51 protein-coding genes (1 of these 51 running past the window's edge) are annotated in these 57,671 nt (G+C 39.2%); 49 read left to right on the top strand and 2 right to left on the bottom strand.

The window, feature by feature from the left end:
• The 42 genes from rpsO to ACGLXV_RS20395 form a co-directional block, all read left to right on the top strand.
• Positions 1–89: the 3' portion of a 30S ribosomal protein S15 gene (gene rpsO / locus ACGLXV_RS20600; protein ID WP_119707582.1), read on the top strand. It extends 181 nt beyond the left edge of the window; 89 of the gene's 270 nt are visible here — the last part of the coding sequence; its start codon lies beyond the left edge, outside the window; it ends in the stop codon at positions 87–89.
• A gap of 201 nt (positions 90–290) precedes the next feature.
• Complete coding sequence (pnp, locus tag ACGLXV_RS20595) at positions 291–2,411, top strand: polyribonucleotide nucleotidyltransferase (protein WP_391560141.1); 2,121 nt, start codon at positions 291–293, stop codon at positions 2,409–2,411.
• A gap of 160 nt (positions 2,412–2,571) precedes the next feature.
• Positions 2,572–3,543 (top strand): polysaccharide deacetylase family protein, encoded by a 972-nt coding sequence (locus tag ACGLXV_RS20590; RefSeq protein WP_391560140.1) that lies wholly within the window; start codon positions 2,572–2,574, stop codon positions 3,541–3,543.
• Positions 3,544–3,608: 65 nt separating this feature from the next.
• Positions 3,609–4,844 (top strand): M16 family metallopeptidase, encoded by a 1,236-nt coding sequence (locus ACGLXV_RS20585; protein ID WP_391560139.1) that lies wholly within the window; start codon positions 3,609–3,611, stop codon positions 4,842–4,844.
• 116 nt (positions 4,845–4,960) lie between these two features.
• Positions 4,961–5,200 (top strand): YlmC/YmxH family sporulation protein, encoded by a 240-nt coding sequence (locus tag ACGLXV_RS20580; protein WP_066053414.1) that lies wholly within the window; start codon positions 4,961–4,963, stop codon positions 5,198–5,200.
• A 144-nt stretch (positions 5,201–5,344) separates the two neighbouring features.
• Positions 5,345–6,241, top strand: a complete 897-nt coding sequence (gene dpaA / locus ACGLXV_RS20575; protein WP_119707586.1) for a dipicolinic acid synthetase subunit A — start codon at positions 5,345–5,347, stop codon at positions 6,239–6,241.
• Position 6,242: 1 nt separating this feature from the next.
• Positions 6,243–6,842, top strand: coding sequence for a dipicolinate synthase subunit B (gene dpaB, locus ACGLXV_RS20570; protein WP_119707587.1), 600 nt, complete (start codon positions 6,243–6,245; stop codon positions 6,840–6,842).
• Positions 6,843–7,106: 264 nt separating this feature from the next.
• Positions 7,107–8,159, top strand: coding sequence for an aspartate-semialdehyde dehydrogenase (asd, locus tag ACGLXV_RS20565; protein WP_391560138.1), 1,053 nt, complete (start codon positions 7,107–7,109; stop codon positions 8,157–8,159).
• Between the two features lie 32 nt (positions 8,160–8,191).
• On the top strand, positions 8,192–9,412 hold the full coding sequence (dapG, locus tag ACGLXV_RS20560) for an aspartate kinase (RefSeq protein ID WP_391560137.1): 1,221 nt from the start codon (positions 8,192–8,194) through the stop codon (positions 9,410–9,412).
• A 40-nt stretch (positions 9,413–9,452) separates the two neighbouring features.
• Complete coding sequence (gene dapA / locus ACGLXV_RS20555; protein ID WP_391560136.1) at positions 9,453–10,319, top strand: 4-hydroxy-tetrahydrodipicolinate synthase; 867 nt, start codon at positions 9,453–9,455, stop codon at positions 10,317–10,319.
• Positions 10,320–10,530: 211 nt separating this feature from the next.
• Positions 10,531–12,198, top strand: a complete 1,668-nt coding sequence (locus tag ACGLXV_RS20550) for a ribonuclease J (protein ID WP_391560135.1) — start codon at positions 10,531–10,533, stop codon at positions 12,196–12,198.
• Between the two features lie 118 nt (positions 12,199–12,316).
• The gene (locus ACGLXV_RS20545; protein ID WP_391560134.1) at positions 12,317–13,072 is read left to right on the top strand and encodes a ClpP family protease; all 756 of its coding nucleotides are present in this window, start codon (positions 12,317–12,319) and stop codon (positions 13,070–13,072) included.
• Complete coding sequence (locus ACGLXV_RS20540; protein ID WP_119707593.1) at positions 13,069–13,281, top strand: YlzJ-like family protein; 213 nt, start codon at positions 13,069–13,071, stop codon at positions 13,279–13,281. The genes ACGLXV_RS20545 and ACGLXV_RS20540 overlap by 4 nt, the downstream gene beginning before the upstream one ends.
• Before the next feature lie 151 nt (positions 13,282–13,432).
• The gene (locus ACGLXV_RS20535) at positions 13,433–15,772 is read left to right on the top strand and encodes a DNA translocase FtsK (protein WP_391560133.1); all 2,340 of its coding nucleotides are present in this window, start codon (positions 13,433–13,435) and stop codon (positions 15,770–15,772) included.
• 245 nt (positions 15,773–16,017) lie between these two features.
• Positions 16,018–16,743 (top strand): GntR family transcriptional regulator, encoded by a 726-nt coding sequence (locus ACGLXV_RS20530; RefSeq protein WP_119707595.1) that lies wholly within the window; start codon positions 16,018–16,020, stop codon positions 16,741–16,743.
• An 89-nt stretch (positions 16,744–16,832) separates the two neighbouring features.
• Complete coding sequence (locus ACGLXV_RS20525; RefSeq protein ID WP_119707596.1) at positions 16,833–17,945, top strand: BMP family lipoprotein; 1,113 nt, start codon at positions 16,833–16,835, stop codon at positions 17,943–17,945.
• Between the two features lie 252 nt (positions 17,946–18,197).
• Positions 18,198–19,733 carry an ABC transporter ATP-binding protein gene (locus tag ACGLXV_RS20520; protein ID WP_391560132.1) on the top strand — a complete coding sequence of 512 codons (1,536 nt, stop codon included), beginning with the start codon at positions 18,198–18,200 and terminating at the stop codon, positions 19,731–19,733.
• Positions 19,726–20,772 (top strand): ABC transporter permease, encoded by a 1,047-nt coding sequence (locus tag ACGLXV_RS20515; RefSeq protein ID WP_119707598.1) that lies wholly within the window; start codon positions 19,726–19,728, stop codon positions 20,770–20,772. The genes ACGLXV_RS20520 and ACGLXV_RS20515 overlap by 8 nt, the downstream gene beginning before the upstream one ends.
• Positions 20,773–21,732 (top strand): ABC transporter permease, encoded by a 960-nt coding sequence (locus ACGLXV_RS20510; protein WP_119707599.1) that lies wholly within the window; start codon positions 20,773–20,775, stop codon positions 21,730–21,732. It abuts the gene before it with no gap.
• Positions 21,733–21,875: 143 nt separating this feature from the next.
• Positions 21,876–22,961, top strand: a complete 1,086-nt coding sequence (locus ACGLXV_RS20505; RefSeq protein ID WP_391560131.1) for a GGDEF domain-containing protein — start codon at positions 21,876–21,878, stop codon at positions 22,959–22,961.
• A 154-nt stretch (positions 22,962–23,115) separates the two neighbouring features.
• On the top strand, positions 23,116–24,393 hold the full coding sequence (gene yfmF, locus ACGLXV_RS20500) for an EF-P 5-aminopentanol modification-associated protein YfmF (protein ID WP_391560130.1): 1,278 nt from the start codon (positions 23,116–23,118) through the stop codon (positions 24,391–24,393).
• The gene (gene yfmH / locus ACGLXV_RS20495; RefSeq protein WP_119707602.1) at positions 24,393–25,682 is read left to right on the top strand and encodes an EF-P 5-aminopentanol modification-associated protein YfmH; all 1,290 of its coding nucleotides are present in this window, start codon (positions 24,393–24,395) and stop codon (positions 25,680–25,682) included. The genes yfmF and yfmH overlap by 1 nt, the downstream gene beginning before the upstream one ends.
• 53 nt (positions 25,683–25,735) lie before the next feature.
• The gene (ymfI, locus tag ACGLXV_RS20490) at positions 25,736–26,458 is read left to right on the top strand and encodes an elongation factor P 5-aminopentanone reductase (protein WP_391560129.1); all 723 of its coding nucleotides are present in this window, start codon (positions 25,736–25,738) and stop codon (positions 26,456–26,458) included.
• Positions 26,459–26,545: 87 nt separating this feature from the next.
• A complete protein-coding gene (locus ACGLXV_RS20485; RefSeq protein ID WP_119707604.1) occupies positions 26,546–26,803 on the top strand; it encodes a DUF3243 domain-containing protein in 258 nt (85 codons plus the stop codon).
• Between the two features lie 200 nt (positions 26,804–27,003).
• Entirely contained in the window at positions 27,004–27,792 is a 789-nt protein-coding gene (locus ACGLXV_RS20480; protein ID WP_119710531.1) for a DUF3388 domain-containing protein, read from the top strand.
• A 72-nt stretch (positions 27,793–27,864) separates the two neighbouring features.
• The gene (locus ACGLXV_RS20475; RefSeq protein ID WP_391560128.1) at positions 27,865–28,782 is read left to right on the top strand and encodes a RodZ domain-containing protein; all 918 of its coding nucleotides are present in this window, start codon (positions 27,865–27,867) and stop codon (positions 28,780–28,782) included.
• Positions 28,783–28,900: 118 nt separating this feature from the next.
• Complete coding sequence (gene pgsA, locus ACGLXV_RS20470; RefSeq protein ID WP_391560127.1) at positions 28,901–29,479, top strand: CDP-diacylglycerol--glycerol-3-phosphate 3-phosphatidyltransferase; 579 nt, start codon at positions 28,901–28,903, stop codon at positions 29,477–29,479.
• Positions 29,480–29,502: 23 nt separating this feature from the next.
• Complete coding sequence (locus ACGLXV_RS20465) at positions 29,503–30,741, top strand: competence/damage-inducible protein A (RefSeq protein WP_391560126.1); 1,239 nt, start codon at positions 29,503–29,505, stop codon at positions 30,739–30,741.
• Positions 30,742–31,014: 273 nt separating this feature from the next.
• A complete protein-coding gene (gene recA / locus ACGLXV_RS20460; RefSeq protein WP_119707608.1) occupies positions 31,015–32,064 on the top strand; it encodes a recombinase RecA in 1,050 nt (349 codons plus the stop codon).
• Positions 32,065–32,404: 340 nt separating this feature from the next.
• Positions 32,405–33,967, top strand: coding sequence for a ribonuclease Y (gene rny / locus ACGLXV_RS20455; protein ID WP_119707609.1), 1,563 nt, complete (start codon positions 32,405–32,407; stop codon positions 33,965–33,967).
• Between the two features lie 292 nt (positions 33,968–34,259).
• The gene (locus tag ACGLXV_RS20450; RefSeq protein WP_119707610.1) at positions 34,260–35,057 is read left to right on the top strand and encodes a TIGR00282 family metallophosphoesterase; all 798 of its coding nucleotides are present in this window, start codon (positions 34,260–34,262) and stop codon (positions 35,055–35,057) included.
• Positions 35,058–35,287: 230 nt separating this feature from the next.
• Complete coding sequence (spoVS, locus tag ACGLXV_RS20445; RefSeq protein ID WP_029281188.1) at positions 35,288–35,548, top strand: stage V sporulation protein SpoVS; 261 nt, start codon at positions 35,288–35,290, stop codon at positions 35,546–35,548.
• Between the two features lie 102 nt (positions 35,549–35,650).
• Positions 35,651–36,577, top strand: coding sequence for a dipeptidase (locus tag ACGLXV_RS20440; RefSeq protein WP_391560125.1), 927 nt, complete (start codon positions 35,651–35,653; stop codon positions 36,575–36,577).
• A gap of 304 nt (positions 36,578–36,881) precedes the next feature.
• Positions 36,882–38,612 (top strand): 2-oxoacid:acceptor oxidoreductase subunit alpha, encoded by a 1,731-nt coding sequence (locus tag ACGLXV_RS20435; RefSeq protein WP_119707612.1) that lies wholly within the window; start codon positions 36,882–36,884, stop codon positions 38,610–38,612.
• Positions 38,613–38,615: 3 nt separating this feature from the next.
• The gene (locus ACGLXV_RS20430) at positions 38,616–39,482 is read left to right on the top strand and encodes a 2-oxoacid:ferredoxin oxidoreductase subunit beta (RefSeq protein ID WP_119707613.1); all 867 of its coding nucleotides are present in this window, start codon (positions 38,616–38,618) and stop codon (positions 39,480–39,482) included.
• A 297-nt stretch (positions 39,483–39,779) separates the two neighbouring features.
• Positions 39,780–41,327: a tRNA (N6-isopentenyl adenosine(37)-C2)-methylthiotransferase MiaB gene (miaB, locus tag ACGLXV_RS20425; protein WP_391560124.1), complete on the top strand. Its 1,548-nt coding sequence runs from the start codon at positions 39,780–39,782 to the stop codon at positions 41,325–41,327.
• Positions 41,328–41,762 (top strand): YlbF/YmcA family competence regulator, encoded by a 435-nt coding sequence (locus ACGLXV_RS20420; protein ID WP_119707615.1) that lies wholly within the window; start codon positions 41,328–41,330, stop codon positions 41,760–41,762.
• An 863-nt stretch (positions 41,763–42,625) separates the two neighbouring features.
• The gene (locus ACGLXV_RS20415) at positions 42,626–43,165 is read left to right on the top strand and encodes an outer spore coat protein CotE (protein ID WP_119707616.1); all 540 of its coding nucleotides are present in this window, start codon (positions 42,626–42,628) and stop codon (positions 43,163–43,165) included.
• 137 nt (positions 43,166–43,302) lie between these two features.
• Entirely contained in the window at positions 43,303–45,897 is a 2,595-nt protein-coding gene (gene mutS, locus ACGLXV_RS20410; RefSeq protein WP_391560123.1) for a DNA mismatch repair protein MutS, read from the top strand.
• Positions 45,898–45,918: 21 nt separating this feature from the next.
• Positions 45,919–47,778 carry a DNA mismatch repair endonuclease MutL gene (gene mutL, locus ACGLXV_RS20405; protein ID WP_391560122.1) on the top strand — a complete coding sequence of 620 codons (1,860 nt, stop codon included), beginning with the start codon at positions 45,919–45,921 and terminating at the stop codon, positions 47,776–47,778.
• A 147-nt stretch (positions 47,779–47,925) separates the two neighbouring features.
• Positions 47,926–48,372 (top strand): hypothetical protein, encoded by a 447-nt coding sequence (locus ACGLXV_RS20400; protein ID WP_391560121.1) that lies wholly within the window; start codon positions 47,926–47,928, stop codon positions 48,370–48,372.
• Positions 48,373–48,488: 116 nt separating this feature from the next.
• A complete protein-coding gene (locus ACGLXV_RS20395; protein ID WP_391560120.1) occupies positions 48,489–48,896 on the top strand; it encodes a hypothetical protein in 408 nt (135 codons plus the stop codon).
• A 55-nt stretch (positions 48,897–48,951) separates the two neighbouring features.
• Here the strand turns inward: ACGLXV_RS20395 and mreBH are convergent, their stop codons facing one another.
• Entirely contained in the window at positions 48,952–49,959 is a 1,008-nt protein-coding gene (gene mreBH / locus ACGLXV_RS20390) for a rod-share determining protein MreBH (RefSeq protein WP_119707621.1), read from the bottom strand.
• Positions 49,960–50,218: 259 nt separating this feature from the next.
• On the opposite strand from mreBH, the gene miaA reads away from it, so the two are divergent.
• The 7 genes from miaA (at position 50,219) to glnA (ending at position 57,158) form a co-directional block, all read left to right on the top strand.
• Positions 50,219–51,217, top strand: coding sequence for a tRNA (adenosine(37)-N6)-dimethylallyltransferase MiaA (gene miaA / locus ACGLXV_RS20385; protein WP_391560119.1), 999 nt, complete (start codon positions 50,219–50,221; stop codon positions 51,215–51,217).
• Positions 51,214–51,453, top strand: a complete 240-nt coding sequence (hfq, locus tag ACGLXV_RS20380) for an RNA chaperone Hfq (protein WP_119707622.1) — start codon at positions 51,214–51,216, stop codon at positions 51,451–51,453. Before miaA ends, hfq begins: the two co-directional genes overlap by 4 nt.
• Before the next feature lie 205 nt (positions 51,454–51,658).
• Positions 51,659–52,600 (top strand): stage V sporulation protein K, encoded by a 942-nt coding sequence (spoVK, locus tag ACGLXV_RS20375; RefSeq protein WP_119707623.1) that lies wholly within the window; start codon positions 51,659–51,661, stop codon positions 52,598–52,600.
• A gap of 103 nt (positions 52,601–52,703) precedes the next feature.
• Positions 52,704–53,960 (top strand): GTPase HflX, encoded by a 1,257-nt coding sequence (gene hflX, locus ACGLXV_RS20370; RefSeq protein ID WP_119707624.1) that lies wholly within the window; start codon positions 52,704–52,706, stop codon positions 53,958–53,960.
• 13 nt (positions 53,961–53,973) lie between these two features.
• A complete protein-coding gene (locus ACGLXV_RS20365; protein WP_391560118.1) occupies positions 53,974–55,245 on the top strand; it encodes a methionine gamma-lyase family protein in 1,272 nt (423 codons plus the stop codon).
• A gap of 135 nt (positions 55,246–55,380) precedes the next feature.
• On the top strand, positions 55,381–55,788 hold the full coding sequence (locus tag ACGLXV_RS20360) for a MerR family transcriptional regulator (RefSeq protein ID WP_119707626.1): 408 nt from the start codon (positions 55,381–55,383) through the stop codon (positions 55,786–55,788).
• Between the two features lie 35 nt (positions 55,789–55,823).
• Positions 55,824–57,158: a type I glutamate--ammonia ligase gene (gene glnA / locus ACGLXV_RS20355; protein WP_119707627.1), complete on the top strand. Its 1,335-nt coding sequence runs from the start codon at positions 55,824–55,826 to the stop codon at positions 57,156–57,158.
• A 351-nt stretch (positions 57,159–57,509) separates the two neighbouring features.
• On the opposite strand, the gene ACGLXV_RS20350 is transcribed toward glnA, so the two are convergent.
• Positions 57,510–57,671 (bottom strand): LexA family protein (locus ACGLXV_RS20350; RefSeq protein ID WP_391560188.1); only part of this gene is annotated, 162 nt, incomplete at its 5' end.

Below are 57,671 nucleotides of genomic sequence, written 5' to 3'. Positions count from 1 at the left end.
GTAGACGTCGTAACTTATTAACATACCTTCGTAACAAGGATGTTACTCGTTACCGTGAACTAATCACGAAGCTTGGCTTACGTCGCTAATCTTTAAAGCGGGATTCTTTCCCGCTTTTTTGTTAGCAATAAATTTCTATCAAAGAGCTTTTTAAGGATTCATATTTATGTACATACTATAGAATATTCGCCTATATTCTTATATTTGTTCTCCATTACGGGATAGAACAATTTATATACATGTAAATACACGTTAACATACCAAAGAGAATTGGTAGAGAGGGGTAAAAAATGGGACAAGACAAGAAAATCTATTCGATAGAATGGGCTGGTCGTAAGCTTTCCGTCGAAATTGGGCAGCTTGCTAAACAAGCAAACGGCGCAGTGCTCGTTCGCTATGGCGATACAGCAGTACTTAGTACGGCTACAGCATCGAAGGAACCGAAGAAACTCGATTTCTTTCCATTAACAGTAAACTATGAGGAGCGTCTATACGCGGTAGGTAAAATTCCTGGTGGATTTATTAAACGTGAAGGACGTCCGAGTGAAAAAGCAATACTAGCTAGCCGTTTAATTGACAGACCGATTCGTCCATTGTTTGCTGATGGATTCCGTAATGAAGTTCAAGTAGTTAGTATGGTAATGAGTGTGGATCAAGACTGCTCATCTGAAATGGCAGCTATGTTTGGTTCATCTCTGGCACTTTCTGTTTCAGATATTCCTTTTGAAGGTCCAATTGCAGGTGTAACAGTTGGCCGCATTGATGGTCAATTTATTATTAATCCTTCTGTTGCAGAAACAGAAAAGAGCGATATGCACTTAGTTGTTGCTGGAACAAAAGATGCAATTAACATGGTTGAAGCTGGCGCAGAAGAAGTACCAGAAGAAACGATGCTAGAAGCAATAATGTTTGGACATGAAGAAATCAAGAGATTAATCGCATTCCAAGAAGAAATTGCTGCTGAAATTGGGAAAGAAAAGACTGAAGTTAATTTATATCAACTAGATGCTGAACTTGAAGCGGAAATTCGTGAAATGTGCGAAGCAGACATGATTAAAGCCATTCAAGTTCAAGAAAAGCACGCTCGTGAAGATGCTATCCGTGCGGTAAAGGATACGGTTATTGCAAAATACGAGGAAGAAGAAGCAGAAGACGAAGACTTAAAACAAGTAAAACAAATTTTAGATAAAATGGTTAAAGGCGAAGTTCGCCGTTTAATTACAGAAGAAAAGGTTAGACCTGATGGCCGTAATCCAGAGGAGATTCGTCCGCTATCATCAGAGGTAGCTCTGCTTCCTCGTACACATGGTTCTGGTCTGTTCACTCGTGGACAAACTCAAGCATTGAGTATTTGTACACTTGGGGCTTTAGGAGATGTACAAATTCTAGACGGACTAGGAATTGAAGAAGAAAAGCGGTTCATGCACCACTATAACTTCCCGAATTTCTCTGTTGGAGAAACTGGTCCTATGCGTGGGCCTGGTCGTCGTGAAATTGGACATGGTGCGTTAGGTGAGCGTGCATTAGAACCAATTATTCCTTCTGAAAAGGATTTCCCGTACACGATTCGTCTTGTATCAGAAGTGTTAGAATCAAACGGTTCTACATCCCAAGCAAGTATATGTGCGAGTACTTTGGCAATGATGGACGCTGGTGTTCCAATTAAAGCTCCTGTAGCTGGTATTGCGATGGGTCTTGTGAAATCTGGTGAGCATTACACAATCCTTACTGATATCCAAGGAATGGAAGACCATCTGGGCGATATGGACTTTAAAGTGGCTGGTACGTCAAAAGGTGTAACAGCTTTACAAATGGATATTAAAATCGAAGGCTTATCAAGACAAATTCTTGAAGAAGCATTGCAGCAAGCAAAGAAAGGCCGTATGCAAATTCTTGATTCAATGCTTGCGACGATTTCAAATCCGAAAGAACAGCTTTCTAAGTATGCACCAAAGATTATTACAATTTATATCAACCCTGATAAGATTCGTGATGTTATTGGACCAAGCGGAAAGCAAATCAATAAGATTATTGAAGAAACTGGCGTAAAAATTGATATCGAGCAAGATGGTACAGTCTTCATCTCATCTACTAATGAAGAAATGAACCAAAAAGCTAAGAAAATCATTGAAGACATCGTTCGTGAAGTTGAAATTGGACAAATGTATTTAGGGAAAGTAAAACGAATTGAAAAATTCGGAGCATTTGTTGAGCTATTTAGCGGAAAAGATGGATTAGTTCACATTTCTGAACTTGCTGAAGAAAGAGTAGGCAAAGTAGAAGATGTGGTAGCTATTGGTGATGAGATCTTAGTAAAAGTTATGGAAATCGATAAGCAAGGCCGTGTAAACTTGTCACGTAAAGTCGTTCTTAAGGAACAACGTGAACAAAAAGAACAAGCCCAAAAATAAAGAGTGACAACGAAAAGCCAGGTCTTCCCTGGCTTTTTCCATACAACATAATGGCATCGCTTACAATTAGTTGGTTTTTAGTGCATAGAAAGAATTGTCCTTTGCTTGTTCTACCTTGTCCTTTCTCTACATAATGTACAAGTGAAGGAGGAGAAAATGAATGAAGAAACTAATTACTATTACTATAATTGGTATGCTCTCTATTATGTTAGTTAATAATCCGCTTACGGATCGATACGTACATGGATTAAAGGTGATAAATATTCCTGCTTCAGGTCAAAAAAATGCCCTGTATATGGAGATTGAAGAAATAGCAAAAGAATACGAAAAACCAGCTCAAGATGCAAAGATTGACCCTGTTTGGAAGGCCATTCCTGGATATAACGGCTTAAAAGTCGACATTTCTGCTAGTTATGCTAAGATGAAAAAGGACGGGAAATTCGATGCAGCCAAACTCGTATACATACAGACAACACCAGCAGTTCATTTAAAGGATTTGCCCCCGACCGCCATTTATAAAGGCCACCCAGATAAGCCAATGGTTTCGTTTATTATAAATGTCGCATGGGGAAATGAGTACCTTGGACCAATTTTGGAAACGTTAAAAAAGAATAATGTTCATGCAAGCTTTTTTCTTGAAGGAAGATGGGTAAAAGAAAATCCGGAGTTTGCAAAAATGATTGTTGAGGCCGGTCATGAAGTTGGTAACCATTCTTACACTCATCCAGATATGAAGCAAATTTCTTCAGCGAAAATTCGAGAAGAAATTGTGAAAACAAACGAAGTGATAAAAGCTACAACGGGAGAGGAAGTTGTTTGGCTCGCTCCGCCAAGTGGAAGCTACCGTGAGGAAGTAGTGAAAATTGCAGCAGAGTATAAGCTTGGAACTGTCATGTGGAGTGTCGATACCATTGACTGGCAAAAGCCAACCCCAGATCAACTTATCAACCGTGTGATGGGTAAAGTGCATAAAGGAGCTATGATTCTCATGCATCCAACCGATTCAACGGCAAAAGCTCTTGATGAGCTTATTAAACGAATTAAGCTTGAAAAATATGAAATTAATACGGTGTCTGAGTTATTGAGTGAAGAACGAATCATGAAGAAATCGGTATTAAATGAGCAAGAATAATTGATAGTCACACCAGAAAACGTATAATTATCGTAGCAGTACGCTGTAGAACAGGAGGAGTTCACGTGATAAAGAGATATACATGCCAAAATGGGGTTAGAATTGTTTTAGAAAATATCCCTACGGTTCGATCCGTCGCAATCGGAGTTTGGATCGGAACTGGCTCTCGAAATGAAACACCTGAAAATAACGGAATTTCGCATTTTCTTGAGCATATGTTTTTTAAAGGAACAAAAACTAGAAGTGCTAGGGAAATTGCAGAAAGCTTCGATAGCATTGGTGGACAAGTGAACGCCTTTACATCCAAGGAATATACTTGCTATTATGCAAAGGTTCTTGATACCCATGCTAGCTTTGCTCTTGATGTATTATCTGATATGTTTTTCCACTCGACATTTGTTGCTGAAGAATTAGATAAAGAAAAGAATGTGGTATATGAAGAAATTAAAATGTATGATGACACACCAGATGACATCGTTCATGATCTTTTAAGTAAAGCAATTTATGAAAACCATTCTCTCGGGTATCCAATCTTGGGAACAGAGGATACCTTAGCAACCTTTACAGGAGACACGCTAAAGCAATATATGCATGATACATACACCCCGGAAAATGTGGTTATTTCGGTTGCAGGAAATATTTCTGAAGCCTTTATTCAAGAAGTCGAGAAGTTGTTCGGGTCATACGAGGCAGGAAAATCGAACAATCAATTTGAAAAGCCTGAGTTTCATACAAACCGACTTTCAAGAAAGAAAGAAACGGAGCAAGCCCATTTATGTATAGGATTTGAAGGGTTACAGGTTGGGGATGAGGAAATTTATAACCTGATCACTCTAAATAATATATTAGGTGGAAGTATGAGTAGTAGGTTGTTCCAAGAGGTTCGTGAACAGCGTGGTCTTGCATATTCTGTGTATTCTTATCATTCCTCGTTCCAAGATTCTGGAGTAATCACGATTTACGGTGGTACAGGTGCAAAGCAGTTGGACGTATTATTTGATACGATTCAAGAAACCTTGTCAAAGCTAAAGGATGAAGGTATTACAGATAAGGAGCTTCGAAATAGTAAGGAGCAGCTAAAGGGTAGCTTAATGCTTAGCCTTGAAAGCACCAATAGTAGGATGAGTCGTAACGGGAAGAACGAGCTTCTATTAGGAAGACATCGTACGCTTGATGAAATTGTTGAGCAAATTGATGCCGTTTCAAAAGATGGTGTAGATGCTATGGCTAATAAAATCTTCAATGACAAGTATTCTGTGTCCTTGATTAGTCCAGACGGAGTTCTTCCAAAAAACATATAATTTTTAAAGCCTGAGATTTTCTGCTCAGGCTTTTTTGTTATTTCTTTTTATTCCTACGTATATATTTATCTTCCCTATACTAGGATATAGAGAGGACAAAAGGGGGAGAGATGAAATTGAGACTAAGTGAATTGAGCGGGAAGGAAATTGTAGATGTCAAAAAAGCAGAAAGGCTTGGTATACTTGGTCAGACGGATTTAGAGATAAACGAAAGCAATGGCCAAATACAGGCTCTTTTAATTCCCTCGGTCAAATGGTTTGGTTTTAAAAGGCAAGGTGGAGAAGTAAGAGTTCCATGGAAGCATATAAAAACAATTGGGACGGATATGATTATCATTGATATTCAAGAGGAGTAAAGAACTGTGCATAGGCATCAGTTCTTTTTTTTATTTAGGCTTTTTTCCTAGGAAAACTCACCGATTCTGGGGTAAATACATAGTATGTTGGAGTAATGCAGTAAGATTTGGATTTGGATCATTTAAAAAGAAGGTGAGTGTTTCATGCTAACAGGGATGCAAATAGCAGTCATAGGCGGAGACGCAAGACAGCTCGAAATCGTCCGAAAGCTAACAGAGCTCGATGCGAAGCTCTCTTTGATTGGCTTTGAGCAACTCGACCATGCCTTTACTGGTGCAGTAAAGGAGAAAATGGATGAAGTAGTATTTTCAGATATAGATGCGATCATTTTGCCGGTAGCTGGAACGAATATGGAAGGTCAAGTAGAAACGATCTTCTCGAATGAAAAAGTAGTTTTAACAGCAGAACACTTAGAGCAAACACCAGAACATTGTACGATTTATTCCGGAATTTCCAATGCATACTTGAATAAAATTACGGGGGACTCCAAACGAAGACTCGTGAAATTGTTCGAACGGGACGATGTTGCTATCTATAATTCCATACCGACAGTAGAAGGTACGATTATGATGGCAATTCAGCACACCGACTTTACTATACATGGATCAACGATTATGGTGCTTGGCTTAGGGAGAGTAGGAATGAGTGTGGCACGCACATTCTCTGCTTTAGGAGCAAAAGTGAAAGTGGGAGCGAGAAAAGGAGAGCATATTGCTCGAATTACTGAAATGGCTTTAACACCATTTCACCTTGACGAACTATCGCAACAGGTGAAGGATGTTGATATTTGTATCAATACGATTCCTGATTTAGTTGTCACGGCTTCCGTTATCTCAAGAATGCCTACTCATACACTGATCATTGATTTAGCATCAAAGCCTGGTGGAACCGACTTTCGATATGCTGAAAAAAGAGGAATAAAAGCTCTTTTGGCCCCAGGACTTCCGGGCATCGTTGCTCCAAAAACGGCAGGTCAAATTTTGGCAAACGTTCTTTCTCAACTGCTGTTGGATGATATGCAATCAAGAAAGGGGAAGTAAAATGAGCTTACAAGGGAAAAAAATCGGATTCGGTTTAACGGGTTCTCACTGTACGTATGATGCTGTATATCCAGAAATAGAGAATCTTATCAATGCTGGTGCAGAAGTATTACCAGTGGTAACAAATACCGTGAAAAATACAACTACTCGCTTTGGAAAAGGTGAGGATTGGATTGAAAGAATTGAAAAGTTAACTGGAAATAAAGTGATTGATTCAATTGTTGGTGCAGAGCCGCTGGGACCAAAGATTCCATTAGACTGCATGATTATCGCTCCACTAACTGGAAATTCAATGAGTAAATTTGCTAATGCGATGACTGATTCTCCTGTGTTAATGGCTGCCAAAGCGACGTTGAGAAATGGAAAACCCGTAGTATTAGGGATTTCCACGAATGATGCTCTTGGCTTAAATGGAGTCAATTTGATGAGATTGATGGCGACAAAAAATATATATTTTATTCCGTACGGTCAAGATGACCCAGTTAAAAAACCAAATTCATTAGTCGCACGTATGACCATGCTATCCGATACAGTGGAAGCTGCTCTTTCTGGCCGACAAATTCAACCAGTACTCGTCGAAAGGTATAAAGATGCACAGTAGACTATAGAGGTAATATGCCCTCATCCAACTCTAGCAATAGACTAAAAGCCGTGTTACGAGGAAAAATAGATTCCTTTGCACGGCTTAAATAAAAAATGTACTTCATTAATGCATGAATATGTTAAAATAAATGTTATTATATAGCCATGGAACAGAATGGCGGTACAAAGGACATTTATTACATGTTGATGTTTTTAATAATGCGATAAATGTTTTACTAGAATTCATATCGAACATTAGAGATATTGGAAGGGGAATAACGAAATGGCATTATCAGAAAAAGGATTTCATGTAGCTGTTGTGGGAGCAACAGGAGCAGTAGGTCAACAAATGATTCAAACTCTTGAAAATAGAGAATTCCCAATCTCAAAATTAACGTTATTATCATCACCACGTTCAGCTGGTAGTAAAGTCCTTTTTAAAGGCGTAGAACATACGGTTCAAGTAGCAAAGCCAGAGAGCTTTGAAGGGGTCGATATTGCGTTATTTAGTGCAGGTGGAAGCGTATCACTTGAACTAGCACCAGAAGCGGTTAAGCATGGTGCTATTGTTGTGGATAACACAAGCGCATTCCGCATGGATGAAAATGTTCCACTTGTTGTACCTGAAGTAAATGAAATGGACTTACATGAACATAAAGGAATTATTGCTAATCCGAATTGCTCTACGATCCAAATGGTCGTAGCATTAGAACCAATTCGTAAGCAATATGGATTAAATAAAATTATCGTTTCAACGTATCAAGCGGTTTCTGGATCTGGTGCGGCAGCGGTGGAAGAGTTGTACGAGCAAACAAAAGCAATCGTAGCTAATGAAAGTTACGAACCAAAAATCTTGCCAGTAAAATCTGATAAAAAGCATTATCAAATTGCTTTTAATGCCATTCCACAAATTGATAAGTTCCAAGAAAACGGATTTACGTATGAAGAAATGAAAATGATTAATGAAACAAAGAAAATTATGCACTTACCAGAAATCCAAGTGGCAGCTACCTGCGTTCGTCTCCCAGTTGCGACAGGACACTCTGAGTCACTATTTGTTGAAGTAGATCAAGCTGGTATAACTGCACAGGATGTTAAGGACTTACTAGAGAATGCGCCAGGAGTCGTGCTTCAAGATGACCCGGAAAACCAACTATATCCAATGCCTGCAAATTGTGTTGGTAAAAATGATGTATTTGTTGGCCGTATTCGTAAGGATTTGGACAATGAAAAAGGCTTCCATATGTGGGTTGTTTCAGATAATCTCCTTAAAGGAGCTGCATGGAACTCTGTCCAAATCGCAGAAAGTTTAGTGAAGTTAGGTATTGTAAAATAGAAATTTAAAGCTGTAAAACTAGAGGTGTAACAATGAAAATGATTGTTCAAAAATTCGGTGGCACTTCAGTAAAAGATGAAAAAAGTCGAAATCTTGCAATTGGACATATTAAAAATGCATTAGCTGAAGGGTATAAAGTGGTGGTCGTTGTTTCCGCTATGGGTAGAAAAGGTGATCCATATGCTACAGACACTCTGCTTTCCCTTATCGGCGGTGCACAAAGTCTAATTTCTAAACGTGAACAGGACTTAATCCTGTCATGTGGGGAAGCCATTTCGAGTGTGGTCTTCTCTAACTTACTGCTTGAGGCAGGGGTTAACGCAACATCGTTAACTGGTGCGCAAGCAGGTTTTCTAACTACTGATGACCATACAAATGCGAAAATTATTAAGATGAAATGTGAGCGTGTGATTGAAGAACTAGAACAACACGATGTAGTGGTTGTTGCAGGCTTTCAAGGTGCCGCTCAAAATGGTGACATTACTACGATAGGACGTGGAGGAAGTGACACGTCAGCTGCAGCACTCGGAGCAGCTTTAAAAGCGGAGGTTATCGACATATTTACAGATGTCGAAGGAATTATGACAGCAGATCCTAGAATTGCTGAAAATGCTAGACCACTTGGGGTTGTTACGTATACAGAAGTATGTAATATGGCGTATCAGGGTGCGAAAGTCATTCACCCAAGAGCGGTTGAAATTGCTATGCAAGCGAAGGTGCCGATCCGAATTCGTTCTACTTATTCGGATGGAGAAGGAACGCTTGTTACTTCTAGTTCGAATGATCATCGCGGAAGTGATATAAAAGAACGGACAGTAACAGGTATTGCACATCTTTCACCTGTTACTCAAATTAAAGTGCTTGCTAAAAAAGGTCAATATAACCTTCAAGCTGAAGTGTTTAAATCAATGGCCAATGAGAAGATTAGCGTTGATTTTATTAACATTTCACCTAATGGCGTGGTTTACACCGTATCCAGTGAAATGACGGATAAGGCACTTACCGTTCTTCGTGATTTGGGTCATGAACCTGAGTTTGAGAAAAACTGTGCAAAAGTATCTGTTGTAGGTGCAGGAATCGCAGGTGTTCCCGGAGTTACTTCAAAGATTGTATCAGCTCTTTCTGAAAATGGAATTCGTATCCTTCAATCGGCTGATAGTCATACAACGATATGGGTTCTTGTTAAGGAAGATGATCTTGTAACAGCCGTTAACTCGTTGCATGATGCCTTTAACCTTGATGAAGAGAACTAAAGATTTTTTCTAAGTGGATTAGATTTAAAGGAGTGGCAATATGGTTTTATTTGGTCGAGTCTCTACGGCGATGGTTACGCCTTTTGATAGCAAAGGGCATATTGATTTTGCAAAAACAACATTATTAATCAATCACTTGATTGAAAACGGTTCGGATTCACTAGTTATTGCTGGAACAACCGGTGAGTCTCCAACGTTATCGAAGGAAGAAAAAATCGCATTATTTCAACATGTGGTGAAGGTTGTAGATAAGCGTGTTCCTGTTATTGCAGGAACAGGAAGCAATAACACATATGCGACCATTGAGCTAACAAAAAAAGCAGAGGAAATTGGCGTAGACGCTGTGATGATCGTTGCTCCTTATTACAATAAACCAAATCAAGAAGGGTTATATCAGCATTTTAAGGCAGCGGCTGAGGCAACAACTCTTCCTGTTATGGTGTATAATATCCCAGGTAGATCAGTTGTCAATATCTTACCAGAAACAATCATTCGCTTATCTAAAATCGATAATATTGTAGCGGTTAAAGAGGCTAGTGGTAATTTAAATGCCATGACGGCAATTATTGCTGGTACAGATGATGACTTTTTGTTATACAGTGGTGATGATGGGCTAACGATTCCAGTTCTTTCTATTGGTGGGGTAGGGATTGTGTCAGTAGCATCACATGTGATCGGAAATGAGATGCAAGAAATGGTGTCAGCCTTTGTAAATGGAGATATTCAAGAGGCTGCAAAGAAGCATCAACAACTCCTGCCATTAATGGAAGGATTGTTTAAAGCACCGAGCCCAGCTCCTGTAAAAACAGCTCTTCAAATTAAAGGTCTTGATGTGGGGTCGGTAAGACTTCCTCTAGTACCATTGAATGAACAAGAAAGAGCACAGATTATCGCGTTATTTCGCTAAAATATAAAGCATTAGGTCAACCTCATTGTGGGTTGGCCTTTTATTATGTGGGAATTTGACCGTATTTGCCTAAGTCAAGGATGTAAATACAGATTTATCCACTTCCTAAGCAAACAAGTTTAATTTTGGTTGTAAAGGATTTCATCATTCAAGTATAATAATCATAACTGATCTTGGGTCGGATGAATTGACAGCATAGGAGGATTCTACTTTGAATAAGAGAAAGAATGAAAGTATTAAGCTTGTGGCTCTGGGGGGAGTCGGGGAATTCGGGAAAAACATGTATGTTATTGACGTGGACGGTGATTTATTTGTTTTAGACGCAGGGTTAATGTTTCCTGAAAATGAAATGCTAGGAATTGATATTGTTATTCCAGATATTACATATTTAATTCAAAACAAAGATCGAGTGAAAGCTATTTTTCTAACGCATGGACATGAGGATCATATTGGGGCATTATCTTATACATTAAGAGAGTTACATGTTCCTGTATATGGAACGAAGCTGACGCTTGCACTTGCAAAAGCAAAATTGGACGAGCAGGAATACAAAGGAAAAACGGATTTCCGGATCATTACTTCAGAATCTGTTGTAAATTTTGATACGTGTAAAGTGTCTTTCTTCAAAACAAATCATAGCATCCCTGACTCTGTCGGTATCAGTGTTCATACATCTGAAGGTGCAATTGTATATACAGGCGATTTTAAATTTGACCAGGCAGCGACTGAACTTTATAAACCTGAAATTGGAAAAATGGCGCAAATTGGGGAAGAAGGGGTTTTATGCTTACTATCTGATAGCACGGAAGCCGAAAAGCCTGGCTATACACCTTCTGAATCAATTGTTGTAAGGGAAATGTCTGATGCTTTTTATAATGCAAAAGGAAGAATTATCGCAGCAACATTTGCATCTGACATAAATCGAATTCAGCATGTGTTTGATGCAGCATATGAAAGCAGAAGAAAGATTGCTGTAGTAGGAAAAAGCCTGGAGAAGATTTTTCACATTGCCTTGGATTTACAGTACTTGCAAGTTCACGATGAGCTAATCATTCCAATTGAAGAAATTGATAATTATGCTGACGATGAGATTGTAGTGTTAACAACTGGAACACAAGGTGAACCGATTGAAGCCCTTCAAAAAATGGCAAAACAAATTCACCGACAAGTAAATATCAAAAAAGGCGACACGGTTCTTATTGCTGCCTCTCCTCTCAGAGGGAGTGAAGTGTTTATTTATAAAACCATTGATATGTTGTACCGTGCAGGAGCACATGTGATCTCCGGAAAGAGAATCGTGAATACCTCTAGCCATGGTAGCCAAGAAGAGCTGAAGTTTATGATCAACTTAATGAAACCTAAACTGTTTATTCCTGTTCATGGGGAATATCGAATGCTAAAGGCTCATAGCAAGGTGGCTGCCCAATGTGGGATTACAACGGATCGTATTTTCATTCCAGAAAGAGGAGAGGTATTAGAAATTAAAAATGAGCGTTTTAAACCCGCTGGAAAAGTACCTGCCGGCAATGTGCTTATCGATGGCAGTGGTGTAGGAGATGTCGGTAACATCGTCCTAAGGGATCGCCGTTTATTATCTCAGGATGGAATTTTAATCGTTGTTGTCACGCTAAGCAGAGCAGAAAAGAAAATCACTGCTGGTCCAGAAATAATCTCACGTGGCTTTGTTTATGTAAGAGAGTCAGAAAAGCTAATGGAAGAATCCACACAGCTGGTAAGAAGTATTGTAGAAAGAAACACAACTAGAGAATCATTTGATTGGGGAACGATGAAGCAAAGCATGAGAGATGAATTAAATCAATTTTTATATGACAAAACAAAACGTCGACCAATGATTCTCCCAATTATTATGGAAATATAAGATTAAAAAGCTCACGAAAAAGTTTTTTTTCGTGAGCTTTTTTCAAATTTCCATTTCTCGCATGAAAAACCATCATGGGTTTCATACTAACGATATCATGTCTGAAGGGAGATTTGGTATGGAACCAATTAAATATAATAAACCGGATGATGGAGGGGGAAACGAACAAGAAACCCCAAAGGAAGAAAAATCATCTAGCTTAATCGAAAAAATCCAACAGCTAGGACAAACGAATGTCCCACAGTTAGCACAGGATTCAAAAATACACTGCTTAACGATTGTCGGTCAGATTGAAGGTCATATGACCCTCCCTCCGCAAAACAAAACGACGAAATACGAACATCTCATTCCACAACTCGTAGCAATTGAGCAAAACCCGAAGATTGAGGGGTTGCTTGTGGTCCTCAATACGGTAGGTGGAGATGTGGAAGCAGGGCTGGCAATCTCTGAGATGCTTGCCTCTCTGTCTAAGCCAACGGTGTCCATTGTGTTAGGTGGTGGCCACTCAATTGGAGTACCAATCGCGGTATCTTGTGATTACTCATATATTGCAGAGACAGCAACGATGACGATTCATCCGATCCGTTTGACCGGTTTATTTATCGGTGTGCCTCAAACCTTTGAGTATTTAGATAAGATGCAGGATCGAGTGGTTACTTTTGTAACAAAGCACTCTAAGATAACAGAAGAGAAGTTTAAAGAATTAATGTTTGAAAAAGGAAACCTCACAAGAGATATCGGTACTAATGTAGTGGGTACGGATGCTGTAAAATACGGCTTAATCGATGAAGTTGGCGGAATTGGCCAAGCAATGAAGAAGTTAAATGAACTGATTGCGATTACCAGTGAAGGAACAGAGGGGATGGTTCAATGATCCTTTATACACTCACCCCACCAGAAATGATTTATCCGAATGACAATCCGGAAGTTACTCAACAGAAAATGTATGATCTTGATGGGATTCCTTTATTAGTTGAATCTGACGCTGAAGGTGTTTATCGAGTGGTTCGTGTGATGAGTAGCGACCCGGCTCATTTTTTAGATGAAAGATGTACACCAGGAGCAAAAATATCTTTCTTGTAAAGCGTGTCTTCAGGATGGATATATTATGCTATAATATAGTTGTATCAGGTAGGCAGCCAACTGAGGCTGCTTTTCTTGTCTTTATCAAAGGGTTTAGTACATATAACAAACGACTAAGATAGTAGTAACAATTCAACAGTAAGGTGATAAAATGGCAAAGAAAAAAAGACGACAAACAAGAAGTAAGGATGGTTTTAAGCGAACGGTTAAATTCGAACTCATTGGACTCATACTAATTGCATTAGCTACTATATCTATTGCCAGACTTGGTGCGGTTGGACATGCTGTTGTAATGTTCTTTCGCTTCTTTTCAGGCGAATGGTATATGGTGAATTTAATTAGTTTGGCTGTCATCGGTGCGTATTTTATGTGGAAACGTGAAATTCCATCCTTTTTCCAGAGTAAATTGATTGGAATGTATTTTATTGTTTCTGCCCTATTACTTCTGAGCCATGTTACATTGTTTGAACTTCTTGCAAATGATGGTAGAACAGAAAGCCCAAGTGTAATAAAAAATACTTTCGAGCTTTATTGGATGGAAGTTAGAGGTGAAACGAGTACAACCGACTTAGGCGGGGGAATGATTGGTGCACTGTTATTTGCCATGTCCTATTATTTGTTTGCTGAGGCAGGAACAAAAATTATTGCTGCTCTATTTTTTGTTATTGGCTTCATTTTGCTCACAGGTAGAACATTGGGTGAGCCGCTAGGAAAAGCCATTATTTCATTTGGTCAGTTTCTTAAGAATCAGCTTCATGCTTTTGGCGATGATATGAAAACTTGGAGAAAAGAGCGTTCGGAAAAAACCAAGAAAAAGAAAGAAGAAAAACGAAAAGAAGTAGAAAAAAAGGAACAAGAAGAGAGAGTCATTCCTATTTCTAGTGCAATGACACCGCCAGAAGAAGAAAGAGTTATTGAACCTATTATTTCTAGCTTCACAGAGAGAGCCTATACTGAACCACCTGTGGAACAATCGGCAAAAAAAGGGAAAGTGCAGTCACAAACGGAAGAGGAAAGTGTTCCGCCGATTACCTTTACGGAAGTTGAAAATAAAGATTATGAGCTACCGCCGATTCATTTGTTAAAAGCACCTCGTCATACGGATCAAAGTGGTGAGTATGAGCTAATACATGCAAATGCAGCAAAGCTTGAACGAACGTTCTTAAGTTTTGGAGTAAAAGCAAAAGTAACACAAGTTCATCTAGGTCCAGCGGTTACAAAGTATGAAGTTCATCCAGATGTAGGTGTGAAAGTAAGTAAAATTGTTAATTTAAGTGATGATTTAGCACTTGCCTTAGCGGCTAAGGATATCCGAATGGAAGCACCCATCCCAGGAAAATCGGCAATTGGAATTGAGGTACCTAATTCTGAGGTTGCTATGGTATCGCTGCGTGAAGTATTAGAGTCAAAGAATAATGATCGACCAGAATCAAAGCTTATGATTGGACTTGGCCGTGATATTACGGGCGAAGCAGTTTTAGCTGAATTAAACAAAATGCCTCACTTACTTGTTGCTGGTGCAACTGGTAGCGGTAAGAGTGTATGTATTAATGGAATTATTACGAGTATCTTAATGAGAGCCAAGCCTCATGAAGTGAAATTAATGATGATCGACCCGAAGATGGTTGAGCTGAATGTTTATAATGGAGTCCCACATCTATTAGCACCTGTTGTGACAGATCCAAAGAAGGCTTCACAGGCATTAAAAAAGGTAGTTAGTGAGATGGAAAGAAGATATGAGCTCTTTTCCCATACAGGAACACGTAATATTGAAGGATATAATGATTATATTCGCAGAATCAATATGGAGGAAGATTCGAAGCAACCGCTTCTTCCGTATATTGTTGTTATTGTGGACGAGCTTGCTGATTTAATGATGGTGGCTTCTTCTGATGTGGAGGATGCTATTACAAGATTAGCTCAAATGGCTCGTGCGGCTGGTATTCACTTAATTATTGCTACTCAGCGCCCATCGGTTGATGTTATTACAGGTGTTATTAAAGCAAATATTCCGTCAAGAATTGCTTTTGCCGTATCCTCTCAAATCGACTCGCGGACAATTTTGGATTCCGGAGGAGCTGAAAAACTGCTTGGTCGTGGGGATATGCTATTTATGCCAGTAGGTGCATCAAAACCTATTCGCGTACAGGGAGCATTTTTATCGGATGAAGAAGTAGAAGAAGTAGTCGATTTTGTTATTGGTCAACAAAAGGCACAGTATCAACAGGAAATGATTCCAGATGATATACCTGAGCATACCTCTGAAGTGGATGATGATTTATATGGTGACGCTGTTGATCTTATTCTTGAAATGCAAACGGCTTCCGTCTCAATGCTACAGCGTAGATTTCGTATAGGTTATTCTCGTGCAGCACGTCTTATTGATGAAATGGAGCTAAGAGGAGTTGTTGGACCATACGAAGGAAGTAAACCGCGTACAGTGTTAATGGCGAAACCTGCTGAAGATGCCTCAGTAGGAAAAATAGACTAGGAATGGCGATTTATATCGCCTTTCTAATTAGAACATATTGGAAACGTTTTCACTATGTTTAGTGTGGCATAATTTATCGTAGAGTACTGTAAGGGCAACGTGTAAAATAAGTTAACACGTTTTTTCGACAAAATTTCTAAACTCTATTTATTTATACCTAAAAAAGTGTTATAGTATTTTCGATTAGTAGGAATGATTGAACATCAGAGGTCTGATGTCTTTAGAAATGGTTGGAGGATGCTTGCATGTCTATTAAGTCAGATAACCGACATTTGTATTTACAGGTCATCGATCGGCTAAAAAAGGATATTGAGTCGGGGATATACAAAGAGAAAGAAAAGCTCCCGTCTGAATTTGACCTTGCTAAGCAGCTCGGTGTGAGCAGGGCGACGCTTCGAGAAGCTCTGAGAATTCTTGAAGAGGAAAACGTCATCATTCGCCGTCATGGAGTAGGGACGTTTGTCCATGCTAAGCCTCTATTTACGTCGGGAATTGAACAACTAAATAGTGTAACGAACATGATTGTTCAAGCAGGTATGAAACCAGGTACCATTTTCTTGAGCTCATCAACTCAAGGAGCTACCGAAGAGGACATCCGTCGTTTCTCATGTTCTGTAGATGACGAAATTGTGGTAATGGAGAGAGTTCGTACAGCCAATGGAGAACCTGTTGTATATTGTATCGACAAAGTTCCCAACAAAATTCTGCCTGAGACCTTTTCACATGGAGAAGAATCCATCTTCAACATACTAGAAGAGGAAGCAAATCGAAATATTACATACGCAGTGGCTCAAATCGAACCGATCGGTTATCACGAAAAAGTTTCTCCCATCTTAGAATGTGATCCTGAAACTGCTTTGCTTGTTTTAAAGCAAATGCATTTTGACGAAATGGATGAACCAATCCTTTTTTCGGTAAACTACTTTAGAGCCGATAAATTTAGTTTTCATGTACTTAGAAAAAGAATATAATGTTCTTAAAAGAGAATGAAGCTAATGTTTCATCGGATTGCTAAGCGTTCTTGCTAAATCCAACAAAAATTCATAGGGGGTTTCAAACCATGAAAAAGCGTAAATTCGGTTTAGCTCTATCATTGGTTCTTGCTGCTGGAACAATTTTAGGTGCATGTGGAAAAGCAGAAGAAGAAAACAATGCAGCTGAAGGTGGCAACACAGAAACAACAGAAGACGCATTCACAGTAGCAATGGTTACTGACGTAGGTGGAGTGGATGACAAGTCATTCAACCAATCTGCATGGGAAGGTCTTCAAGCATATGGTGAAGAAGTGGGCCTTGAAAAAGGTAAAGATGGTTTTGATTACCTGCAATCACAATCAGATGCTGATTATTCTACAAACTTAAACACTCTTGCTCGTCAAGATTTTGATCTAGTATTTGGTATTGGTTTCCTTATGGAAGGTGCAATTAAAGAAATCGCTGCACAACAAAAAGAAAGCAACTTTGCAATCGTTGATGCTCTTGTTGAAGAGCCAAATGTTGTAAGCATTATGTTTAAAGAGCAAGAAGCAGCTTTCTTAGCTGGTGTAGCTGCTGCAAAAGCAACTACTTCTAATAAAATCGGTTTCCTTGGTGGAATGGAAATTCCTGTTATCGAGCGTTTCGAAACTGGATTTAAAGCTGGTGTTGCGGCTGTAAACCCTGATATCACAGTTGACGTACAATATGCTGGTGCATTCGACAAAGCGGAAGTTGGTCAAACAATTGCTTCTAGCATGTACTCTAAAGGTATTGATGTAATCTTCCATGCTGCTGGTGGAACTGGTAATGGTCTATTCAAAGAAGCTCGTGACCTTAAGAAGAAAGAGCCTGAAAGACAAGTTTGGGCAATCGGTGTTGACTCTGACCAAACAGCTGAGGGTGTAGTAGAAATCGATGGCAAAGAGCATAACGTAATCATTACTTCTGCGCTTAAGCGTGTTGACAACGCAGTTAAAGACCTTTCTTTAAAAGCTAAAGGTGGAGACTTCCCTGGTGGAGAAACAATCACTTACGGTTTAGCTGAAGATGGTGTTGGTCTAGCTCCAATTAATGAAGAAGTAGCTGCTAAAGCTGACATTGAAACAGCTGTTGCTGATTTCTCTGAGAAAATTAAGAACGGTGATCTAGTGATCCCATCTACTTTAGAAGAGTTAAAATCTTTCTCTGTACAATAATGTTTGGACAAAGGAATAAGAGGATCTTTCCTACCTCTTATTCCTTTTTTAAGGAAAAAAGTAGAAATGGAACTGAAGGGTAGAAATGCTTCTACGTTTCATTTGCATTTTTATTATTAGGGGAATTTACCCAAAAAATAATAGGTCATACTACATGCTTGGGATACCAAGTTTTTTAAAAATTGCTAAAGGTCTGACCTCTTACTTTTACGAATAATTTGCTTAAACTATGAGCAAGGAGTGAGAAGAGAAATGGAATATGTTATTGAAATGCTAGGTATCCGTAAAGAATTCCCAGGAATCGTCGCCAACGATAATATTACTTTGCAACTAAAGCAAGGGGAAATTCATGCATTGCTTGGTGAAAACGGTGCAGGAAAATCAACATTAATGAATGTGCTGTTTGGTTTATATCAGCCAGAACAAGGGGAGATTCGTGTTCGAGGCAAAGCGGTGAAAATTACGAATCCTAATATTGCTAATGATTTAGGAATTGGAATGGTTCATCAGCATTTTATGTTAGTAGACAAGTTTACGGTAACAGAAAACATTATCCTTGGTAAGGAAACAAAATCAGGTTTAAAAATCGATTTGAAAAAGGCTGAGCAAGAAGTTAGAGAAATCTCCGAGCGCTATGGGCTAGCAGTTGATCCCCAAGCAAAAATCGCTGATATTTCTGTTGGAATGCAACAAAGAGTAGAAATATTGAAAACGCTCTATAGAGGCGCCGAAATCTTGATTTTTGATGAGCCAACAGCTGTTTTGACTCCACAGGAAATCAAAGAACTTATACAAATTATGAAAACGCTTATTAAAGAGGGCAAGTCAATCATTCTAATTACTCATAAGCTTAAAGAAATCATGGAAGTATGTGACCGTTGTACCGTTATCCGTAAGGGTGTTGGGATTGGAACAGTAAATGTGAGTGAAACAAATCCTAATGAACTTGCAAGCTTGATGGTTGGACGTGAAGTTACCTTTAAAACAGAGAAGGCAGATGCAAAGCCTGCTCAAAAAGTTCTAGAGATAAATGGTTTGGTAGTGAAAGATTCCAGGGGATTAACAGCTGTAAATAACCTGAACCTTGATGTTAAGGCAGGAGAAATCCTTGGTATCGCTGGTGTTGATGGGAATGGTCAAACGGAGTTAATTGAAGCGATTTCTGGATTGCGTAAATCAGAAAGTGGTTCAATCCAGTTGAATGGGAAAGAGATTCGAAATCTTTCACCTCGTAAAATTACGGAGGCTGGTACAGGGCATATTCCGCAGGACCGTCATAAGCACGGACTTGTTTTAGATTTTCCTATTGGGGAAAACATGGTGCTGCAAACATACTATAAATCACCATTTTCGAAAGCTGGTGTTTTAAACTTTAAACAAATCTATCAAAAAGCAAAATCACTTATTCAAGAGTTTGATGTTCGTACACCAAGTGAATTCACTCTTGCACGAGCATTATCTGGGGGAAACCAACAAAAGGCGATCATCGGTCGTGAAGTGGATCGGAATCCGGACTTGCTTATCGCAGCTCAGCCAACACGTGGGCTTGACGTTGGGGCCATTGAGTTTATCCATAAGCGACTAATTGAACAGCGAGACAATGGAAAAGCCGTATTATTGCTTTCCTTTGAACTAGATGAAATTCTTAATGTTAGTGACCGAATCGCGGTTATTTATGAAGGGGAAATCGTTGCTATTGTAAATCCAAAGGAAACAACGGAACAGGAACTTGGATTATTAATGGCTGGTTCCAAACAGAAGGAAGTAGGTGAACAAACAAATGTCTAATCGTGTAAAAAATATTATTGTTCCTATCATGGCTGTAATATTAGGGATGTTAGTAGGAACCATTATTATGATTGTGACAGGTTACGATGCAGTAGCTGCCTTTACAGCCCTTTGGAACGGTGCATTTGGTGAGATTTATTATACTGGAGAAGTAATTCGACAGGTCACTCCTCTTATTTTAGCCGGGTTATCCGTCGCATTTGCCTTCCGTACAGGTCTTTTCAATATTGGAGTTGAGGGACAGTTAATTGTAGGCTGGTTGGCAGCTGTTTGGGTTGGGGTAGCGTTTGATCTTCCTGCTGTTATTCATACACTCGTTGCAGTTATTGCAGCAGGAGTTGCAGGTGCACTTTGGGCATTTATTCCAGGCCTTTTAAAAGCAAAATTTCGTGTACACGAAGTAATCGTAACGATCATGTTAAATTATACTGCACTTCATGTTACAAACTATATTATCCGTACGGTTCTATCTGAAAAAAGCGATCGTACGGAAATGATTAAGGAAACAGCAACTTTACGATCTTCTTTCTTAGAAGGATTAACCGATTATTCACGTTTGCATTGGGGAATTGTAATTGCATTAATAGGTGTATTTATTATGTGGTTCCTACTTGAAAAGACAACTCGTGGATACGAATTACGTTCAGTTGGATTCAACCAGCATGCTTCTCACTACGCTGGTATGAATGTTGATAAAAATATTATTCTTTCTATGGTTATCTCAGGTGCTTTTGCTGGACTAGCAGGAGCTATGGAAGGTCTAGGAACATTTGGTTATGCATCCATTAAAGGTGGTTTCACTGGAGTTGGATTTGATGGAATTGCCGTTGCTCTTCTTGGTGGAAATGGACCTATCGGTGTCATTCTAGCAGCATTACTTTTCGGAGCATTAAAAGTTGGGGCTTTAAACATGCCACTTGAGGCGGGAGTTCCAAATGAGCTTGTTGATATTATTATTGCTTTAATTGTCTTCTTTGTTGCAGCAAGTTATATGATTCGTCTGTTTATTGATCGTATTAGTAAAAAGGGGGTGAAGTAAGTGGGATTAATGGATATTTTATATATCGTAATACCTTCTACATTACTTTGGGCAGCACCACTTATTTTCACTGCGTTAGGCGGTAACTTTTCAGAGCGTTCAGGTATCGTTAACATTGGACTTGAAGGTTTAATGGTAATTGGTGCATTTACCGCTATCGTATTTAATCTTGCCTTTGACCAGACACTTGGTAACTTAACTCCTTGGATTGCGTTATTAGCGGCAATGGTTGTTGGTGGCTTGTTATCGGTTTTACATGCTGTTGCATCGATTACATTCCGAGCTGACCAGACCGTTTCTGGGGTGGCAATCAACCTATTGGCAGTTGGTGCAGCACTTTTCCTTGTTAAGCTTTTTTACGGAAAAGGTCAAACCGACATCATTCAAAAGGGCTTTAGTAAAATAGATATTCCTGTCTTAAGTGATATCCCTGTTTTAGGAAAACTATTCTTTTCCAATACGTACTACACCTCTTTTGTGGCAATCGTTGTTGCGTTTATCGCATGGTTTGTCATGTTTAAAACACCGTTCGGTCTTCGCCTTCGCGCTGTAGGTGAGCATCCAATGGCAGCAGATACGATGGGGATTAACGTGACAAAAATGAGATATATTGGTGTTATCATCTCCGGAGCACTAGGAGGTATTGGTGGAGGAGTATATGCTCAGTCCATTTCATCTGACTTCAGTCACGCGACGATCTCCGGACAAGGGTTTATGGCGCTTGCGGCATTAATTTTTGGTAAATGGCATCCGCTTGGAGCAATGGGCGCAGCGTTATTCTTCGGATTCGCACAAAGCTTAAGTATCATTGGCTCAAGCTTGCCATTATTAGAAAATATCCCGAGTGTATACTTGTTAATTGCACCATACATCTTAACAATCCTAGCATTAACAGGATTCATCGGAAGAGCAGAAGGACCAAAAGCACTCGGAACACCATATATTAAAGGAAATAGATAAATCTCCGTTCTTACGGAGATTTTTTTTGTTTTCGCTATTCTACTAACTTTTGTTAAATTTTCGAACATTTGTATAATTTTAATGTTCAGTCTACAAGAATATGGTAAAATAGGGGTAATCCATTCGATAGAAGAGGTTTGAATATGAGGTTGTCATTATACTTAGACGATTATGAGACGGAAAAGATTTTTTCTTACTTACGTTGGATTTTTTTAGTTGTAGCTGTAGTATTATTTTATTCGCCATTTTTTTCAGAACTACTAGAGCTCGAACATCGTACATTCCCTATATTGCTTACCATTTCGATTACATACATGTTTTGTACTCAAGTTGCATTTTTAAAACTTGAACCTCAAAATCCATATTTTCATTTATTAACAAAAGCAGGTATTATCTTTGACTACATTGCTGTGATTTGGCTCCTAGCCTTGTCTGGTGGAGTAACGAGTCCGTTATTTTCTATATTTTATTTGATCATCATGCACGCGACCATCTATTGGCACACAAAAGGGGCATTTATTTCATCAGCTAGTGCTACCATAGGGTATACGATTATTTTGTTAACGGAACAAGATATAACGCCGCTTATTCTGACCGTTTTTGCTCTTAATGTCGCATTTATTTGGATAGTTGGTTTATTTGGCTCAATGCTAGTTTTACGTGAAAGAAAACACTTGAAACAAAAGGAAATTTATTATGAGCTAATGATTACCGATTACTTAACGGGTTTATATAATCACCGTAGTTTTCAGGAAGAAATGAAAAACCAGAAAAAAGAGAAGGAACCGTTTATATTATTGATGTCAGATATTGATCATTTTAAAAGAATCAATGACCGTTATGGCCATATAGCTGGAGACGAAGTTCTAGCGGGAATTGGAAAACTTTTCAAAGAGTGTTCGAATCAAGCTGGTGGAGAGGCTTTCCGCTATGGTGGAGAGGAGTTTGCTATTATTCTACCAAATCTTAGTGATCATGATATGAATGAATTTTTTACAGATATCTATGGAAAGATGAATGCATTGACTTTTAATAGCTGTATGAGCAATATAACTATGAGCTTTGGTGTTGCATATTCTGAGCATCATCGTGAGGATGAAGATTTACTCGCAATTGCAGATTGCCTCTTGTATGAAGCCAAGAAAAAAGGGAAAAACCAGGCGATATTTGATACGGGATTTGCCTACCGAAACACCTATCCCCCTCACCAAATTTCTTCACTGATTTAAACCTCCAAGTACTGGAGGTTTTTTGTATATTTTATCCTTCTATACCAAAAGTTGATAACGGTTTGTCCAAAAGGGTATAGTATATCTAAATACATTCCGTATCATAAGATGGGAAAGCTATTTACGAGCACATGATGTAAAGGAGGATGGAATTATGGCAGTGGTTTCCGAAACGATTAAAGAAATGAGCGGTATCAAGTTACATATGGTGAAAACAGATAAATTCAAGACAAATACCATTATTTTTAAAATGAAGGCACCTTTACAAAAAGAGAACGTAACGAAACGTGCATTGCTACCAAATGTACTTCAAAGTAATTCGAAAAAATTCCCTACTACTGGACAGCTTCGTGGGTATTTGGATGAACTGTATGGAGCGACTTTTTATATTGATTTAGGAAAAAAAGGTGAATATCATACAATAAGTTTTGCGATGGAAGTAGCCAATGAGCGCTTCCTTTCTGATCCTACTCCACTCTTAAAAACGGCAATTGATTTTCTTGTAGAAGTTTTAACCAATCCAAATGTGGAAGACGGTGAATTCCATAAGGAAACGTTAGATAAGGAAAAGCGCAGCTTAAAGCAAAGAATTCAATCCATCTATGATGATAAAATGAAGTATTCCAACAATCGGTTAATTGAAGAAATGTGTAAGGAGGAACCGTACTCCCTGCATGTTCATGGAAAAGAATCTGAAGTCGATTCCATTAGTGGTAAAGATCTTTATGATTATTACAAAAAAGCATTAGCTGAAGATGAACTTAGTTTATATATTATCGGTGATATAGAAGAACAAGAAGTAGAACAAATGGTGAATGAAAAATTTACTTTCTCATCAAGAGCTCCCCAAGCTGTGGAGAAAAAACAGCCAGCGCAGGTGGAGGAAAAAGTCATTAAGGAAGAACAAGATGTTAAGCAAGGGAAATTAAATATTGGGTACCGAACAAATGTAACATACGGAGATCCAGATTACTTTGCCCTTCAAGTATTTAATGGTGTGTACGGTGGGTTTTCACATTCCAAGTTATTTATTAATGTGCGTGAGAAAGCGAGTCTTGCTTACTATGCTGCGAGTCGGGTGGAAAGTCATAAAGGATTACTGATGGTAATGTCCGGAATTGATAATAGCAATTTTGAAAAAGCAGTTTCAATCATTAAAGAACAAATGCAAGCCATGAAAAATGGAGACTTTTCAGATGATGATTTGAGTCAAACGAAGGCAGTGATTAAAAATCAACTACTTGAAACGCTTGATACAGCACGTGGAATTGTTGAAATTCTTTATCATAATGTAGTTGCAGGACAACAAATTCAGCTAGACGAATGGTTACAGCGAATCGAGACTGTGACGAAGGAAGAGGTCGTAAAGGTTGCTAATAAAATCCAACTCGATACGATTTATTTCTTAACGGGAACGGGGGCGACGAAGTAATGGAGAAGATCTCATTTGATCAGCTTCAAGAGGAACTTTACCACGAGAAGCTAGATAATGGTTTAGAGGTATACATTCTTCCGAAAAAAGGGTTTAACAAAACCTATGCGACTTTTACGACCAAATATGGATCCATTGATAACCACTTTGTACCTGCAGGTAAAACAGAGCTTGTAAAGGTTCCGGATGGCATTGCCCACTTTTTAGAGCACAAGCTTTTTGAGAAAGAAGATGGCGATGTGTTCCAGCAATTTAGTCGTCAAGGGGCATCAGCGAATGCCTTTACATCTTTTACAAGAACAGCATATCTTTTTTCTAGTACGTCAGACGTAGAGAAAAATCTAGAAACATTAATCGATTTTGTCCAGTATCCTTATTTCTCTGAAAAAACTGTTGAAAAAGAAAAAGGTATTATTGGTCAAGAAATTGATATGTATGATGATAATCCGGACTGGCGCTTATATTTTGGTGCGATTCAAAACCTATTTGAAAATCACCCAGTGAAGATTGACATCGCAGGGACAAAAGAATCAATTGCTGATATCACAAAGGATATGTTGTATGAGTGCTATCATACCTTCTATCACCCAAGCAATATGCTGTTGTTTGTTATTGGTCCTGTTCAGGTTGAGGAAATCATGAAGCAGATTAAAGATAACCAGCTGAAGAAGACATTCCCTACACAAGTAGAAATTGAGCGTAAATTTGAAAGTGAAAAGGAAGATGTATCCGAAAAGAAATTAGTCCTGCCTATGAATGTGCATTCTTCTAAATGCTTAGTTAGTATAAAAGCTACTGACACAGAAAAACAAGGCGAGGAAATGCTTAAACAGGAACTAACAACAAATGTGTTGCTGGAATTGTTGTTTGGTAGAAGTAGTGAAAATTATGATAAGCTGTACAGCAGTGGACTTATTGATGAATCCTTCTCTTTTGATTATACGCAAGAGAAAGGATTTGGCTTTGCAATGATCGGCGGGGACACAAATAATCCTGATCAACTAGCTGATGAAATACAAAGAATGTTAGAAGAAGAAAAAAGCTCAAGTAAAATTACGGTAGAGAGCTTAGAGCGTACGAAGAAGAAAAAAATTGGTGCGTTTCTCCGTGCCGTTAATTCACCAGAGTATATCGCCAATCAATTTACACGATATGCATTTAACGATATGAATTTATTTGACGTTGTACCTGTATTAGAAGCGATTAAAATTGAGGATATACACCAAGTAGCTAACAACTTAATTTCTGAAAATCGAATGGCCATTTGCCAAGTAGTGCCAAAAAGCTAATTAAAGTGAGGCGTCGTTTATCGGCGCCTTTTTGTTGAAGTGAGGAGAAGCTAGTGAAAAAATATGCGTTAATTACTGGAGCAAGCGGGGGGATCGGCTCCGCCATAGCAAAGAGGCTTGCAAAGGATGGGCTTTCTTTATACTTACATTACCATAAGAATATAGAAGGAATGGAACGTTTGCTCCGTGAACTTTCTGTTTTTGAGAATGAATACATTCCAATACAAGCGGATTTGACTAAAAAAAATGGGATTGAAAAGCTTTGTGAAAATATCTTTGCTTTACATGCTATCATACATAATTCTGGTCAAAGTCATTATGGGTTATTGGTTGACTTGAAGGATGACGACCTTGAGCAAATCATGAAGCTTCAAGTTACTGCACCGATTTTATTGACGAAGCGTTTGCTTCCGAAGCTGATGGCTCATCGCGATGGTCAAATTGTGGTTATTTCCTCAATCTGGGGGCAGACGGGTGCTGCCTGTGAAGTAGCATATTCTGCTGCAAAAGGTGCCCAAATCGCGTTTGTAAAAGCGTTAAGTAAAGAAGTTGCATTAAATGGAATTACAGTTAACGCGGTCGCACCTGGTGTCATTCAAACTCCGATGTTAGAAAATTTTACTGATGACGACTTACAGATGCTTAAGGATGAAATTCCAATTGGAAGACTAGGTTCAGGTGAGGATGTGGCTGATTCAGTTTCCTTTCTTCTCTCTTCTGGTTCTAGGTATATCACAGGCCATACACTTTCGGTTAATGGTGGGTGGTATACATAATTCACGAAACGTTCACGTTATCTAAATGAATAATTCCCTCCTTTTCAAAGCAAAATAAGTTCGTAGTAAAAAAAAGGAGGTTATACAATGTCTGTACTTGATAATTGGGAGCAGTGGAAAGACTTTTTAGGTGATCGCCTGCATCATGCTCAGAATGAGGGGATGAACAAGCAAGTAATTGGTGATCTTGCTTTCCAAATCGGAGACTATTTAGCCAAACAAATAGATCCGAAAAACGAACAAGAGCGCATTTTATCTGACCTTTGGTCTGTTGCTACACCTGAAGAACAGCATGCCATTGCTAACATGATGGTGAAACTCGTTCAAAATGACGGATCACGCTAAAGACTGCTTAAATAGGTAAATCAAAAAGAGAGGCAAACATCCTCTCTTTTTTTTCATATCATACAAATATTTCTCCAAATTACGACTTGTTCTTGTTTTTCCTTTCATCTTAATAGAAAATCATATATGATAGAAGATGATTAATTTGCACCAATAATGGTCAAATATGGCGCTTCCCTTGGAGGTATTCTATGGAAAAGATGAACAAAACAGAATGGTACTTGGAGTATGAAATTCAGAAAAATCGCCCTGGTTTGCTAGGGGATATTTCTTCTTTATTAGGGATGCTCTCCATTAATATCGTAACCATTAATGGGGTGGATGAAGGAAGACGCGGTTTGCTCATTCTAGCACAGGATTATGAACAAATTGAGCGACTTGAATCTATTTTGAAAACAATGGATACGATTAAGATAATCAAGCTAAGAGAACCAAAGCTAAGAGACCGATTAGCTGTGAGGCACGGTAGATACATACAGAGAGATGCTGATGACAAAAAGACCTTTCGATTTGTACGCGATGAACTGGGGCTATTAGTAGATTTTATGGCAGAGTTATTTAAGCAGGAAGGTCATAAACTCATTGGAATCCGTGGAATGCCGCGTGTTGGAAAAACTGAGTCTATTGTTGCTTCAAGCGTATGTGCGAACAAAAGATGGCTGTTTGTTTCCTCTACGCTCTTAAAGCAAACCATTCGTAATCAACTCATTGAGGACGAATATAACGAGAACAATCTATTCATTATTGACGGCATCGTTTCTACAAGAAGAGCAAACGAACGACATTGGCAATTAGTTCGAGAAATTATGAGACTACCTGCTGTGAAAGTTGTTGAGCATCCGGATGTATTTGTCCAAAATACAGAGTACACACTCGATGATTTTGATTATATTATCGAGCTTAGAAACGATCCAGAAGAGGAAATTAAGTATGATATTGTAAGAAATACGATGTTTTCAGATTCTGATTTTGGGGGATTTGATTTCTAAAAGAGCCGTTTTCGTTTATACATAAAAATAACTTGCGAAAACGCCTTTAATAGCATTGGAAGGTGTTAGAAGTTGACAGAACTAAGTAACAAACTAAAAGAAGCTCGGCTTTCACTCGGCTTGAGCTTGGATGATTTACAAACAACAACCAAAATTCAAAAACGGTATTTGCAAGCATTAGAAGAGGGGAATTATAGTATTATTCCTGGTCCTTTTTATGTACGTGCTTTTATTAAGCAATATGCAGAAGCTGTTCAGCTCGATCCAGAAGAGCTATTTGCTGAGTATAAGTCTGATATCCCATCTACGCATGGCGATGACTTTCCAGATAAGCTTTCAAGGGTGCAAACTAGGAAGGATGTTGCACCAAGTAATTCGAAGTTATTTGCTATTCTACCAAGGCTCCTGATTGGTGTTTTTGTTATCGGTGCAGTGGCTCTAGCCTACTTTTTAGTAGTTAATATTAAAGAAAATGGTGAATCGGCAGAGGAACCAGCAACGTCTGATAGCGAACAAATTCAGTATAAAGACAATTTATCTGAGAAGGAAGCAGATGAGGAAAAAGAAACGGAAGCTTCTGAAGATGAAGACAACCAAACATCTGGTGCTAATGGTGTAACTGAGGAAGAAACGACTGAAGAAGCTACTCCAACACAAGAAGTTACGGTTGCTGAATCAAAAGGGAAAGAAACAGTATATGAAGTAAAGAATGCAGAAAAATTTGAAGTAAAGCTGGTGTCTACCGGTGAAACCTGGGTAAATATGCTAAATGGAAAAGGACATTCTTTTTGGCAAGGGATTTTAAAAACAGGTGCTGAGGATAATAAAGTAGTTGATTATTCAAAAGAGCAAGAAGCTGTTCTAGTGATTGGGAATTCTACAGCCACTGAAATATATGTGAATGATCAAAAGCTCGAGTATGCTACACCTCCGGATGACCAAGTTAGACAGGATATCACAATTCGTTATGTACCAACAGTGAATGAATAGTCATCGTATGGTGACTATTTTTTCGCTTTCTTTTCTATTTTGTTGTATGCTTGTTTTATTAAAAGAAGAAAGTAATAATAAGGAATTTGCTTTATAGGTTAAAATGGAGGTCTTTAAAATGAATTTACCTAATAAAATTACAGTCTCACGAATTTTATTAATTCCACTATTTTTAGTAATTGTATATGATCCTTTTTATTGGGGGAATATGCAGTTCATTGGGGCGGAGCTTCCAGTTGCTCACTTTATCGCCGCAATCATCTTTATTTTTGCTTCTGCAACCGATTGGGTCGATGGATATTATGCTAGAAAGTATAATCTTGTTACCAATCTTGGAAAGTTCCTTGATCCGTTAGCAGACAAGTTGCTCGTGTCAGCAGCATTAATTGTTTTAGTTGAATTTGGACTTGCTGCTTCTTGGCTGGTCATTATCATAATTAGCCGAGAGTTTGCTGTAACAGGACTTCGCTTAATTCTTGCTGGTGGTGGAGAAGTGGTAGCGGCGAATATGCTCGGAAAAATTAAGACATGGACACAAATCGTTGCGATTTCCGCGTTGTTATTACATAACACCATTTTCGAACTAGCTTCCATTCCGTTTGCTGACATTGCCTTATGGGTTGCTACGTTCTTTACGATATGGTCTGGCTGGGATTATTTTGCGAAAAATAAACAAGCATTTGTTAATTCTAAATAAATAGAGGTTAGGTGATTGTATACATGAATGCTGAGATCATCGCGGTTGGATCAGAGCTATTGCTCGGGCAAATTGTTAATACTAACGCTCGTTTCATTTCCAAACAACTAGCTAGCATTGGTACAAATGTGTTTTATCATACGGTGGTTGGTGATAATCCGACCCGTTTACAGCAAGCGATTGCTGTTGCAGAAGGCCGATCTAACTTAATTATTTTTACAGGTGGATTGGGACCAACAAAGGATGATTTGACAAAAGAGACAATTGCCAAACATCTTGGTAAGGAGCTGGAGTTTGATCAAGCTGCTCTTGACTCAATCTCTCAATACTTTGAACGTACAAACCGTGTCATGACAGAGAATAATAAGAAGCAAGCGTTGGTCCTTGCTGACTCTACTGTTTTGCCAAATGATAACGGAATGGCCCCTGGAATGCTTTTAATTACTGATACTCACCGGTATATGCTTTTACCAGGACCGCCGAAAGAAATGGAACCAATGTTTCTAAATTATGCGCTTCCGCTATTACAAAAGGAGCCAGACGTCTCTGAGACGATCGTTTCACGAGTGTTGCGTTTCTTTGGGATAGGAGAGGCTACATTAGAAACAAAAATTGAGGATTTGATTGATGCGCAAACGAATCCTACGATTGCCCCCCTTGCTAGCGATGGGGAAGTCACATTACGGCTCACTGCTAAGCACCAACAAACCGACGTTGCAAATGAGCTTATTAATGAAACGGAAGAGAAGATCCGTACACGTGTTGGTGAGTTCTTCTACGGATATGATGAAACCTCATTAATGAATGAGTTATTTACACTGCTTCAAAAGAACGATTTAACGATTGCCTGTGCAGAGAGCTTAACTGGAGGGATGTTTCAGCAGGAGCTGACAGCTATTCCAGGTTCGAGTGCGGTATTAAAAGGCGGAGTCGTCTGCTATACGAATGAGGTTAAGGAAAAGGTACTTGGTGTTAAAAAGGAATCTCTCGAGAATTATGGAGCAGTTAGTGAAGAGTGCGCAAGGGAGTTAGCTGAAAATGTGGCTTCTTTACTTAACGCCGATATTGGAATTAGCTTCACTGGTGTAGCAGGACCTGGTTCAGTTGAGGGAAAACCGGTAGGTACAGTTTATATTGGAATTTCGAAAAAAGGATCTCCAGTAAAAGTTGAAAAATTTGTCTTTGCTGGAACTAGAGAAGGAAATCGAGTAAGAAGTGTGAAGTATGGCTGTTTCTCACTAATCAATAGCTTGAAAGATTAACAGAGCAAATCATTTTGCTCTGTTTTTTTCTCTTTACCAAATTTAGAATTTGATTTAAAATGAGATTTTTCAGCTATGAACATAGGCGAAAAAACAATATTGCTAAGAAGAAAATAGATTTTTACAACTATATTTGGTAGTGAAAAAAATCGAATGAATGTTCGATTTTTTGCTCGACAAACAGAAATAAAACGAGTATAGTAAAGATAGTGAAATGAACATGCAACGAATAATAGATAGATATATTCGTTTTAAATAAGGAGGAAAATAGTAGTGGCAAATGATCGTCAAGCAGCCCTTGAAATGGCATTAAAACAAATAGAAAAGCAATTTGGTAAAGGCTCTATCATGAAGTTAGGAGAGCAAACAGATCGTCAAATTTCTACTTCTAAAAGTGGATCACTAGCTCTTGATACAGCATTAGGAATAGGTGGCTATCCAAAGGGCCGTATCATTGAAATCTATGGTCCTGAAAGCTCGGGTAAAACAACGGTTGCCCTTCATGCAATTGCTGAGGTACAAGCTGCAGGTGGACAAGCAGCATTTATTGATGCCGAGCATGCACTTGACCCTGATTATGCACAGAAGCTTGGTGTGAACATTGATGAATTGCTATTGTCACAGCCTGACACTGGTGAACAAGCCCTTGAAATTGCTGAAGCATTGGTGCGAAGCGGAGCAGTTGATATTTTAGTCATCGACTCAGTAGCAGCCCTTGTTCCAAAGGCAGAGATTGAAGGGGAAATGGGAGACTCTCACGTTGGTCTACAAGCTCGTCTAATGTCACAAGCTCTTCGTAAGCTTTCTGGTGCGATTAACAAGTCTAAAACAATTGCTATCTTTATTAACCAGATTCGTGAAAAGGTCGGAGTTATGTTTGGTAACCCTGAGACAACTCCTGGTGGACGTGCGCTTAAATTCTATTCATCTGTTCGTTTAGAGGTTCGCCGTGCAGAAACGTTAAAGCAAGGCAATGATATGGTTGGTAACAAAACGAAAATTAAAGTTGTGAAGAATAAAGTAGCTCCTCCATTCCGTACGGCTGAAGTAGATATTATGTACGGAGAAGGAATTTCGAAAGAGGGAGAAGCTCTTGATATGGGCTCGGAACTTGATATCGTACAAAAGAGTGGATCTTGGTATTCTTATAATGATGAGCGTCTTGGTCAAGGGCGTGAGAATGCGAAGCTGTTCTTGAAGGAAAATAAAGAGTTATTAGTTGAAATCCAAAATAAGATCCGTGAACACTATGGTTTAGACGGCGTGAAGACTCTTCCGGAAGACCATGAAGAAGATCAAGAACAATTTGATTTAGTAGATTAATACAGATTTTACAGCAGACTATTTGGTCTGCTGTTTTTTATATCGTCGTTGATAATGATCGTACGAAAATTGTGAGGTTACCTCGATAAATGAAAGCTTTAACAGCAGTGGATTTGACATAGTTCACCATAATCTACCAATATAAACGAAATATTACAACCAAGCCGGACAAACCCTTGACAATAAAAATTCACACATTTACAATTAATATGTATATTTTATGTTTTTTAATGATGAATGAAGACGTGTAAAAGCCTTTGTGCTGTATATTGACAAAACAATGTACATGCCGACATTTTAGAAAACGTAACACAAGTTAATAGCAAGAGGAGGTGAAATGATGGATCTATTTACAATGATCATCTCCATTTTGCTTGCTTTACCCGTCGGTGCAGTTGTTGGCTATTTTGTTCGTAAATCTTTTTCTGAAGCAAAAATTGCTGGAGCTAGAGGTGCTGCAGAGCAAATTCTAGAGGATGCAAAACGTGAAGCAGAAGCCTTAAAAAAGGAGTCTCTGCTTGAGGCAAAGGATGAGATTCATAAGCTTCGTACAGAAGCAGAACGTGAAGTTCGTGATCGTAGAAGCGAGCTGCAAAAGCAGGAAAACCGCTTACTTCAAAAAGAGGAAAATCTTGATCGAAAAGACGAATCGTTAGACAAACGTGAAGCACTTTTAGAGAAGAGGGACGATTCTCTTAACAAAAAACAACAGCATATTGAAGAGATGGAAAGCAAAGTGGACGAGATCGTAAAAATGCAACAGGCAGAGCTTGAACGCATCTCGGGCTTAACTCGTGATGAGGCGAAATCCATCATTTTAGAGCGTATGGAACAGGAGTTATCCCATGACATCGCTTTAATGATAAAAGAGAGTGAAAATAGAGCAAAAGAGGAAGCAGACAAAAAAGCAAAGGAAATTTTGTCGTTAGCTATTCAACGTTGTGCGGCTGATCACGTAGCTGAAACGACCGTTTCGGTAGTCACTCTTCCAAATGATGAGATGAAAGGTCGAATCATTGGTCGTGAAGGACGAAACATCCGTACACTTGAAACTCTTACTGGAATTGATCTCATTATTGATGATACTCCAGAAGCAGTTATTTTATCTGGGTTTGATCCGATTCGAAGAGAAACAGCCCGCTTAGCGCTTGAAAAGCTAGTTCAAGATGGTCGTATCCATCCTGCTCGAATCGAAGAAATGGTTGATAAGGCACGCCGTGAAGTGGATGAACATATTCGTGAAATTGGTGAGCAAACAACTTTTGAGGTTGGGGTACATGGACTGCACCCAGATTTGATTAAGATTCTCGGCCGATTGAAATTCCGTACTAGCTATGGTCAAAATGTGTTGAAGCACTCTACTGAAGTTTCTCAATTAGCTGGATTGCTAGCTGCAGAACTTGGAGAAGATGAAACACTTGCTCGTCGTGCAGGCTTACTACACGATATTGGTAAGGCAATTGACCATGAAGTGGAAGGAAGTCACGTAGAAATCGGTGTCGAACTGGCTACTAAATACAAGGAGCATCCGGTTGTTATTAACTCGATTGCTTCTCACCATGGCGATTCCGAGCCTACATCCGTTATTGCTGTTCTTGTTGCAGCGGCAGATGCGCTATCCGCAGCAAGACCTGGTGCAAGACGTGAGACGCTTGAAAACTATATCCGACGCTTAGAAAAGCTTGAGGAAATTTCAGAATCGTATGATGGAGTGGAAAAGTCATTTGCTATCCAGGCTGGACGTGAAGTTCGTATCCTAGTGAAGCCAGAGCAAATTGACGACTTAGAGGCTCATCGTTTAGCTCGCGATATTCGTAAAAAAATCGAAGAGGAACTTGATTATCCTGGCCATATTAAGGTAACGGTAATTAGGGAAACGAGAGCAGTTGAATACGCAAAATAAAGCGGTGCTTTTGCACCGCTTTTATTTTGTCCAGCTCCAGCCCCCAGCAACTAGTGTACTTCGATCATCTCCCTACGATAAGTCAACATCGAATCGCTTGCGCTCTTCGTGTTTCCTTTATCTCAGTCGAAGCTCTCCACAAGGAAAGCTTCGACAGCATTCGCATCGCACGAAGGAAAAGCATGGCTTTTTCAAGGAGTCCATACGTTGCTAAACGGGCGCTTACGCTTTTCTTATTACCCAATACATATGATACAATGGAAAGAAATTACGAAAAAGAAGGGTTTAATTGATGAACATATTATTTGTTGGAGATGTCGTTGGTTCACCAGGAAGAGATATGGTGAAGGAATACGTCCCAAGATTAAAGGAAAAATATCGTCCACACATTACCATTATTAATGGTGAAAATGCTGCAGGTGGAAAAGGGATTACGGAAAAAATCTATCGAGGTTTTTTAGAGGTTGGTGCGCAAGCCGTTACGTTAGGAAACCATACATGGGATAACCGTGATATTTTTGAATTCATCGATGATGCCAAATACATGGTTAGACCAGCAAACTTTCCCGAAGATAACCCTGGTAAGGGAATTGTGTATTTAAAAATGAATCAAGATGAAATAGCAATCATCAGCCTGCAAGGACGTACCTTTATGCAACCCAATAATTGTCCGTTCCGAAAAGCGGATGAACTGATCGAAGAAGCTAGTAAACGAACACCTATTATCTTTGTTGATTTCCATGCTGAGGCAACAAGTGAGAAGCTCGCTATGGGTTGGTATTTAGATGGAAGAGTAACAGCAGTAGTTGGTACACATACACATGTACAAACGGCTGACAATCGAGTATTACCGCAAGGAACAGCCTATATTTCGGATGTTGGAATGACAGGTCCATATGATGGGATACTTGGAATGGACAGAGAAATTGTCATTAGACGATTCCTATCCAACTTACCAGCACGATTTGAAGTTCCAGATACAGATAAAACACAACTTGGTGCCGTACATATTGAACTAGATAAAAAGACGGGAAAAGCAAAAAAAATCGATCGAATTCTGATCAATGACGATCATCCATTTTTCTCATAGACGGTCAGAAAAATAAACGCATAGCTAAAGCACCTGCAAAATAGACGCAGGTGTTTTTTTGTTTAACTATTACCGCTAGAAATGCATATACACTTTGTTTTTAATCTTACTTTTTTGTCCAAGCCGGAATATGTTAAAGTTTTTGCGAATATAGTAGCAATGGAATCATATATACCTGAGTTGTTCAATAACAAGAACATCAGGGGGGATTAAACAAGGAGGAGCTAGGAATGGAAATATTAAAAGTTTCAGCAAAATCTAATCCCAATTCTGTAGCTGGTGCGCTCGCAGGAGTTCTGCGCGAAAGAGGTGCTGCGGAAATTCAGGCCATAGGTGCGGGTGCATTAAATCAAGCGGTAAAGGCAGTAGCCATTGCACGAGGATTTGTAGCACCTAGCGGAGTCGATTTAATTTGTATCCCAGCATTCACAGACATATTAATTGATGGGGAAGAGCGCACAGCGATCAAATTAATCATTGAGCCAAGATGAGGGAGTATCTTTTTTCCTGTTTGCATTCTTATTGCAAACAGGTTCTTTTTTTGTCAGTATGAGTCTATGCTAAAATAAACGACTAAGGAAGGGATACGAACCATGAAAATTTTTGATGCGCATTGTGATGTATTATACAAAATGTTTATGAATCCGAAGCTTACAAGCTTTCTAGATCCAAAGGAGCTTCAGGTTACGCTCGCGGGCATGAAAAAAAGTGGTGTAAAAGTACAATGCTTTGCCATCTACGTACCAGAGAATATTCACCCTGATCTTTCCTTCCATGCTGCTTTGCATATGATAGACCTTTTCTATGAAAAAATTATCAAACCATATAAAGAAATTAAGCTGATTACGAGTCAGAGTGATTTAGATGATCTAAAAGATGGGGAATTCGGAGCTATTCTTACACTGGAGGGGTGTGATTGTATCGGTTCGGATTTGCTGAAGTTAAAAACACTGCTGCGTCTCGGAGTTTCTTCAGTTGGTTTAACATGGAATTTTGCCAATGCTGTCGCTGATGGGGCACTTGAAGAGCGGGGCGCTGGTCTATCTAGATTCGGAAAAAGAGTCGTATCAACTCTTAACAAAGAGAGGGTATGGTGTGATGTATCACATCTATCAGAAAGAGGGTTTTGGGATGTGTTGGAGTTAGCAGATTATCCTTTCGCTTCTCACTCCAATGCGTATTCTCTATGTCCGCATCCGAGAAACTTACGGGATGAACAGATTGCGGCATTAATAGAAAGAGAAACAGTCATGGGATTAACCTTTGTTACTCAGTTCCTCTCTGGGAAAACGACAGCGACGATTACTGATGTACTGCGTCATCTTGACTATATTTGCTCTCTTGGAGGAGAGGATTTTGTTGGATTTGGGTCTGATTTTGATGGAACCGAACATTGTGTAACAGGGCTTGAACATGTAGAAAATTATAGTAATCTTGTAAATGAACTAGGAAAATATTATTCCAGTATACAGGTCGAGAAGTTTTTGTACGGAAATATGGCAAAAAGATTTCCGAAATAAAGAGGAGTGAATAAAGCGTTTTCATTTTTATTTAGACTGATTGGCTTAAAAAAAGACAGATAAAACTATTATTTTCGCAAAAATAAAAAAATATTCATATTTTCGCCATTATTTGGGCGTAAAGGGTTGCTTTTTTTTTCACATAGGTCTAGAATTGAAAGCGTTTAGTACCCTTCCATTTCTCACATTTTTACTCTATGAAAACTAGAGTCAAAATCTTCGTGTTACAATCGGAAAAGTGCTACACTATTGGTAAAGTAAACGTTTTTACATATTTCTTAACGTATCCAAAGGGGTGTAAGACATGATCAATCAACTTTCTTGGAAAGTTGGCGGGCAGCAAGGGGAAGGGATTGAAAGTACTGGGGAGATTTTCTCTATTGCTTTGAATCGATTAGGTTACTATTTATATGGGTACCGCCACTTTTCATCTCGTATTAAAGGTGGACACACTAATAACAAAATCCGTGTAAGCACGTCACAGGTTCGCTCTATTTCAGATGACTTAGACATCTTAGTGGCATTTGATCAGGAAACGCTTGACTTAAATTACAAAGAACTTCATGACAATGGTGTGATGATTGCAGATGCGAAGTTTAATCCTGTGAAACCAACGGATACAAATGCAACTTTGTATGCGGTTCCATTTACAGATATTGCAACTGAATTGGGTACATCATTAATGAAAAACATGGTGGCTGTAGGAGCTACATGTGCAGTACTAGATTTAGATATTAACGTTTTTGAGTCCGTAGTTCAAGAGATTTTTGGACGCAAAGGACAGTCTGTGGTTGATAAGAACATGGAAGCAATCAAAGCTGGTTATACAGCAATGAAGGAGCAAATCCAAGATTCCGCTTTAATGCAATTAGCAAAAGCAGATGGAAAGCAACGTTTGTTCATGATTGGTAACGATGCAATTGCACTAGGTGCACTAGCTGGTGGATGTCGCTTTATGGCAGCATATCCAATTACTCCTGCTTCAGAAATCATGGAGTATTTAATTAAAAAACTACCTGCTCTTGGTGGAACAGTTATTCAAACTGAAGATGAAATTGCGGCATGTACGATGGCAATCGGTGCAAACTATGCAGGTGTTCGTGCGATCACTGCATCAGCTGGTCCGGGATTATCGTTGAAGATGGAAGCAATCGGTCTTTCTGGAATTACCGAAACACCAATTGTTATTGTTGATACACAGCGTGGTGGTCCATCTACAGGTCTACCAACAAAGCAAGAACAATCTGATTTAATGGCCATGATTTATGGAACTCACGGAGAAATTCCAAAGATCGTTATGGCTCCAAGTACTGTACAAGAAGCGTTCTACGATACAGCTGAGGCATTTAACCTTGCTGAAGAGTACCAAGTGCCTGTTATCGTCTTATCTGACCTTCAACTTTCTTTAGGAAAGCAAACGGTTGAGCCTTTAGACTTTAGTAAGGTAGAAATTCGACGCGGAAAACTTGTAACTGAACTACCAGAATCAGATTCAAAAGATTACTTTAAGCGATACGAAGTGACTGAAGATGGTATTTCTCCTCGTGTTATTCCTGGGGTAAAGGGTGGAATTCACCACGTAACAGGTGTAGAACATGATGAAACAGGTAAACCGTCAGAATCAGCATTAAACCGTAATGCACAAATGGATAAGCGTTTCCGTAAAGTTGAGAACATCAAATTTAATACGCCAATTCACGTTCAAGCTCCACATGCGGATGCGGATGTACTAGTTGTTGGTTTTAACTCAACTAGAGGAGCGATTGAAGAAGCTATGACACGCCTTGAGAAGGATGGAGTGAAAGTGAATCATGCGCATGTACGTTTGATTCATCCGTTCCCTACTGACGAAATGCTTCCACTAGTCAAAGCAGCTAAAAAGGTTGTAGTTGTTGAAAACAACGCAACTGGACAGTTAGCAAACATTCTGAAGATGAATGTAGGACATGCTGAGAAAGTAGTAAAGCATTTAAAGTATGACGGAAATCCATTCCTACCACATGAAATCCATTCAAAGATCAAGGAGTTGTTCTAAATTATGGCGACGTTTAAAGATTTTCGAAACAACGTGAAGCCTAACTGGTGTCCAGGCTGCGGCGATTTCTCTGTTCAAGCGGCAATTCAACGTGCTGCTGCGAATGTAGGGTTAGAGCCAGATAACTTAGCGGTTATTTCTGGTATCGGTTGCTCTGGACGTATTTCAGGATATATAAACTCTTACGGATTCCATTCCATTCATGGACGTTCTTTACCGATTGCTCAAGGGGTAAAAATGGCGAATCGTGATTTGACGGTTATTGCATCTGGGGGAGATGGAGATGGTTTCGCGATCGGAATGGGTCATACAATTCACTCTATCCGTCGAAACATCGATATCACTTACATCGTAATGGATAACCAAATTTACGGTTTAACAAAGGGTCAAACATCCCCAAGATCGGCAGCAGGCTTCAAAACGAAGTCTACGCCACAAGGATCAATCGAACAGCCGATTTCTCCAATGGAAATGGCTTTAACTGCTGGTGCTACATTTGTGGCACAAAGCTTCTCTACAGACTTAAAAGACTTAACAGCGCTTATTGAAGCTGGTATTAAGCATAAAGGTTTCTCTTTAATCAACGTGTTTAGCCCATGTGTGACATACAATAAAATCAACACATACGACTGGTTTAAGGAAAACCTAACAAAGCTAGCTGATGTGGAAGGCTATGATTCATCTAACCGTGAAATGGCGATGCAAACTCTAATGCAGCATAACGGATTAGTAACAGGCTTGATTTATCAAGATACAGAGCGTAAATCTTACCAGGAACTAATTAACGGTTACTCTGAAACACCTTTATCTCAGCATGACCTTCAATTAGATGAAGCTCATTTTAATAAATTAGTTTCCGAGTTTATGTAAGTTGGAATGAACAAGAAACCCCGAGAACATCTCGGGGTTTCTCTATGTGGTATATTTCTGGTGATTTGTGATAACTATCACTTTCAATGAACGTGATAAGGGGTAAAATTATTTGCTGTAATGAATGAAACCGCTAACGAATGGTTAAGTTTTTTATATTGTGTTCAGTTGTTCAACCATTTATACTTAACTAATGTGATTCATTCTACTATCAACGAACTAACTATACGAAAATAATATTTTCGTTTGGTTGTATTTTTAAAATGTTTGATTATTGCAGTGAAAGGAGCAACATTTATGAACGAAAAGCAACGATTAGAAAGTCAACAAGCAGTGCAGGAAGGTAATTCTTCGGACAAAAAATCCGGTAAGGATTACAGTAAATATTTTGAAACAGTATATACTCCACCATCGTTAAAAGACGCGAAAAAGCGTGGAAAAGAAGAAGTAACGTACCATAAGGATTTCTCACTTCCTGAAGAATTTAAAGGCATGGGACAAGGTCGTAAGTTTTATATTCGTACGTACGGCTGTCAAATGAATGAGCATGATACAGAAGTAATGGCTGGTATTTTCATGGGGCTAGGCTATGAACCAACAGACTCTGTTGATGATGCAAATGTTATTTTATTAAATACATGTGCGATCCGTGAGAATGCTGAAAACAAAGTGTTTGGTGAGCTAGGTCATCTTAAACATTTAAAACAGCAAAACCCAGATGTATTAATCGGAGTTTGTGGCTGTATGTCTCAAGAGGAATCGGTAGTTAATAAAATCCTAAAAACATACCACCAAGTGGATATGATTTTTGGAACGCATAATATTCACCGCTTACCAAATATCCTACACGAAGCTTACATGTCTAAGGAAATGGTTGTGGAAGTATGGTCTAAAGAAGGAGATGTTATTGAGAACCTTCCGAAGATCCGCCGTGGAAATATTAAAGCATGGGTAAACATTATGTACGGATGTGATAAGTTCTGTACGTATTGTATCGTTCCATTTACTCGCGGAAAAGAGCGTAGCCGTCGTCCTGAAGACATCATTCAAGAAGTTCGCCAGTTAGCAGCGCAAGGATATCAGGAAATTACCCTTCTTGGACAAAACGTAAATGCTTACGGAAAAGATTTTGAAGATATGAATTACGGCTTAGGTGACTTAATGGATGAGATCCGTAAGATTGATATTCCACGTATTCGTTTTACAACGAGTCATCCGCGTGATTTTGACGATCACTTAATTGAGGTACTTGCTAAGGGTGGAAACTTAGTTGAGCATATACACCTTCCGGTTCAATCTGGTTCTACAGAAGTACTAAAAATCATGGCTCGTAAGTACACAAGAGAACAATACCTAGAACTTGTTCGCAAAATTAAAGCAGCTATTCCTAATGCTTCTTTCACTACAGATATCATTGTAGGATATCCGAATGAAACGGAAGAACAATTCGAAGAAACGCTTTCCTTATACCGTGAAGTAGGATACGAATCTGCTTATACATTCATCTATTCTCCACGTGAAGGAACGCCAGCGGCTAAAATGCAGGATAACGTTCCAATGGAAGTGAAGAAGGAACGTTTACAGCGATTAAACGCATTGGTAAATGAACTGTCAGCAGAAGCAATGAAGAAATATCATGGGGAAATAGTGGAAGTATTAGTTGAAGGGGAAAGTAAAAACAACCCGGATGTACTTGCTGGCTACACTCGTAAAAGCAAGCTAGTAAACTTTGTTGGGCCAAAAACAGCAATTGGTAAGCTTGTAAAAGTAAAAATCACAGAAGCAAAAACATGGTCATTAAACGGGGAAATCGTGGAAGAAACTCAAAGTGTAGAGGTGAAATAAATGGCGAAGTACACAAAAGATGATATTATAGCACGCGCAAAAGAACTAGCTTCCATGATCGCGAGCACAGAAGAAGTAGATTTTTTCAAGAAAGCGGAAGCGCAAATTCATAGCAATGAAAAAGTAAGCTCTCTTATCTCGCAAATTAAAGGGTTGCAAAAGCAAGCTGTTAATTTGCAACACTATGGAAAAGCAGAAGCTCTTAAGAAAACAGAAGATAAAATTGCTTCTATTGAAGAAGAATTGGATTCTATCCCTGTAGTACAGGAATTTAAGCAATCACAAGTAGATGTAAATGAACTACTGCAATTAGTGGCTAACACCATCTCCAACAAAGTGACAGACGAAGTCATCTTGTCAACGGGCGGAAATGTCCTAAGTGGGGAAACCGGTGCAGAGGTTAACAATAAGAATCAGAGCTGTTCCCATCACTAAGATGAAGACAAAAAAGACCCTCGTTTGGGAAACGAGGGTCTTTTTTGTATGCGACTCGGTTTTGAAGGGGAGTGAAGACTGGAAAGGGGTACAAATCTAGGCGAAAAGGTATTCATTGGAGTTATGAAGAACCGAAACAGCTCGGAAATCCCGTTATAACGTCCTTCTTCGGGCTTATGAAGGACAAAACTGATAGCGGGAGCATCTGCAACGTCTTTCATCAGTGTATGAAGGACAAAACTGGTAGTGAATACAGCTAAAATGAAGTTCATCGAGCCTATGAAGATCAAAACCGTAACAGAATCTAATCAAAATGAAGTTCATCAAGCCAATGAAAATCAAAACCGTAACAGAATCCACTCAAAATGAAGTTCATTGAGCTTATGAAGATCAAAACCGTTAAAGAACCCAACCAAAATGAAGTTCATCAACGCAATGAAGATCAAAACCGTTAAAAAACCCAATCAAAATGAAGTTCATCGAGCCTATGAAGGTCAAAACCGTAAAAGAATCCAATTAAAATGAAGTTCATTAACCCAATAAAGATCAAAACCGTTAAAAAATCCAACCCAACTGAAGTTCATTAACCTTAATAAACTATCCAGTAAAAAAACCGTCCAAAAACGATCTTCACCCTACAAATGACCAACCACACCCACCGTCACATTTCCCTCAACCAATACAATATTCCATAGAATTCCCCAGCCCCTTATATAATTCCTCACCTTTTCTAGGTATTAGCATAGAATGCACTATATCCGCCACCGAATGCCGAAAGAAATACAAACATGAAAAATATTATCACACTAGTCTAATGTCCCGCATAGGATGAAGTGAAAATGAATGAGGAGGGTTCGCTCGCAATGGCAGATTACAGAGAGATTATTACAAAAGCGGTCGTAGCGAAAGGACGTAAGTTTACACAGTCTAACGATACGATTCGCCCGGATCACCAACCGACTAGCATCCTTGGTTGCTGGATTATCAATCATACGTATGAAGCTAAAAAGGTTGGAAAAAAAGTCGAGATTCACGGCTACTATGACATTAACGTTTGGTACTCCTTTAATGATAATACAAGAACTGAAGTAGTAACTGCACGTGTTGACTATTGTGACGTCATTAAGTTAAAGTACCGCGATCCAGATTGCCATGATGACAACGATGTTATTGCTCGTGTCGTTCAGCAGCCAAACTGCATAGAAGCTGTTATCTCACCGAACGGTAATGCAATTATCGTTCACGTGGAAAGAGAGTTTCTTGTAGAAGTAATTGGGGAAACAGTGGTTTGTGTAGCTGTTTACGATAATTGTGACTGCGACGACGACTGGGGATTAGATGTCGAAGACGAAGAGTTTGAAGATTTGAATCCAGATTTCCTAATCTGTGACGAAGAAGAGTAATGGCGAACTAGGAAGGTTTCACTTCCTAGTTTTTCTTTGTGGCTGATATTTACAGCTTCCAAAAAACCTTTCCCTTCATTCTTTATGTTATAATAATGATCAGAGTGAAAGATAGAAATAGGGTTTTGGAGGATTGTATGGCTACATATACGCCGATGATACAGCAATATTTAAAGGTAAAGGCAGAGTATCAGGATGCCTTTTTATTTTTTCGTCTTGGGGATTTTTACGAGATGTTTTTTGATGATGCCGTCAAGGCTTCACAAGTACTAGAAATTACATTAACTAGCAGAGATGGTGGGTCTCTGGATCGTATCCCTATGTGTGGGGTTCCTTACCATGCTGCTCCTCAATATATTGAACAGTTAATTGAAAAAGGATTTAAAGTCGCGATTTGTGAACAAACGGAAGATCCGAAGCAGGCAAAAGGTGTGGTTCGGAGAGAGGTAGTTCAGTTAATCACTCCTGGAACAATGATGGAAGGAAGAGGACTGAATGAAAGAGAAAACAATTATTTAGCGACCATCTCTAAGTTCTCCGATGATCAGTATGGGTTTGCGGTGAGTGATCTGACTACAGGGGAATCTCAAGTAACCATCACAAAGAGCATGGATGAAGTTCTAAATGAACTGGCAACATCTGGTGCTCGTGAGGTCGTCATTTCTGCTTCTCATTCGGATGAGCTGCAGAAAAAAATTCGTGAGCGAGGTCAAGTGACCCTTTCAATGGAAGAAGATATTCAAAGTTATTCTTCGTTTGAAGCTCTTTTGTCACACTTAACCAATGATGAGCTTAAGCAGACGACCGCAAGATTATTTAATTACTTATATCGAACACAAAAAAGATCGCTTGATCATCTTCAGGCTGTTCGGTTTTATACAGTAGATCAATATATGAAAATAGATTATTACTCGAAACGTAATCTCGAATTAACAGAAACGATTCGATCGAAAGGCAAAAAAGGGTCTCTTCTATGGCTACTGGATGAAACAAAAACGGCGATGGGAAGCAGAATGCTCAAGTCATGGGTCGATCGTCCACTTATCAATCAGCAACAAATCGAGCTTCGCCATTCCGTTGTAGATACGCTTGTTAGTTATTATTTTGAACGCCAAGAAATCCGTGAAAAGCTAACGGAAGTTTATGATCTAGAGCGCCTAGCAGGACGGATTGCATTTGGTAATGTGAATGCAAGGGATCTCATACAGTTAAAAAAATCGCTTATACAAATTCCGTTATTAAAAAGTATGGTTGAGAATTTACCAAACGAAGCAACGAAACGTTTAGCAGACAAGCTTGAACCATGCGAAGAAATAACTGATTTATTAGAAACAGCGATTGTTGACAATCCACCGCTTTCAATTAAAGAGGGAAATATCATTTCCGACGGGTACAATGAAGAACTTGATCGCTACCGTTATGCGAGTCGAAATGGAAAGCAGTGGATTGCCGAGCTTGAAAAAGAAGAGCGTGAGAAAACGGGAATCAAATCGCTTAAAATCGGATACAACCGTGTGTTTGGTTATTATATTGAAGTGACTCGTGCGAATCTTTCCTTATTAAAAGAAGGTCAGTACGAAAGAAAGCAAACACTCGCAAACGCTGAACGCTTTATTACACCGGATTTAAAAGAAAAAGAGACATTGATTTTAGAAGCGGAAGAAAAAAGTACAGAGCTTGAGTATGAGTTGTTTACAACCATTCGTGAGTACGTAAAGGAATATATTCCACATATACAAAGATTGGCTAAGGTCGTAAGTGAACTGGACGTTCTGCAATGTTTTGCAGAAATTAGTGAAGCACGTCATTACACAAAGCCAAGCTTTACTACTGACAGACAATTGGTGATTAAAAATGGTCGTCATCCGGTTGTTGAAAAGGTTATGAATGCTCAGGAATACGTACCAAACGACTGCCATATGGGGGAAGAGCGAGAAGTTCTATTAATTACTGGACCGAATATGTCAGGGAAAAGTACGTACATGAGACAAATTGCGCTCACTTCGATTCTTGCTCAGATTGGCTGTTATGTTCCGGCAGATGAGGCCAAGCTGCCAATCTTTGATCAAGTGTTTACGAGAATTGGAGCAGCAGATGATTTAATTTCTGGACAAAGTACGTTTATGGTGGAAATGCTTGAAGCAAAAAACGCCATCGTTAATGCAACCAAAAATAGCTTAATTCTATTTGATGAAATCGGGCGAGGAACCTCTACCTACGATGGAATGGCGTTAGCACAGTCAATCATTGAGTATATTCATGAACGAATTGAGGCGAAAACGTTATTCTCGACTCATTACCATGAATTAACCATTCTCGAAGAGCAGCTTCCGATGTTAAAGAACGTCCATGTAAGCGCGATTGAGCAAAATGGAAAAGTGGTGTTCCTTCATAAAATCAAAGAGGGAGCAGCTGATAAGAGCTACGGAATTCACGTGGCAGAACTAGCGGAGCTACCAAAGGAACTGATTGCTCGTGCGAATGAAATTTTAAAAGCATTAGAGTCAGGTGACAACACAACTGCCAAAGAAGAAAAGAAAGTAGTAACGAATAAGGTGTCAGAAGATGCTCAACTGTCATTTTTTGATGAACCAAAGATTGAAGCAAAAGCAAACCTATCATCGAAGGAAAAGAAGACACTTGAGTCTTTGAAATCGCTAAATATATTAGAAATGACTCCTATGCAGGCTTTTAATGTTTTATTTGATCTTCATAAGCAGGCAAAGAGCTAAACATCTCAGGGAGGTGAGACGATGGGGAAAATCATTCAATTAGATGATCGACTATCGAATAAAATTGCTGCCGGAGAAGTGGTTGAACGACCGGCATCTGTTGTAAAAGAACTTGTTGAAAATGCAATTGATGCAGGTAGTACTGTGATTGAAGTAGAGGTTGAGGAAGCGGGATTAGGTAAAATTCGAATACTCGACAACGGTGACGGTATTTCGGAAGAAGATGTACTAATGGCGTTTCAGCGTCACGCGACTAGTAAAATAAAAAACGATGAGGATTTGTTTCGAATCCGAACACTTGGGTTTCGTGGAGAAGCATTGCCAAGTATCGCTTCGGTAAGTCGTTTTGAAATGAAAACATCAACGGGTGAGGTTGGTTCAAGAGTCGTGTTTGAGGGTGGAGTTTTGCAGGTTCATGAAGCAGCGGCTGCCAGAAAAGGAACCGACATTATTGTTACGGACCTTTTCTTCAACACGCCTGCCCGCTTAAAATATTTGAAGACCGTTCACACGGAGCTTGGGAATATTACCGATATTATGAACCGTCTTGCGCTAAGTCATCCTGAAATTTCGTTTCGCCTGATTCATAATGATCGAAAGCTCCTTCACACCACTGGAAACGGTGATGTCCGTCAAGTATTAGCTGCCATTTATGGAGTAAACATCGTGAAGAAAATGGTTCCTATTACAGCTACCTCACTAGATTATAAGGTAACAGGTTGGATTGCTCTTCCTGAGATTACGAGGGCTTCAAGGAACTATATATCTACCATGATTAATGGGCGTTTTATAAAAAACTATCCTCTAGTAAAAGCAGTACAGGAAGGTTATCATACATTATTACCAATTGGCCGTTATCCAATTGTTTTATTGTCAGTCGAAATGGATCCCATTTTAGTAGATGTGAATGTGCATCCGTCTAAGATGGAAGTGCGTTTAAGTAAGGAGCAAGAGTTAAACCAGCTCGTTACAGACGTGATTAAAAAGGTATTTAAAAGTCAAGAGCTTATTCCTTCAGGTTTTATTCAACAGGAGAAAAAAGAAAAGCCACCATCGGAGCAAACCTTTCTCGAGCTTGATCATGTGGTGGAAAAAGAGATCCCAGTTGAGAGAGCTGTTTTTAAAGAGTCCACATTAAGAGAACCTAATAGAACGGAAAGAGTGGAAGAACTTATTCAAAGACCTGTTTCCGTGGTAAAAGAAGAATCCCTTGCTCCTATTAGGACGGAATCTGTTACGGTGGTTGAGATAGAAGAGGAAGTCGTAGCTGAAACAGATCTCCTCCAAGAATCAAAATTAAGAGTTCCTCCATTTTATCCAATCGGCCAAATGCATGGGACGTATATTCTAGCTCAAAATGAAAAAGGGCTTTATATTATTGATCAGCATGCGGCACAGGAAAGAATCAAATATGAGTACTTCCGTGAAAAGGTGGGAGATGTTCAAAGTGAGCTCCAAGAGTTACTCGTACCGATAACGCTAGAGTATTCTACTGATGAAGCGCTAAAGATTATGGAACATCAACACGAGTTAGAGAGAGTGGGTGTGTTCTTAGAGCCGTTTGGACACAACAGCTTTATTCTTCGCTCACATCCACAGTGGCTCCCAAAAGGGGAAGAGAAAGAGCTTATGGAGGAAATGATTGAGCAGCTTTTACACATGAAAAAGGTCGATATTCATAAACTGCGTGAAGAAGCGGCCATCATGATGAGCTGTAAGGCCTCCATTAAAGCAAACCATCATTTGCGGCAGGATGAAATCCAGGCCCTGTTAGATGAGCTGCGATCTACTTCAGATCCGTTTACCTGTCCGCATGGAAGGCCAATTATTATTCATTATTCTACCTATGAAATGGAAAAAATGTTTAAACGTGTAATGTAAGAACTGGGTTCAATAGAATCTAGTTTTTCTTTTTGGTTATTGGAGTAATTTTACACAAAAAGGGCAAAAATAAGAAAAGTGTCGAACAAATTGTATAGCATGCGCATCGTTTATCCTATATATTGAAGGTAGAAAGGGGGGGGATGAATGTTTGTTTTTGGATTGCTAACGACAATTCTTCCGGTTGTGATCGTTATTTTTGCCATTGCTTATATTGCGAAAAACAAAAACAAGGAGGATGAAGAAAACATGATACGGCACTTATACACATATTTAGTTTTATTTGCAACCTTAATGATGGTCATCGGTGGTGGAATTTCCATATTTATGGCTACTGCTGACTTAGTGAGCCCAGCAGGATATTACCAGAGTTTTTCTGACTACGAAATGATGCGAGAGAGCGAAAAGGTAGGTGGAGACACTCAAATAAGCGAGGAAGAGCTACGCGCCGATTATGAACAAGTGGTGGAAGATGAAAAATCGAGAATTAGAGAAAATGCCAAAAACCAAATTATTAAAAGCTTAGGCTTTATTGTCATTCCTCTTCCGATATTTATTTACTTTAACAGAATGAGAAAAAAGCATGTTGAGTAAAGCTCCTTTTCTTAGGGGCTTTTTTTATGCCTAATTATTCGAGATATATACCCGTTTTTTGGGATAAGTACATATAGTATCATGTATACAACTTAGAAGAAAAAGGGGAATGCCAATTGAAACGAGGAATGAGAAGACCTTTCCCTTTCGGTATGGGGAATATTGGTGGATATCCAAACTACAATCCGTTTTCCCAATTTGATAGTTTTGGATATCCTGATGCAAAATACTATGGATTTGAAGATCAGGTGCCAAGCAAGGTCGGTATCGGAGGTTCCAATTATAGTCCGTTTTTTGGCTATGGAGCACCAAGCTTCGGTCATTCAGGCTATGGATATCCTTCTCCCTACGGAGGGCCTGGATTTACTCCTGGGTTTGGAGGCGGATACGGCTTAGGTTATGGTGGTGGTCCTGGAATGGGATATGGTGGAGGGATTAGTCCGCTCGGTGCTGGATTACTAGGGTTTGGTGCGGGGTTGCTCGGTGGAGCTCTTTTTGATAATAAAGGTCGATGGTACTATTAAAAATGAAGAAGTCCCAAGGTAGAACCGTGGGACTTCTTCGAAGCTTATGGGGAAGTTACCTTGCCACAGAAGGTAACTTATGAAGATAATCAAGTGCCCTACCCGTACCAATCGCTACTGATTCTAACGGTTCATTAGCTAAATGAACGGGAACGAAGATTTGCTCGCTTAGCCACTGCTCCATGCCTTTTAGTAGAGAGCCTCCACCTGTTAAAATGACTCCTCGGTCTACTATATCACCGCTTAATTCGGCTGGACTGTCTTCTAACGTAGCACGAACAGCTTCTAGTATATGAAGCAGTGATTCTTTAATAGCATCACGAACTTCGTAGGAATGTAGTTCGATAGTTTTTGGTAAACCAGTTAGCAAGTCTCTTCCGCGAACTTCTAGCACTTCTTTTTCGTGGTCCACAAGGGCATAACCGATTTCCATCTTAATTTGCTCGGCTGTTCGCTCCCCAATTAGAACATTATATTCTTTTCTTACATACTGAATAATATCGTCATCCAAATGATCGCCGCCAATTCGAATAGAGTGGCAGGCAACGACGCCTCCGAATGAAATAATCGCTACTTCAGTAGAACCTCCGCCAATATCTACTACCACATTGGCTACAGGCTCATCCACAGGAAGTCCAGCTCCAATTGCAGCGGCCACTGGTTCTTCAATAAGAAAGACTTTTTTGGCACCTGCGTTTTTTGCGGCATCCTGAATGGCTCTTTTGTCCACACTGGTAGAGCCAGCTGGTGTACAAATGACCACATTAGGTTTTCGAATCGTTAACCCCATTCTAGTTGAAGCTTTTGTAATAATGTACTTTAATAATTCAGACGTGATATCATAATCGGCAATAACTCCGTTTTTTAGAGGGCGAATCGCTGTAATTTTACCAGGCGTTTTTCCGATCATTGCTTTTGCTTCTAGCCCTACCGCTACGATTTTATTCGTTGTAGTATCTAGTGCAACAACAGATGGCTCATTAAAGACAATTCCTTTATTTTTACTATATACAAGTACGTTTGCGGTACCTAAATCAATTCCAATCTCTAACGTTCCAAACATATCTATCCCACCAATTCATTTTAAGTCTCTTTACACTCTTCATATAAAGTAGCACGAATTTGGGGGTTCTCTGTCGATTGTTATCGAATCGTTATATAATTGTAATGTAAAAAGAAAGAATTGGAAGTGCATGACAAAGGTATAACGGGTAAAAATCTGGTTATAATGCATAGAGGCTTACCTGCTTCTAGTTTTATGTTAATGGTGTTCCATGTTATACTACAATGCATCTAAAGTAATTTGTAAAGGCAGTGTCAGCATGATACAGGAGAAGGAAAAAGTCGTCGTCTTAATTGGACCAACAGCCGTTGGGAAAACGAGGACGAGTATTGAGTTAGCGAAGAGATTTAATGGTGAAATCATTAGTGGTGACTCAATGCAAATATATAAAGAAATGGATATCGGAACCGCCAAGATTAAGCAAGAAGAAATGGAAGGAATTACTCATCATCTCATTGATATTAAGCATCCAGATGAGACGTTTTCAGTAGCTGAGTTTCAGGAGCTAGTACGCATGAAAATTACGGATATCACCAATAGAGGAAAGCTACCAATGATAGTTGGTGGCACGGGACTGTACATTCAATCAGCCATCTATGATTACCAATTTTCTGATGCTCCGAATAATGATGAACTGAGACAACAGCTGGAAGACCGAGTGAAGACAGATGGGGTGGAAGTTCTTCATAAAGAGTTGTCTCAAGTAGATCCGGTAAGTGCGGATCGCATACATCCGAATAATGTTCGACGTGTCATCCGTGCATTAGAGGTTTTTTTGACAACCGGACAAACGTTAACGGAAATACAATCGGAGCAAGTGATTGAACCATTGTATGAAGTTTCTATCATTGGCTTAACAATGGAACGTGAACGCTTGTATGATCGTATTAATGCAAGAGTAGATGAAATGATAACAGAAGGTCTAGAAGAAGAAGTGAAAAAGCTATATGACCGTGGGCTGATGCATACACAGGCTTTGCAAGCCATTGGTTATAAGGAGTGGTTTCATTATTTTTCAAAAGAACAATCGCTTGAAATAACAATCGAGCAATTAAAGCAGAACTCTCGGCGATACGCGAAACGACAGCTTACATGGTTCCGAAATAAAATGGATGTTACATGGTTTGATATGACAGATGTGACAAATGAGGAACAGATTCAAAAAAAAATTACTGAAATTTCTACGTATATTGAAGGAAAGCTAAAAATAAAATCGAATACATATGAAATAGAGATAAAAGAGGAGGATTTATTATGAAGCAAGCCATTAATATCCAAGATCAATTTTTAAATCAACTTCGCAAAGACAGTACTAATTGTACGGTGTTTTTGTTGAATGGCTTTCAATTAAGAGGACAAATTAAAGGCTTTGATAACTTTACGATACTATTTGAATGTGAAGGGAAGCAACAGCTTGTATATAAGCATGCCATTTCTACTTTTTCACCACTGCGCAATGTTCAAATTGATTTAGAAGGACCACAGCAGCAATAATAGAACTTCATTCAAGACCCGCTTTCTTCACGGAAGCGGGTCTTTGATTTCTAAAAAAAAATTTTTTGAATACATATAGAGTAATCGCTTAAATAATGGGAAAAGCATGAGCTACTGCCAGAGGAGTAAATAACACTAAAAATAGGCTATTGTCACAATTCATGCACCAAGCGCGTATACTGTTTTATAATGTGAGGTGAAAGCTTTGGACCAACCAATTCGAATGAAAAACAATGGACAAATCAGCATTGTCTTAAATTCTCAGAAACGAAAACCCACTGTTACCGAACCATATGTGGCTCCAAAGGCCATTCCCCCAGAGCATGCAGCATTAAAGGAGATAGAGGAAGAACTTGGTGCGCTTGTTGGAATGGAAGAAATGAAGCGAATGATAAAGGAAATTTACGCATGGATATATGTGAACAAAAAAAGGGAAGAAGCTGGATTAAAAGCGGGGAAACAAGCGCTCCATATGATGTTTAAAGGAAATCCTGGAACAGGGAAAACTACTGTTGCTAGGTTGATTGGGAAGTTATTTCTGCGAATGAATGTCCTTTCCAAAGGTCATTTAATTGAAGCGGAACGGGCCGATCTAGTCGGTGAATACATCGGACATACTGCCCAAAAAACAAGAGACCTCGTTAAGAAAGCGCTCGGGGGAATTCTATTTGTTGACGAAGCCTACTCTCTTGGAAGAGGCGGAGAAAAGGACTTTGGTAAAGAAGCCATTGACACACTCGTCAAACATATGGAGGATAAGCAGCATGAGTTCATCCTAATATTGGCAGGTTATTCGAGAGAAATGGATGATTTTCTCACACTCAATCCTGGATTACATTCTCGGTTTCCCCTTGTCATCGATTTTCCAGATTACAGCATTGAGCAACTTATGGAAATTGGGCAGAGGATGCTAAAGGAAAAGGAATACACATTAAGCCATGAAGCAGAAAAGAAGCTTCGGGAGCATCTCATATGGGTGAAATCAGCGTTTAGCCCAGCTGGCTTCTCGAATGGGCGATACGTTAGAAATGTTCTCGAAAAATCGATCCGAGCTCAGGCAATGAGATTGTTAATGATAAGTAACTTCGACCGGCATGATTTAATGACGATACGAAGCAATGATCTTATATTTGAAGAAGATGACTAGAATGGGGCAGGCTAGAAGTAGCCTGCTTTGTTTCGTTATGTAGCGGATTAGTATTAAAAACGAATATTTGGTATGATATAAAAAAGGACGATGAGGTGATTTCTTGGAGCAAAAGCATGAGTATGAAAAGGTGATTCTTGTGGGTTGTCAAACCGTAGAGGATGACGAAAGATTTCACTATTCTATGGAGGAGCTAGCTTCTTTAACGGAAACCGCAAAAGGTACAGTACAAGCAACATTATCTCAAAAAAGAGACAGAATCCATCCATCTACATACATAGGTAAAGGGAAAGTTGAAGAGTTGAGAGCATTAGAGGAGGAAACGGAAGCAAATATTATCATATTTAATGATGAGCTTTCGCCGAGTCAGGTCCGAAATCTATCAAAAGACATCTCAGCAAGAATCATTGATCGAACTCAATTAATTTTGGATATTTTTGCCCAACGTGCACGTTCTAAAGAAGGGAAGCTTCAAGTCGAATTGGCCCAGCTTCAATATCTTCTTCCGAGGTTGGGTGGGCAAGGAACGCAACTTTCACGACTTGGTGCAGGAATTGGGACGAGAGGTCCGGGGGAAACCCAACTCGAGACCGATCGGAGACATATTAGAAGGAGAATTGATGATATTAAAGCACAGCTCAAAGTGATCGTGCAGCATCGTGATCGTTATCGTGAGCGTCGGAAAAAGAATAAAGCCTTTCAAGTGGCGTTAGTCGGGTATACGAATGCGGGTAAATCGACATTATTCAATCGTTTAACGGAAGCGGATTCGTTTGAGGAAAATCAATTGTTTGCCACACTTGACCCGATGACGAGAAAAATGATTCTTCCAAGCGGATTTAGTACGTTACTAACAGACACGGTTGGATTTATTCAAGACCTACCAACGACATTGATTGCTGCCTTTCGATCAACATTAGAAGAAGTACGAGAAGCTGATCTTCTTTTACACGTCGTTGATATGTCGAGTGCGGATTCATATCAGCATGAACAAACGGTACATAAGTTGTTGGAGGATTTAGATATACAACAAATTCCTCAGTTGACCGTATATAATAAAAGAGATATGAAAAATCCTGACTTTGTTCCAACCGCCAAAACAGAAACGCTGCAGATTTCAGCATTTAGCGAGGAAGATCGCTATTTATTAAAGCAAAAAATAGAACAGGTGATTATTTCAGAAATGAAATTTTACCAAGTTGAGGTTCCTTCCACAGAAGGAAAACTGTTAGCTCAATTAAAAAATGACACGATTTTAAGGGAGCTAGCATTCGAGGAAGAAAAGGATATGTATCTGTGCAAAGGATATGTACTTAACGATCACCAAATATTAGGTCAAATTAATCAATACAGTATTTAGTTAGGAGAACAACATGTATCAGCATTTCACATTTGGGGAAGCATTAAAGCCGATCGTTCGACAGGTCGAAGAGCAAATTTTTATGAAGCATAAACAAATTGGTGAGACGGTGGAAGCGAATCAGTTTCGCGTTCTAGAAAGCTATCAGCGCCATCAAGTGAGTGATTCTCACTTTATCCCTTCAACAGGATATGGTTATGATGATATTGGTAGGGATACATTAGAGAAGATTTATGCCGATGTGTTTGGTGGAGAAGCAGGTCTTGTACGTCCGCAAATCATCTCCGGTACTCATGCAATTTCAATTGCTTTATTTGGTGTATTACGACCCGGAGATGAGCTTCTTTACATAACAGGAAAACCGTATGACACATTGGAGGAAATTGTAGGGATTCGTGGGAATGGTGTAGGTTCTTTAAAGGAATTTGGAATATCTTATCAAAGTGTTGATTTAAAAGAGGATGGACAGGTCAATTACGAACATGTAAAAACAATGATTAAGCCGAATACAAAAATGATCGGTATTCAACGTTCCAAAGGGTATGCAAACAGACCATCTTTTACCATCAATCAAATTAAAGAAATGATTGAATTTGTTAAAAATATAAAAGAAGATGTTGTCGTATTTGTTGATAATTGTTATGGTGAATTTGTAGAGTTAATGGAGCCTTGCCATGTAGGCGCTGACTTGATGGCAGGCTCTTTAATTAAGAACCCTGGTGGGGGGCTTGCCAAAACTGGTGGGTATATCGTTGGGAAAGAAAAATATGTAGAAGCATGCTCCTATAGGATGACCTCACCAGGTATTGGAGCAGAAGCGGGTGCCTCTCTTTATAGCCTTCAAGAAATGTACCAAGGCTTCTTTTTAGCACCGCATGTGGTTGGACAAGCATTAAAGGGTGCTGTTTTTACCTCAGCCATGCTTGACAGATTAGGAATGAACACAAATCCAGCCTGGGATGCAGAACGGACAGATTTGATTCAATCGGTTCAATTCGATGACAAAGAGAAAATGATTGCCTTTTGCCAAGCCATTCAATTTGCTTCTCCTATTAACTCGCATGTAACGGCATACCCGGCTTATATGCCTGGTTATGAAGATGATGTGATCATGGCTGCGGGAACATTTATACAAGGGGCTAGCATTGAATTAAGCGCCGATGGACCAATACGACCACCGTATGTTGCTTATGTACAGGGAGGACTAACCTATTCTCATGTGAAAATGGCCATACTGATCGCGTTGAACCGATTAGCTGAAAAACAACTAATTGATTTTAATTAAGTAGATTATACAGAGGGTTTTAATAATTCTCTTTTTCTACAAAAAATCCATGTTATATAAACTAACATTATGTTGACAGAAAAACTGACATTTCATATAATAAGAATATGAAAGAAAGAAATGGAGGGACAGCAAATGAGCGGAAGTGATATCCGTCGTTCCATGCCATTATTTCCAATTGGAATTGTGATGCAGCTTACAGAACTATCTGCAAGACAAATTCGATATTATGAAGAGCACCAATTGATCTCTCCGGCTAGAACTGAGGGAAACAGAAGAATGTTTTCTTTGAATGACATTGATCAGCTTTTAGAAATAAAAGATTTGATCGAGCAAGGTGTGAATCTTGCAGGAATTAAGCAAATTTTTTCTGTGAAAGAGCAACAGGTGCTATCAGAAGAAATAGTGAAGGAAGCAGAGAAAGCAAGACGTGATCTGTCCGATGATGAGTTACGTAAAATGTTGCGCTCAGAGCTTATGCAAGCTGGCCGCTTTAATCGTTCGTCGTTGCGTCAAGGTGATATGTCACGCTTTTTCCACTAATAAAAAGAGATTTACTATTCAAGGGAGGAAACAAAATGGCTAAGTTTACAAGAGATGATATTACAAGAATGGCAGAAGAACAAAATGTTAAGTTTATTCGTCTGCAATTCACTGACATCTTAGGAACAATCAAAAACGTTGAGATTCCTATCAGTCAGCTTGAAAAAGCTTTAGACAACAAAATGATGTTTGACGGTTCTTCTATCGAAGGTTTCGTTCGTATCGAAGAGTCAGACATGTACTTATATCCAGACTTAGACACATGGGTAGTTTTCCCTTGGACAGCTGAAAAAGGTAAAGTGGCACGTTTAATCTGTGACATCTACAATCCAGATGGAACTCCATTCGCTGGTGACCCACGTAACAACTTAAGAAGAATTATTAAAGAAATGCAAGACTTAGGATTCTCTGATTTCAATCTTGGACCTGAGCCAGAATTCTTCTTATTCAAGCTTGATCAAGCTGGAGAGCCTACACTTGAATTAAACGACAATGGTGGATACTTCGACCTTGCTCCAACAGACCTTGGTGAAAACTGCCGTCGTGATATCGTGTTAGAGCTTGAAGAAATGGGCTTTGAAATTGAAGCATCTCACCATGAGGTAGCTCCAGGACAACACGAAATCGACTTCAAATATGCTGATGCATTAAGCGCTTGTGACCAAATCCAAACGTTCAAGCTTGTTGTTAAAACAATTGCACGTAAGCACGGTCTACATGCTACATTCATGCCGAAGCCATTATTCGGAGTAAACGGTTCTGGAATGCACTGTAACGTTTCTTTATTCAAAGAAGGCAAGAATGCATTCTTCGATCCAACTGGAAACTTAGAACTAAGCGACACTGCTCGTCAGTTCATCGCTGGTATCATTAAGCATGCACCAAACTTTACAGCTGTAACGAACCCAACTGTAAACTCTTATAAGCGTTTAGTACCTGGTTACGAAGCACCTTGCTATGTTGCATGGTCTGCTAGAAACCGTTCACCGCTAATCCGTATCCCTGCATCTCGTGGAATTTCCACTCGTGTAGAAGTACGTAGCGTTGACCCAGCTGCTAACCCTTACTTAGCAATGGCAGTATTACTTGCTGCAGGTCTTGACGGAGTGAAGAACTCTTTAACACCACCAGCTCCAGTTGACCGCAACATCTACGTTATGAACAAAGAAGAGCGTCAAGCTGTAGGTATCGAAGATCTACCAGCTACACTTGCTGCTGCTTTAGATAACTTAAAATCAGACGAAACAATGGTTTACGCTCTTGGAGAGCATATCTTCGAACACTTCGTAGAAGCAAAAGAGATCGAGTGGGATATGTTCCGTACACAAGTACATCCATGGGAGCGCGAGCAATACATGTCAATGTATTAATCCGTTTAAAGAAAACCCTCAACACTTTAATGTTGAGGGTTTTTTGTATGTTTGTTAATGGTGGGGTTACGGTTATGACTTTAACTTGATCGTAATATAAGTTTCGAGGTCATAAAAGTCCGTTTACGACATGAAGTATACATTTCACCAAGCTACTGATGTCATAAAAACTTGTTTATGACGTTAAGGAGGCAAATGAGGCAGCACTCATGTCATAAGTCAATTAACGATCTCAGACTCGTGAATAAAAATCTCAATAATCTCATGGCCCATTGGTTTAGTCGAAGAAGGAGCTTTGAGCCATTGTAATTATAAAAAAGCAAGCATCCTTTGATGCTTGCTTTCACTTTATTAATGAATATGACGATATACTCCAATAACTTTTCCTAGGATGGACACATTTCGTAGGATAATTGGTGCTAGAGAAGAGTTCTCTGGCTGCAAACGGACATAGTCCTTTTCTTTGAAGAATCTCTTAACTGTTGCCTCATCTTCCTCAGTCATGGCAACAAC

This window comes from Robertmurraya sp. (assembly GCF_036676585.1).
In the GTDB taxonomy this organism is placed as follows: Bacteria; Bacillota; Bacilli; order Bacillales; family Cytobacillaceae; genus Robertmurraya_A.
This window is presented reverse-complemented; position numbering and strand designations above follow the sequence as displayed.

Excerpts from the sequence above, each read along its gene's own strand:
- mreBH (WP_119707621.1), bottom strand. The coding sequence starts at position 49,959 with ATGTTTGGAACGTTAGAGATTGGAATTGATTTAGGTACCGCAAACGTA.
- ACGLXV_RS20590 (WP_391560140.1), top strand. The coding sequence starts at position 2,572 with ATGAAGAAACTAATTACTATTACTATAATTGGTATGCTCTCTATTATG.
- miaB (WP_391560124.1), top strand. The coding sequence starts at position 39,780 with ATGAACGAAAAGCAACGATTAGAAAGTCAACAAGCAGTGCAGGAAGGT.
- ACGLXV_RS20440 (WP_391560125.1), top strand. The coding sequence starts at position 35,651 with ATGAAAATTTTTGATGCGCATTGTGATGTATTATACAAAATGTTTATG.
- spoVS (WP_029281188.1), top strand. The coding sequence starts at position 35,288 with ATGGAAATATTAAAAGTTTCAGCAAAATCTAATCCCAATTCTGTAGCT.
- ACGLXV_RS20485 (WP_119707604.1), top strand. The coding sequence starts at position 26,546 with ATGTCTGTACTTGATAATTGGGAGCAGTGGAAAGACTTTTTAGGTGAT.
- ACGLXV_RS20535 (WP_391560133.1), top strand. The coding sequence starts at position 13,433 with ATGGCAAAGAAAAAAAGACGACAAACAAGAAGTAAGGATGGTTTTAAG.
- ACGLXV_RS20420 (WP_119707615.1), top strand. The coding sequence starts at position 41,328 with ATGGCGAAGTACACAAAAGATGATATTATAGCACGCGCAAAAGAACTA.
- ACGLXV_RS20480 (WP_119710531.1), top strand. The coding sequence starts at position 27,004 with ATGAACAAAACAGAATGGTACTTGGAGTATGAAATTCAGAAAAATCGC.
- glnA (WP_119707627.1), top strand. The coding sequence starts at position 55,824 with ATGGCTAAGTTTACAAGAGATGATATTACAAGAATGGCAGAAGAACAA.
- pgsA (WP_391560127.1), top strand. The coding sequence starts at position 28,901 with ATGAATTTACCTAATAAAATTACAGTCTCACGAATTTTATTAATTCCA.
- yfmH (WP_119707602.1), top strand. The coding sequence starts at position 24,393 with ATGGAGAAGATCTCATTTGATCAGCTTCAAGAGGAACTTTACCACGAG.
- ACGLXV_RS20430 (WP_119707613.1), top strand. The coding sequence starts at position 38,616 with ATGGCGACGTTTAAAGATTTTCGAAACAACGTGAAGCCTAACTGGTGT.
- ACGLXV_RS20515 (WP_119707598.1), top strand. The coding sequence starts at position 19,726 with ATGTCTAATCGTGTAAAAAATATTATTGTTCCTATCATGGCTGTAATA.
- dpaB (WP_119707587.1), top strand. The coding sequence starts at position 6,243 with ATGAGCTTACAAGGGAAAAAAATCGGATTCGGTTTAACGGGTTCTCAC.
- ACGLXV_RS20525 (WP_119707596.1), top strand. The coding sequence starts at position 16,833 with ATGAAAAAGCGTAAATTCGGTTTAGCTCTATCATTGGTTCTTGCTGCT.
- pnp (WP_391560141.1), top strand. The coding sequence starts at position 291 with ATGGGACAAGACAAGAAAATCTATTCGATAGAATGGGCTGGTCGTAAG.
- ACGLXV_RS20520 (WP_391560132.1), top strand. The coding sequence starts at position 18,198 with ATGGAATATGTTATTGAAATGCTAGGTATCCGTAAAGAATTCCCAGGA.
- dapA (WP_391560136.1), top strand. The coding sequence starts at position 9,453 with ATGGTTTTATTTGGTCGAGTCTCTACGGCGATGGTTACGCCTTTTGAT.
- miaA (WP_391560119.1), top strand. The coding sequence starts at position 50,219 with ATGATACAGGAGAAGGAAAAAGTCGTCGTCTTAATTGGACCAACAGCC.
- dapG (WP_391560137.1), top strand. The coding sequence starts at position 8,192 with ATGAAAATGATTGTTCAAAAATTCGGTGGCACTTCAGTAAAAGATGAA.
- yfmF (WP_391560130.1), top strand. The coding sequence starts at position 23,116 with ATGGCAGTGGTTTCCGAAACGATTAAAGAAATGAGCGGTATCAAGTTA.
- ACGLXV_RS20465 (WP_391560126.1), top strand. The coding sequence starts at position 29,503 with ATGAATGCTGAGATCATCGCGGTTGGATCAGAGCTATTGCTCGGGCAA.
- rny (WP_119707609.1), top strand. The coding sequence starts at position 32,405 with ATGGATCTATTTACAATGATCATCTCCATTTTGCTTGCTTTACCCGTC.
- mutL (WP_391560122.1), top strand. The coding sequence starts at position 45,919 with ATGGGGAAAATCATTCAATTAGATGATCGACTATCGAATAAAATTGCT.
- ACGLXV_RS20435 (WP_119707612.1), top strand. The coding sequence starts at position 36,882 with ATGATCAATCAACTTTCTTGGAAAGTTGGCGGGCAGCAAGGGGAAGGG.
- asd (WP_391560138.1), top strand. The coding sequence starts at position 7,107 with ATGGCATTATCAGAAAAAGGATTTCATGTAGCTGTTGTGGGAGCAACA.
- ACGLXV_RS20545 (WP_391560134.1), top strand. The coding sequence starts at position 12,317 with ATGGAACCAATTAAATATAATAAACCGGATGATGGAGGGGGAAACGAA.
- hfq (WP_119707622.1), top strand. The coding sequence starts at position 51,214 with ATGAAGCAAGCCATTAATATCCAAGATCAATTTTTAAATCAACTTCGC.
- ACGLXV_RS20540 (WP_119707593.1), top strand. The coding sequence starts at position 13,069 with ATGATCCTTTATACACTCACCCCACCAGAAATGATTTATCCGAATGAC.
- ACGLXV_RS20365 (WP_391560118.1), top strand. The coding sequence starts at position 53,974 with ATGTATCAGCATTTCACATTTGGGGAAGCATTAAAGCCGATCGTTCGA.
- ACGLXV_RS20415 (WP_119707616.1), top strand. The coding sequence starts at position 42,626 with ATGGCAGATTACAGAGAGATTATTACAAAAGCGGTCGTAGCGAAAGGA.
- ACGLXV_RS20400 (WP_391560121.1), top strand. The coding sequence starts at position 47,926 with ATGTTTGTTTTTGGATTGCTAACGACAATTCTTCCGGTTGTGATCGTT.
- mutS (WP_391560123.1), top strand. The coding sequence starts at position 43,303 with ATGGCTACATATACGCCGATGATACAGCAATATTTAAAGGTAAAGGCA.
- ACGLXV_RS20505 (WP_391560131.1), top strand. The coding sequence starts at position 21,876 with ATGAGGTTGTCATTATACTTAGACGATTATGAGACGGAAAAGATTTTT.
- dpaA (WP_119707586.1), top strand. The coding sequence starts at position 5,345 with ATGCTAACAGGGATGCAAATAGCAGTCATAGGCGGAGACGCAAGACAG.
- ACGLXV_RS20360 (WP_119707626.1), top strand. The coding sequence starts at position 55,381 with ATGAGCGGAAGTGATATCCGTCGTTCCATGCCATTATTTCCAATTGGA.
- ACGLXV_RS20530 (WP_119707595.1), top strand. The coding sequence starts at position 16,018 with ATGTCTATTAAGTCAGATAACCGACATTTGTATTTACAGGTCATCGAT.
- ACGLXV_RS20450 (WP_119707610.1), top strand. The coding sequence starts at position 34,260 with ATGAACATATTATTTGTTGGAGATGTCGTTGGTTCACCAGGAAGAGAT.